Below are 49044 nucleotides of genomic sequence, written 5' to 3' on the forward strand. Positions count from 1 at the left end.
GCAGTAGAGGGATGGACTGTTCCAGAAATGGTTGAGTTTGCTACAGCTAGCAGTGTTCTTGCGCATACTACTCTAGGAGATAGTCCAATTGTGACCCGTCAACAGGTCGAGATATTTATCAATAATCAAACTATTGATATTGTGAGATGATAAAATATATTTGACTTTGTTTTAGATGAAAATAAAGACTTTCAAATTAAATTTAGTTTGAGTTAAGAGTATGAGATAATAACCTAATTTAGGGTTATTGTCTCATACTTTTGCTTGTTTTTAGTGAATCCACCACAAAAGATGATAAGATAAATTTTTTTGGAGATTAGCTCTTCTATTAAAACTCGGAATTAATCCCATGAGACCTTCATTAAAAAGCGTTAATTAGAGTTGACGGTTCTTTGTAAATGAGAGTATTCTTTGAAGGTATAATGATTAGCTTTTGAGAAAATTCGTTAATTTTTTTAGGAGTTTCTTGAAGCAAAAAGGAGAGAATTATGAACGAAAAACAACTGCGTTGGTACAATATTGCCTTGATGGCTTTTGTTTCTGTTTGGGGTCTAGGAAATGTTGTTAATAATTACGCGCAACAAGGATTAACAGTCGTTGTCTCATGGGTGTTAATTATGGTCTTATACTTTGTTCCTTATGCCTTAAGCGTCGGACAGCTTGGCTCAACCTTTAAGGAGTCGAATGGGGGCGTATCATCATGGATTAAAGAAACATCGACTAAAAAGCTGGCTTTCTTTGCAGCCTGGACTTATTGGGTTGTCCATGTGCCTTATTTAGCTCAAAAACCTCAAGGGATTTTGGTGGCTCTTAGCTGGTTATTTAAGGGGAATGGTTCATTTGTTACAACTGTAGGTGCTTTTAAAATTTCGATGATTTGTTTGGTTATTTTTCTTTTATTCTTATGGATTGCATCGAAGGGCCTAACAACATTAAAAATGATTGGTAATATGGCTGGAACAGCTATGTTTGTCATGTCTATTCTATTTATTATTTTAGCTGTATCGGCACCAGGTATGACTGGGGCTGAGGTGGCAACACCGAATATGACTTCTGTTGCAACGTATATTCCGAAGTTTAACTTTGGCTATTTGACGACTATTTCTATGTTAGTATTTGCTGTTGGTGGGTGTGAAAAGATTTCACCGTATGTTAACAATACAAAAAATCCGTCAAAAGAATTTCCTAAAGGAATGATTTTTCTTGCAGGAATGGTCGCGCTTTGTGCCTTGTTAGGATCAATTGCGATGGGGATGCTATTTGATGCTAATAATATTCCAGACGATTTGATGGTAAATGGCGCTTATGAAGCATTTCAACGTTTAGGCAATTTTTATGGTGTTGGCAATGTCTTTATGATTCTTTATGCGATTGCTAATGCGCTAGCTCAAATTTCAGCCTTAGCCTTTTCAATTGATGCACCGCTAAAAATTCTTTTAGCTGATGCTGATCCAGAGTTTGTACCAAATTCATTAGCTAAGTTAAATAAAAAAGGAACACCAATCAATGGGTATATCATGACAGGTATTTTAGTGAGCATTTTGATTATTGTCCCCTCTCTAGGAATTGGCAATATGAGTGAATTATACCGTTGGTTATTGAATTTAAACTCAGTTGTAATGCCATTACGTTATCTATGGGTATTTTTAGCCTACATGTTAATCAACAAATATTCTAAACGATTTGTATCTGATTATAAATTTATTAAAAATCCCAAGATAGGATTTGCAGTCGGAGCATGGTGTTTCTTCTTTACTGCTTTTGCTTGTATTTTAGGGATGGTACCAAAATTGGACTATGCGGCTGATCCAACTGCTTGGTTATTCCAGTTGGCTTTAAATGTTATTACACCGATTATTTTCGTTGCTCTTGGTTTGATTTTACCATTGATTGCAAGACGCGTTAATCCGCAATAAAATTAGTAAAAAACCTGACTTTCATGTGAAGGTCAGGTTTTTTGTGGTTTTGATTGATTTAAGCTAATGATCCAGCTAACTATGAGAGCAAGGATGGCCGGACTCACCCAGCCCATATTAACCTCCGAGAAAGGAAGTAAGTTGTTTGATAGACTTATTAGTTGGTGAATACCTGGCAAGCTTCTAAATATTTCTGAGCCTGCTTTTAAGCCTTCAACGATACTGATGATAAAAGTGACACCAATTGTTAGTTGATAAACAAGTGATCGATGCTTAAAAAGCGGTGATAGAAATGCAAGCACGACCAAAACAATTGCCAATGGATACAGGAACATCAAAACGGGTAATGACAGCTTAATGATAGACGTTAGTCCAAAATTAGCAATGACACATCCGGCGATACTAAAAATATGTACATAACGACGATATGAGAGAGCTGGAAAAAGTTCGACAAATGTTTCACTACATGCTGTGATTAATCCGATAGCTGTTTTTAAACAGGCTAGAGTAACGATTATCGCAAGTAAAATACTACCAAAAGAACCAAAATAATGATGAGAAATTTGATTAAGTGCAATTCCACCATTCTCGGATATAGGAAAGACATTGGTGCTTGTAGCGCCCATATAAGCAAGACTTGCGTAGATAATACTCATCAAAATCAAGGTAACGATGCCCGATTTGAGTGTATCTTTGGCGATTGCGCTAGGCTTTGTGACACCTAAGGATTTAATACTATTGACGACAATAATGCCAAATGCTAAGGACGCAAGTACATCCATTGTATTGTAGCCTTCAATAAACCCTACAAAGAATGGACTAGGTTGATAGAGAGTTTGTGGGACTTGTTGGGTCATGTCTCCTAAAGGCTGAGTGAAAGCTTTAAAAATTAGTAGAGCTAGGAAAATTAGAAATAGTGGATTTAAAATTTTTCCAACCCATGTCATTATTTTTGCTGGGCGTAATGAAAATAGCCAAGCTAAAGCAAAAAAGGATAGGGAAAATAACAATAGACTAATAAATTGAAGATTAGCTGGGATATAAGGTGCGATCCCGATTTCATAAGAAACAGTACCGGTTCTCGGTAAAGCAAAGAAAGGGCCGATAGTTAGATAGAGTGCGACTGTAAAGAATAGGCCAAAAGCTGGATGTACCCGACTGGCTAAATCATAGAGGCCACTACTCTGAGAAAAGCCAATTGCCAAGACACCTAAGAATGGCAATCCAACACCAGTAAGTAGAAAGCCAAGTGTAGCAATAGGACTATTACTTCCTGCTAATTGTCCCATATGAACAGGGAAAATTAAATTACCAGCCCCAAAGAAAAGGCCGAAAAGCATTGATCCGATCGTTAAATAAGCAGAAAAAGATAGTTTTTTTGACATGATTAAATCTCCTCAATAAAAAGAGAAAGGCCGAAAAGAGATTCACTTTGAGATACCTTAAAAAAATTTGAAGTGATACTTTTGCTCTCGCTCTTTAAGCAATAATTCCTCATTGAGCATACTATGTTTACTTTGGTTTTTCAAGATTTTTTTAGTGATAAATTAATTAAGCAATTTATGAACAGAAAGTCAAATTTATTGTTACCAATATCGTGACAAAATTTCACATTATGCAAAAGTTCATAATTAAATAACAAACTGATGGAGCTAATAGCAAAAAAGTATCCTTTTTCTAAAAATAATGGTAGGATAAATAGTGAGATGTGAACACGGAGTTCGAGTAAGGGAGAAGTGAAGGATGAGTTATCAACTTAATGAAAATACAAAATTAGCATTAGTAGCGCTGAAAGTTAAAGATATGGAGAAGGAAGTCTCTTTTTTTAAAACTGTCCTAGGGCTGGATGTTATGCGTGAGGAAAATGGCATGACCTTTTTAGGGATTAAGGAATTGAAAAGAAGCTTAATTTGTTTAATTGAACGGGATGAGTGGCAGCCAAGTGAAACAAGTCATAATGGCTTATTTCATATTGGTTTTTTATTACCTAAAAGAAGTGATCTAAGTGCTCTTTATAAGCATTTATTAGCGTTAGAGTACCCAATTTCAGGCTTAAATGATCTGGGACATAGCGAAGTGATTTATTTGAAGGACCCCGAGTTTAATGGTATTAAACTATCTTGGGACAAGCCCAAATCAGAATGGAATTACCACACTGAAGGTACGATGGATGGGTTATTAAATCGATTGGATAGCCAAAGCTTATTGGCTGAAACAACTGAGAATTTTAATAAATTACCAACAGAAACGCGTTTAGGACATATTCATTTGAATGTAGCTAATCTGGATGAGAGTCAACGTTTTTACACAGAGGTCTTAGGCTTTAGTTTAACAAGCGCTGAATTCCCAAGTCTGCGTTACTTAGCTGCCGGAGATTATCATCACCATGTTGCGATTAACATACTAAATCGGGTAGCTACTAAAGATCAACATGATGATAATTTGGGGTTAGATTATATGGCATTTAAAGTAGCATCTGAAGCCGAAATAATTGCCTTACAACAACACCTATTAGCCCTTAATTTGGATTTCTTTTACAATAAAGGAAAACAAATCCTTGAAATTGAAGATCCGAATGGGATTCATGTTTGGTTTCAAGTTAATGAAGTGAAAAAGTAGAAGCTGGGATAGAAAGTTGTTTTTCTCTAAGTGTTGGGTAAAGTTGCTTAGAAGTTTAGGACAACGAAACAAGTAGAGGATGAGACGTATTGTGTCTCCTCCTCTTTTTTGTATTGACTGTAGTGCTTTTTGATTAAAAAAAATGCTATAATAGAATTATGTATGTTTAACGTTCGTTTAAAACGCTGAGATAGCAATTAGATAAATGACAGAGGAGAGTTTGTCAAAATGCAAAAACAACGGAAAAAGAACTTATTCGTGGGAGGAGATTTGGCTCCTATGCTTGAATTGAAGTTAGCCAATAATGAAAATGAGTCAATTCAGCGAAAGCGACGTCGCAGAAGGAAAAAAGATATTGAGGTAGTGGTTAAAGAAAATTGTTCGACAGAAGAATTAAGACTTATTCTGCAAACAATCGATGGGAATCGAGAGATTTTACGCACAAGCGATGGTCGTCGAGTACGGACAAAAACGCTAACTGTTAAACGTTCTGCTAAAGAGCGAATGATGAGAGAAAATGAATTGGCTAAAAGAAGTCGAAAAATAAAAAAACTAATGATTGATACGTTTAGTAGTCAGCTGGATTATAGCTCGATTCATGGGAGTGAGTCGCAAAAAATAATTTTACCAATTGAGCAGGCTTTGAATATGGTTGAGGTTATGGGTATCATTCAGGGTGATAGTGAGTAAAACAGATCGTTACTTTATTTTGTTTGGTCCATATGGTAACCTGTAAAGAGGAAATTTTTAATGTGTTAGATTTAGGAGTGGAAAAAGTGAAAAAAAAATTACCTTATATGGGGCTATTACTAGTCTTTTTTATAGTATTGGTTGCTTGTGATACCAAAAAAGAGGACGCTAAACTATCTGCTGAGGCTTTTGTTAATACTGAATTTTACTTGAAAGATTTTGACCAGTATAAAAAAAGTTTTGGAAAAGAAGTGATTAAGAGTAATGAAGCGGCTCTGACAGAACAGTTAGCTCAAGAATTATCTGACATAGGGTTGGAAAAGAAAGAGTCAAAAAAAGCGATAGAATTGATTATTAAAACATTGCAAGAGAAATCGAGCTATCAAGCAAAGGTTATCAAGGAAGACTCGGAACAAGCAGTTATAGAATTACGGATTTATGGCGTTGACGGGGATCATTTTAAAGCTGATTTACAACGTTTGTCAATAGAGAAGGTGATAGAGCTAGTGACGGATGCGGGAATTGAACAAGTTGAATCAGAAGAGGATCTGAGTAAATTGACATCGAAAGCCGATTTAGAGAAAGCCGAAAAAATTGTGAATGAGTTTAACGAAGATTCGCAAACTATGAGTTTGATTGTTTGTGAAGCTATTGAAAAAATGACGACGGCTAGTAAACCTGAAACAGTTGAATTGACCTTAGAAACAACGGATCTAGGTAAAAATTATTGGCAAGTTAAAGATGAAGAAAAGGTAATTAGCGCTATCACAGACGCGTTAGTACCCGATAACTAAAAAATTAAAAAGAGTCGAGTGACGAAATGGTCACTCGGCTCTTTTGGTCTACGTCAACCTAGTTATCAGTTAAATTTTCACCGTTTGTAGCAATAATTTGTTTGTACCAGTCAAAGGATTTTTTCTTGTAGCGATTCATGGTGCCATTTCCTTTGTCATCTAAATCAACATAAATGAAACCATATCGTTTGGACATTTCTCCCGTTGAAGCACTGACTAGGTCAATACATCCCCATGGAGTATAGGCAAAGAGATCAACGCCATCAATTGTGATGGCTTTTTCCATTTCAATAATATGTTGACGTAAGTAATCGATCCGATAATCATCATTAATGCTAAAATCGGCATCAGGTGTGTCAATGGCTCCTAAGCCATTTTCTGAGATGTATAGAGGCACACCATAGCGAGAGTAAAGATTGCATAGAGCTATACGTAGCCCAACAGGGTCTATTTCCCAACCCCATTCACTTGCTTGCAAGAATGGATTTTTAACTCCACCAAAGAAGTTTCCTTGACTCTTGTCGCCCTGTTGTTCAGGTTTAATTGAGACTGTTACAGACATGTAATAACTAAAGGATAGATAGTCAACGGTATGAGCTTTGATTAGGTCAAGCTCACCGTCAGCAATGTCCAGTTTAATGTTGTGTTGTTTAAAGTATTGTAACGCATAACTTGGGTATGCACCACGAACTTGAACATCATTACAAAAATAGTTAAACATGCGACTTTTTTCTTCCATAGCCATAACGTTTTTAGGATCAGAGTCGTAAGCGTACATGGTTGCGTAAATACTCATACAGCCAATTTTTAATTCTGGATTCAAATCATGAGCAATTTTAGTAGCCAACGAGCTGGCGACAAACTGATTATGTAATCCTTGAAAATTGTCTTGTGGCGATCCATCTCGCATAGCGGTTGAAAAGAAGGAGCCAAAGACGCCTGTATTGATTTCGTTGAAGGTCATCCAATAGGTAACTTTTGTGTGGAAACGTTCTAGGATTGTGCGAGCATATTTTTCAAAAAAACCAATTAATTTGCGGTTTTTCCAACCGCCGTATTCTTTAACTAAATGAAGAGGTGTTTCATAGTGAGACATAGTAATAGTTGGCTCGATGTTATGTTTTAGTAATTCGTCAATCACAGCTTCGTAATAAGCTAGGCCAGCTTCATTTGGTTCAGCATCGTCACCATTAGGGAAAATACGAGCCCAAGAGATTGACATTCTAAAAGTTTTGAATCCCATTTCTGCAAACATTGCAATATCTTCTTTATAATGGTGATAAAAATCAATGCCATCGTGATTCGGATATGTGTACTTAGTCTCATCTATTTCCAATGGGAAATTTCCTGAAGCCAGAAGTTTCATCCGTTGTTTACCACCAGGTGAAATATCTGAAATAGTTAGACCTTTTCCATCTAAATTGTAAGCACCTTCCAACTGATTGGCGGCTGTTGCGCCACCCCATAAAAACCCTTTTTTAAATCCACTATTCATGATTAAGGTCACTCCTTAGTTTTAGATTTTTGAGTGTTGCCACTCAGATAAACGAAGTAAAGCGTTACGTCTCCTATATTATATCTAATCGGTGATTAATAAAATATAGCTGAGAATTTTTTTGAGAATAACCTGTTTTTTTATACTAGATCATTCAGTTGAGTTGAAGAAATAGTAATAAGTTCAAGGAGAGCTTTTTTATTCATGGAAACTGTGGTAAAATGATAAGGATTAATTTGAATCAAACATATAGACAGTAAATAGTACAAGCTGCTTTTAAGGCAGCTTTTTTAAGGAATGAGTGAAAGTAACAATGAAAAAATTTGTGATTAACGGTGGCCGTCCTTTAATGGGAGAGGTTACTATTAATGGTGCTAAAAACAGTGCAGTCGCTTTAATCCCCGCAGCAATTCTTGCCGATTCTCCAGTCACTTTGGAAGGTGTTCCCGATATCAATGATGTCCATTCGCTGAAGGAAATATTAGAAATCATGGGTGTAAAGGTAACATTTGCAGATAATCAGATGGTTATTGATCCAACTGAAATGGTTTCTGTGCCAATGCCAAGTGGAAAGATTAATAGTTTGCGCGCTTCTTATTATTTTATGGGAGCATTGTTGGGTAAATTTGGTGAAGGAGTCGTTGGATTGCCTGGTGGCTGTTTCTTAGGGCCACGCCCGATTGATTTACATGTGAAGGGATTTGAAGCTTTAGGTGCAGATGTTAAAACCGAACATGGCGCAACGTATCTTCATGCAGGAGAGGCTGGCTTAAAAGGCACACGTATCTTTATGGATATGGTGTCAATTGGAGCGACAATTAACGTTATGTTGGCAGCTGTAAAGGCTGAGGGCCGAACAGTGATTGAAAATGCTGCTAGAGAACCTGAAATTATTGATGTAGCGACACTTTTAAATAATATGGGAGCAAAGATTCGTGGTGCAGGTACAGATGAAATTAGAATTGATGGCGTCAAAGAATTACATGGCTGTCGTCACTCAATCATCCCAGATCGAATTGAAGCAGGAACCTATATTTCATTAGCTGCAGCAGTTGGTAAAGGGGTGTTAGTGAAGAACGTCATTCATGAGCACATTGAAAGTTTTATTTCTAAGTTAGAAGAGATGGGAGTCGGCTTAGAAATTGGTGAGGATTCTGTTTATGTTCATCCAGCCAAAGAGTTAAAAGCTGTTGACGTAAAAACTTATCCGTATCCCGGCTTTGCGACAGACTTACAACAACCTTTAACTCCGTTGTTGTTGATGGCAGATGGTGAAAGTATGGTAATTGATAGTATTTATCAAAAAAGGGTCAACCATATACCAGAATTAGCACGAATGGGCGCAGAGGCTAGGCTTGAAGGAAACATGATTATTTTAAATGGACCAAACAAGTTACAAGGAGCCGAAGTGGCTGCCAGTGATTTACGTGCAGGGGCTTGCTTAGTAACGGCAGGTTTAATGGCAGAAGGTCAGACTAAAATTACTAATGTTGATTATATTTTACGTGGCTATGATTCGATTATTGAAAAGTTAACAGCTTTGGGAGCTGATATTTACATGATTGAAGAAGATTAGTCAGTGGGTGGTACTTGCTTAGATGGTGGAAAATCTGATCAAATACAGAAGTGTCGGTGGTTCGATAAATACATGTAACTTTTTTTATTTAGGAAGTGAGGCAGTAATTTGATGAAAGATTATTTAACCATGGGTGAGCTGGAAAACAGCACTCTTAAAGAAATTTACAGCTATGCAAAAAACTTTAAAATTCCATATTACAGTCAGATGAACAAAAAAGAATTGTCGCTGGCCGTTATTAGAGCTCAAGCGGAGAAACAAGGCTTTTTTATGATGGAAGGTGTTTTAGACATCATTTCATCGGAAGGCTATGGTTTCTTACGCCCAATTAATTATTCTCCAAGCCAAGAAGATATTTACATTTCTTCATCACAGATTAGACGCTTTGGGCTTCGAAATGGTGATAAGGTTGGTGGTAAAGCTCGTCCGCCGAAGGAATCAGAACGCTATTACGGGCTGATGCATGTAGAGACTGTTAATGGGAAGAATCCAGAAGAAGCTAAGGAGCGACCTCATTTTCCTGCAATGACAGCTCTTTATCCTGATCGTCAATTAACTCTCGAAACAACTAAAGGCCGATTAAGTACTCGAATGATTGACATTTTTTCTCCAGTTGGTTTTGGGCAACGTGGCTTAATTGTTGCGCCTCCAAAAGCTGGTAAGACGACTGTTCTGAAAGAGATAGCAAATGGCATTACTGAAAATCATCCAGAGGTAGAATTGATTGTTCTGTTAATTGATGAACGGCCTGAGGAAGTGACCGATATTGAACGTAGTGTAAAAGCTGATGTTGTGTCGTCAACCTTTGATCTTCAACCTCAAAATCATACTCGTGTCTCTGAACTTGTTTTAGAACGAGCGATGCGTCTGGTTGAAGATAAGAGAGATGTCGTGATACTTATGGATAGCATTACACGTTTGGCTCGTGCTTATAACCTAGTTATTCCGCCAAGTGGTCGCACACTAAGTGGGGGGATTGATCCGGCGGCTTTCTATAAGCCAAAGCGATTTTTTGGTGCGGCTCGCAATATTGAAGAAGGTGGTAGCCTAACGATCTTGGCTACGGCGTTAGTTGATACTGGTAGTCGAATGGACGATGTGATTTACGAAGAATTTAAAGGAACAGGAAATATGGAGCTCCATCTTTCTCGTGACTTATCAGAACGTCGTATTTTCCCTGCAATCGATGTTAAGAAATCTGGTACACGTAAAGAAGATCTCTTAATGGAAGCGTCGCGTTTAGATGATATTTGGAAGTTGCGTCGTAATATGAAAGGTGATTCACTTGAGTATACGGAGCAGTTACTGAACTTTTTGAGACGAACAGATAATAATAAACAACTTTTTGAAGCATTTAAAGATGTTTTATTTGGTAAAAATAACCAACAAAGACCTAAAAGGTGATTGTCACAGAGCAAGAACTGTGATAATATGGAAATGTTGTAAAATTTAAAATCAACTCTGACTCAGCAAATGACTCAGGGCAAAGGAGAGACATACCCATGAAAGAAAATATCCATCCAGATTACCAGCCAGTTGTATTTATGGATTCAACTACAGGATTCAAGTTCTTGTCAGGTTCTACTAAGAAAACACAAGAAACTGTTGAATGGGAAGATGGTAATACATACCCATTAATCCGTGTTGAAATTAGTTCTGATTCACATCCATTCTATACTGGACGTCAAAAATTTACACAAGCAGACGGCCGTGTGGATCGTTTCAACAAAAAATATGGTTTGGCAGACGCAAACGCTGCAGAATAATCAAGTTAAAGCAGAGTCCTTGGGGCTCTGTTTTTTTGATTTGTAAACACAACAAATTATGCCAGAAAAGGGGCAACTTGTGCAGAGAGTATTTGCAAGTGAAGGATTTAATGGTATGCTTAAATAATTAGACAAAAGTTTTTTACAAGTAAATTGGTGTAAATTATCCTAAAATCATCTGCGGGATAATGAAAGAGGAGTAGAAAATGAAAGATTTATCAATTATAATACCTAGTTATAATTCAGAAGAGTATTTGTCACGTTGTTTAGATTCTTTGATTGTGGCAGACTCAAATATAGAAATAATTATTGTGAATGATGGTTCGACAGATCGGACTGCTGAAATAAGTGATGCATATTGTGCTAATTTTCCAGATCAGATTCAAGTAATTCACAAGGAAAATGGTGGCCATGGATCAGGAATTAATGCAGGGCTTGAACGTGCAACGGGTCGCTATTTAAAAGTGGTTGATAGTGACGATTGGGTTGGAGCTGAGGCGTATGCTACTATCTTAGCTTTTATCAAGGACCTGCCAGAGAACAGTGAAATCGATATGCTCATATCAAATTATATCTATGAAAAGGTTGGTGCAAAGAATAAAAAAGTCATTGATTATTCGCGATATCTAGCCAAAAATAGGGAATTAAGTTGGGATGATATAAAATTCCCAATCGGTAAATATTTATTGATGCATTCAATTATTTACCGAACAGCATTCTTAAAGGAAATTAAGTTACAATTACCTGAACACACTTTTTATGTGGATAATTTGTTTGTTTCGGAGCCATTGCCTTATGTTCGTAAGATGTATTACTTAGATGTGGCGCTTTACCATTATTATATCGGACGTGAGGACCAATCTGTTAATGAATCTGTGATGATTCAACGAATTGATCAACAGTTATTTGTTAATCGACGCCTGATCGAAAACTATCTAGCGGTGAATGTTGAAAATAAAAATTTAGATACGTATATGCGCCAATTTTTAGAGATTATTACGACGGTTTCTTCGATATTATTACTTAAATCGGGAACAGAGGAAGATTTGGCTAAGAAAGAAGCACTTTGGTTGTATATATCGGAGGTTGACCAGGAGTTGTATCGTAAATTACGTCATGGGATTTTCGGACGTGGCCTTCACTTACCAGGTAAGGCAGGTAAAAAGACTGCTTTAGGGATTTATAATCTAGCTCAAAAAGTATATGGCTTTAACTAATTTATCTTAGGAGGAATTTTTGGTGGTATCAGGATCAGGTCAGTATGATTATTTAGTTGTAGGAGCTGGTCTATACGGCGCAACTTTTGCATATGAGGCGGCTAAGCGACACCAACGTGTTAAGGTAATTGAAAAACGATCTCATTTAGCCGGTAATATTTTTACAAAAGAAATGGCTGGCATTCAGGTTCATGAGTATGGGGCTCATATTTTTCATACTAGTAATGAGAGGCTGTGGCAATACGTTAATCAATTTGCGACATTTATGCCTTTTATTAACGCTCCTATCGCTAATTTTAAGGGTGAGATTTATAATTTACCTTTTAATATGAATACGTTTAACCGACTATGGGGGATTAGTAAGCCAGCGGAAGCTCAAGCAATTATTGCGGCTCAACGGAAGGCAGCAGGAATCGATAAGCCACGTAATCTTGAAGAACAGGCAATTTCCTTAGTTGGGCTGGACATTTATCAGAAGTTGATTAAAGGCTATACGGAAAAGCAATGGGGAATGCCCGCTAAGGAATTACCAGCATTTATTATAAAACGTCTTCCAGTCAGATTTACGTATGATAATAATTACTTCAATGATATTTACCAAGGGATTCCAATTGGGGGCTATACTCAGATTGTTGAAAAAATGCTAGATTCTCCATTGATTGATGTCGAAACAGGAATAGATTTTTTTGCGAATAAAGCGGACTATTTGGATAAATTTCCTAAAATTATTTATACAGGCATGATTGATGAATTTTTTGATTATCAATTAGGCATCCTTGACTATCGCTCATTAACCTTTGAGACGACAGTGCTAAAAGGTGTGATAAACTATCAAGGAAACGCTGTGGTGAATTATACGGATGCGGAAACGCCTTATACTCGTGTTATTGAGCATAAGCATTTTGAATCTGGAAAGCAGCCAGATACTGTGATTACAAAAGAGTTTCCGTGTGAGTGGGACCCATCAAAGGATGCTTACTATCCGATTAATAATCAACGAAATAACCAGTTGTATCGGGAGTACGCTCAGCTAGCTAAATCAGTAACTCAGGTGCATTTTGGTGGACGCTTGGGGAATTATCGTTACTATGACATGCATCAGGTAATTCAGTTGGCCTTAAGTTATGTGACTGCCGAATTTGATTAATAAAAAACTAGAAAATGCCTTGAGTGGGAGGTTGTTTTCTAGTTTTTATTTTATTTTGGAAATAAGATATTCAACTTGAACCAGTTTTCTTCCAAGCCAAGTGTCATGCTTCCATTATATTTTTCTGTGATGTATGAGATACTTTTAATACCATAGCCGTGGTAGTGCTTGTCTGCTTTTGTTGTTAGAGGAAGCCCTTCTTCGAATTTTACCTCTTCTGTGCAATAGTTTTCTAATGAGACTAAGATAAAATTATCCCGTTTAAAGACTCTCAAATTAATCAAGCGCTGTTCGCTGTTTCTGATTTTTAAAACAGATTCTATCGCATTATCAAGGGCGTTGCCAAAAAGACTACAAATATCGAGTGTGTTAAGAAAATTAATTAATTCGCCGTGAACGATACAAGTAAATGTAATATCATGTTCAATACAGAATTGATTTTTTCTTGTCAAAATCGTATTTAAAATGCCATTACCTGTCTCAATGTTTGCACTGAAGGTTGTAATTGCTTCACTCATACTAGCGAGATATTCTTCTCGTTTTTCAGTATTTTGCTCTGCTCGAATAATTTCGATTTGATGTTTTAGGTCATGAAATTTCCGATTGATGATAGCGTTACTTTCCTTATAGGCAACATATTGCTCGTATTGACCTTGAAACATATTGTTGATTGCGGTAAGTTCTTGCTTTAAGTGATTTTCTGATCGTTGTTTTTCCTGCATATACAGAATACAAATTCCAGAGAGATTGATTAATGTTCGAGTGAGGAAAATGGTAATAGAATCTCCTAAAAGAAGTGAGGAGTTGCTTAACATAAAGCCGATATTACTGATTGAAAAAATAATTACGGCAGTTAGGCCACCAATGATAACATCTTTGTTTTGAATATCCTTTAAAAGTTGTTTATTCCCAACTCGATTTTCCAAAAAATAAAAGAATAGCAGTAATATAATATAGACAGTTAAAACAAATAAGGTCGTAAAGTGGTCGGTTTTTGTACGGTTCCAAATAATGTGACAATACAATTGCCAAGCGAACGAGGCAATGAATTCAGCTAGAATAAACGCTTTGGTAACTAGGTAACATGCCTGCTTAAAGTCAAGTTGAGAGGTTAAGAGGATTGAGAGAAACATCCATGCGACGTTTAGGATCATTCCTGGAATCCAAAAGGCTAGGGACCAGTAACCTGCAACTATTTGTAAGACATATTGTCCAATACTCATCAAAATGAAAATAAAAGGCCAGTTGGCTTTTTTTGTCAGTGGTAAAATAAAAATGAGACAAGCTAAAGATTCTGCAATAGCTGTATAGACTCTGGGGATATTTGGAAACAATTCTACCGTCATTTTAAATTGGCTCCAATATAATTAGTTAAGGCAGTCATGAAATCCTTTCGACGTGGACGGCTAATTTGTAGCTCATGATTGCCGACTGTTACAATGTTTTTATCAACATTCTTAACATGTTTCAGATTTACAATGTATCCATTGTTACAGCGAAAAAAATCATAGGGAATGAGTTTTTCTTCTATATTTTTCATCGATTCTAAGATCGAGAAGGTTGAGTCAGTGAGAACGAATTCTAAATAATGGCCGTCACTTTCAATATAAAGTAAATCATTCAAATCAATTTTGCGGAAGCCGCTACCACTTTTTACTGTTAACGATGCTTCTTCACGATTGATTAATTGTTTTTGTATTTTTTTGAAATGCTCACAAAAATTGAAATAAGTGAGGGGCTTTAATAAAAAGTCAGTAGCATTAACCGAGTACCCGTCGATTGCCCATTGAACAAAATTAGTGACAAAAACAATCAAGACTTCCTGGTCATACTCACGAATTCTTCCTGCTGTAGTCATTCCATCCAGAATTTCCATCTCTACATCCAGATAAATTAAATCATAATTACTTTTAAATTTGTCGATAATTTCAATGCCATCCTTGTAGCAATCAATTGAAACAACTAAGTTATTTTCTTTGGCATAGGTTAGAATATGCTGGCGTAATGTTTGTTGATTGTCTTGATTGTCTTCAACTATCGCAATTCGCATGTTGTTCTTCCTTTCTTTTTCACTCATCTTCTATATTTTACCTATAGTAGCCAGACAAATTCAAGTGAATCTGAGAATGTTTAATCAGATTTTCGTTAAAGTGACAGTCTGTGAATAAATCGTGTCAAGTTATGCATAACAGATATGCAACCGATTACCAAAATGTTAGTCTATTAATGAAAGCGAGTAACTTGTGAGAAATGTCTTCAAAGGTTCATCGTTAATTTAATTTCATACGAAAGGAAGTCTCATGAAAAATAAACAGTTAATCGAAAAATTAAGTTTAGCGCAAAAGGCTGAGCTAATGTCAGGAAAAAATATTTGGGAGACAGTTGATATTGAATCATTAGGAATTCCGTCACTTTTTCTAGCAGATGGCCCTCATGGATTAAGAAAACAGCTTGGAGCCTCAGATCATTTAGGACTAAACGAAAGCGTACCAGCAACCTGTTTTCCGACGGCGGCGACAATTGCTAATAGCTGGGATGAGTCTTTAGGCGAGCAAGTTGGGGCGGCAATTGGTGCAGAAGTTTCTTTTAATGATGTGCATGTCTTATTAGGACCGGGGTTAAATATTAAACGCAATCCATTATGTGGTCGAAATTTTGAATATTTTAGTGAAGATCCTTACCAATCTGGGAAAATGGCCGCTAGTTATATTCGTGGCATCCAAAGTCAAGGTGTTGCAGCTTGTCCTAAGCATTTGGCTGTTAATAGTCAAGAAACGAGACGAATGGCTTCTAATTCCGTGATTGATGAGCGAACTTATCGAGAAATTTATACCACCGGCTTTGAAATCGCTGTTAAGGAAAGTCAACCTAAATCAATTATGTCGGCCTATAACCAAATTAATGGTGTATATGCAAATGAGAGTAAAGAATTATTAAGGGATTTACTAGTAGATGAATGGGGCTTTGATGGTTTTGTTGTATCTGATTGGGGCGGTAGCAACGATCATGTCCTAGGAGTTAAAAATGGTAGTCATTTGGAAATGCCTTCAACAAAATTGAATGGACGAAAAGAAATCATTGACGCAGTTAATGAGGGGCGATTATTAGAAAGTGTTTTAGATGAACGTGTAGATGAACTGTTATCTGTCGTATTATCTGTAAGTCAGCATGGGAAAAAGAATGAGGATTATACGGATGAGAGTCATCACGAAGTAGCTAAAAAGGCTGCCCGAGAGAGTGTCGTATTACTTAAAAATCAGGACAATCTTTTACCACTTAATAAAACTAAAACGGTTGCTCTAATTGGTGATTTTGCGAGTTCGCCTCGTTATCAAGGCGCAGGCTCTTCAGTCGTTAATCCAACTAAATTGGATACGACTGTCGATTTAATCAAGGATGCCAATCTAAATTGTATCGGCTATGCTCAAGGTTATCATCGAGTGAATAAGCCCGATCAACAATTAATTGAGGAAGCGGTGGCATTGGCTAAGCAGGCTGATGTGGTACTAATTTATGTAGGGCTTGATGAAATCAGTGAAAGTGAGGGACTTGATAGACGGACGCTGTCAATGCCGGCTAACCAACTAGATTTAATTGAGGCAGTTTCAAAGGTTAATTCATCAATAGTAGCGGTTGTCTCAGCTGGTTCAGTTGTTGATATGTCTTGGGATACGCAGGTTTCAGCCGTTTTACATGGCTATTTAGGTGGCCAAGCTGGAGCGGGAGCGATGCTAGAGATTATTCAAGGGGATTATTCTCCAGGCGGTAAATTAAGTGAAACCTATCCAATTTCCTATGAGGATGTCCCTTCAGCAGGAAATTATCCTGCAATAGGAAAAAATGCGTTATATAAAGAGGGATTGTATGTAGGGTATCGGTATTATGAAACAGCCCATATTCCAGTAAAATATAACTTTGGACATGGTTTAAGCTACACAGAGTTTAGTTATAGTGAACTCCAACTAACAGATCAGAGTGTAAGCTTTGAGCTCAAAAATAGTGGACAGGTTGCTGGAGCCGAAATTAGTCAACTATACGTGACTAAATTAGGTGAGGGAATTTACCGACCAGCTAAAGAATTAAAAGGTTTTAAGAAATGTTATTTGAAACCTGGTGAAACGCAGCAAGTTGAGATATTGTTTGATGATAAAACATTCAGATATTATAATAGCAAGACTAAAAAGTGGGAAATTGAAGCTGGTGACTATCAGGTTTTGGTGGGGGCTAGTGTTGACGATATCCGTTTAGAGGGTGTTATTAGCCAAGAGGGTACGACAACAGTGTTGCCAGAGCAATCGGCAGAGCTTGAGAAGTACCGAGTAGCAGATGTTCATTCAATTTCTGATAGTGAATTTGCAGCATTACTTGGACATGAGGTTCCAGTGGAGAATTATGTTAAGGGGCAAGAATTAGGTGTAAACGATCCTTTGCTACAAATGCAGTATGCTAAAAGTTATTTAGCACGTGGTGTGTTTAAAGTATTAGATAAATTAATTAAGCGTAGCGAGCGCAAAGGCAAGCCTAATTTGAATCTGTTATTTAACTATAATATGCCATTTCGAGCGATTGCAAAGATGACAAATGGCTTAATTGATATGGCAATGGTTGATGGTATCGTAACAATGGTCAATGGTCACTTTTTTGCAGGTGTCTCACATGTACTAAAAGCAAATAAGAAGAGGCGTCAAATAAAAAAATAAGTCTTATTAGAAGAAAATAAGGGAGTAAGGTACGTGGCAGAAAAAGAGCAAACAGGCATTTTTAAAAAGATTACGGAGTTTAAGAAAAGGCACCCAGATATTTATGAGTTTATCATGTTTAATTTGATGAGTAACGTGGCAACGATCACTAATTTCGTATTTTTATGGATAGGGACTGGCTTTTTGTTTAAAGGGTTTGCTGGAGCTGATTTTCATTGGTTTATCTTTACCTATAAAGCAGCTGATGGTGGCTTAGGAGGATTTTTAAGTTTCTTATTAGCATATGTAATGGCACAAATTGTTAATTTCTATGTTCAAAGAAAATTTGTTTTTAGCGCGACAGTTGAAATTAGAAAAGTGTTACCACTGTATATTTTAACGGTAGCAGTCGCTGGTATTATTTCTGTTTGGTTGCCACCATATGTGATTAGTCTAATCTCACCTTATGTGAAAGGCTTTGCTCCGACGATTGCTAATATGGTGAACATCGTAATTCAGGTAGTAATAAACTACCCAATGATGAAATTTAAAATTATGAAGAAAGACTAACTAACGAGTGTGATCTATTTCTAGCTTAATGATTAATTCCATTAAGCTAGAAAGTTTAATTGATAAAAGAGCGGATACATTTCAAAAGGATACAACTTTTAGGTAACATCTAAACATGATTGAGTGTTTAGTTTATTAATAAATAGAGGAGAGAAGAAGTGAAATGAAGAAAAAGTACAGTAAGATTATTATTCCGGTATTAATCATTTTGGCTATCATTGGAGGAGGAGCAGGATTTCTTTATTATTTAAGTCAAGATGGTGTGTTAAACATGGACGATGTTTATGCGACGATTTTTAAAGTTCTTCCTTACTTTGTTCCTGTTATTATCTTGTTTGTTGTATTTATTGTCGCGTTAATTGTATTTAGAAAAAAATCAAGAACATTCAAGTTTTGGCTAAAATGGGAATCAGTACTAGCCTTGTTATTAGCCGTTGTTTTAACAGTAAATGTTGTTCTTTTTGGCCCTATGGCTAATCTTTTTAACTTACAATATGCTGATCTAGACACGATTTCGAGTGAAACATTGGCAGCAAATACAGATTTAACGAAAGAAATAGCAAAAGAAGGAACGGTTTTACTTAAGAATGAAAAGAGCTTTTTACCGATAAATCCAACAAAAACGAAGCTAAATGTTTTTGGCTGGGCTTCAACTAATCCAGTTTATGGTGGGACAGGATCTGGAAATGTTGATATCAGTAATAGTACAGATATTTTAGATAGCTTAGAAAATGCTGGCTTTGAGTTGAATAATGACTTATCTAAATTCTATAAAAAGTATCGCGATGATCGACCAGAAGTAGGGATGTGGGCACAGGACTGGACATTACCAGAGCCAGCTGTATCTGATTATAGTGATCAATTAGTAGCGGGTGCAAAGGATTTCTCTGAAACTGCTTTAGTTGTTATTGGTCGTGTTGGTGGAGAAGGTGCTGATTTACCGCTTGATCTAAGTGAAGTAACTTATGAAGGAAATAAAGGCGACTTTGAAAAAGGCGATCATTTTCTAGAATTATCAAAATCAGAAAAGGAAATGGTTGAATTAGTCACTAAGAATTTTGATGACGTTATCGTTGTGGTAAATGCAGCAAATCCAATGGAGCTTGGTTGGCTTGAAGAGTATGAATCAATTAAGAGTGCTATTTGGATGGCGGGCCCAGGTGCAGATGGATTTGAAGCTTTGGGACAAATTATTAGTGGTGAAGTTAATCCTTCAGGAAAAACAGTCGATACCTATGTATATGATTTGAAAGCGACTCCAACTTGGAATACTTTTGGAGATTTCACTTATGAGAATACGGATGGTATTCATTACGTTGATTATAATGAAGGAATCTATGTTGGGTACAAATATTATGAGACAGCCTATCTTGGCAAAGAGAAGGAATACCAAGAGGTTGTACAATATCCATTTGGTTATGGCATGAGTTACACGAGCTTTGAACAAAAAATGGGCAAGATATCAACTGATTCGGAAGGAAATGTTTCCTTTAAAGTAACGGTTACGAATACAGGAAAAGTAGCAGGAAAAGAAGTTGTGGAAGTTTATTACACTCCTCCGTATGAAAATGGCGGGATTGAAAAAGCTGCTGTAAATTTATTGAGCTTTGCTAAAACTAAAACGTTGAACCCATCTGAGAGTGAAGTCATTGATATTTCCTTTAATCAAGAAGAGATGGCAGCCTATGATTCTAAAACTAATCAAGCTTATGTCCTTGAAAAAGGTGAATATGCTATCCAGCTTATGGCAGATTCTCATACTGTATTGGCCTCTGAAAAAGTGTCAATTCCTCAAACAATTATTTATGGAGAGAACAATAAGCGTGCGTCTGATGAAGTAGTGGCAACAAATCAATTTACAGAATTAGCTGAAGGCGGGCTCGAGTATTTAAGTCGAGCGGATGATTTTGCTAACTATAAAAAAGTAACAGCAGGTCGTAAAGATGCGACATTAGCAGATGAGTATAAAGATAAAGTTGTTAATCTTGATACTTATGAGCCACCTGTCAATGAGGACGATAAAATGCCTACAACAGGTGCTAAGAACGGGTTGACGCTGAATGAGTTAAGAGGGGTCGACTATGATGACGAAAAATGGAACAAGTTATTAGATCAACTGACGGTTAAAGAAATGAGTAATTTAATTTCCTATGGCGGTTATCAGACTGTCGGCGTAAAATCTGTTGGTAAATTACAGACCTATGATTTTGATGGACCTGCTGGGTTGAGCAGCTTCTTCGTACCAACTAAAGCAACTGCTTTCCCGACGGCAACAATGATTGCTGCAACATGGAACAAAGAGCTAGCTAAAAAACGTGGTGAAGCAATTGGTCAAGAAGCTTCTGAAGTAGGCATTTCTGGTTGGTATGCTCCAGCGATGAATATTCATAGAAGTGCGTTTGCAGGACGTAATTTTGAGTACTATTCTGAGGATGGAACATTATCAGGGGCAATGGCTGAAAACGAAACACTTGGTGCTGGTACAAAAGGAGTTTACGTTTATCTGAAACATTTTGCTTTGAACGATCAGGAAACAAACCGTAATGATCGCTTGTTAACATGGTCAAATGAGCAAGCAATTCGTGAGATTTACTTAAAACCATTTGAAATGGCAGTGAAAAATGGGAAAGCAACAGCTGTTATGTCTGCTTTCAATCATATTGGAACAGAATGGGCTGGTGGGTCATCAAACTTGTTGAAAAATGTGTTACGCTCTGAATGGGGCTTTGATGGCATGGTATTGACTGATTACTTTGGTGGATACGGTTCAATGAATGCCGATCTTGCTATCCGCTCAGGGAATGATTTAATGTTATCAACAACAGGTGAAGCTGGCGCTGGTTTAGTCGATACAACAAGTGCAACGGCCGTTACTGCGATGCGTCAGGCTACTCACAATGCGTTATACACTGTTGTTAATAGTAATGCGTATGAAGATGAATCAACTAGTATGTCACTATTAACTTGGCAAAAAACGGTATTACAGTATACTGCAGTTGCCGTAGGTGTATTGTTATTACTACAATTACTAGTAGTTTATCTATATTTCAAGCGCGTTAAAGGAAAATAGAGACAAATAAAAAACAAGTAGCCCCTCTTTGAAATACACTTTCGAAGAGGGGCTACTTGTTTTTTTGTTCGAGTTCTATTTTTTTAAACCAAGCGAACTAATGTGTAGTTTTTCTTTCCTTTTCGGATGATGATAAACTTACCTTCAAAAGAAGTTTGACGAGTAATAGCTAAGTCTGTACCTGTTACTTTTTCACCATTCAAGGAAATAGCGCCATTTGTTAAATCTTCTCTAGCTTGGCGTTTTGAAGGCTCAATGCCAAGATCAACAAGGAAATCAACGATTGGTTGAGTTTCTTCAGTCCAATCAACAGTTGGCATATTTTGGAAACCAGCTTCGATTTCAGCAGCATTTAAACTAGCAATGTCACCTGAGAAAAGGGCAGCAGTGATTTTTAATGCTTCATCTAATGCAGTTTGTCCATGAACAAACTTAGTCATTTCGCTGGCCAATGTTTTTTGTGCTTCACGTTTGTGAGGCTCAGTAGCTACTTTTTCTGCTAAAGCCTCAATCTCTTCTTGTGTTAAGAAGGTAAAGAATTTTAAGTATTTAACGACATCTCGATCATCTTGGTTTAACCAGAATTGGTAGAACTCAAATGGAGAGGTCTTTTCTGGGTCTAACCAAACAGCACCACCAGCTGTTTTCCCAAATTTGGTTCCGTCTGCTTTCAGCATTAACGGAATTGTTAAACCAAAGGCCTTAGCTTCTGGGCCTTCCTTTTTTCTAATTAAATCTAGACCAGCCGTGATATTTCCCCATTGATCGGCACCACCGATTTGTAAGCGAACGTTATGTTGGCGGAAAAGGTGTAAGTAGTCCATTGACTGTAAAATTTGGTAAGTAAATTCAGTAAATGAAATGCCCGTTTCTAAGCGACTTGATACAATGTCTTTGGCTAACATAGTATTGATATTGAAATTTTTGCCGTAATCTCTCAAAAAATCTAATAAAGTTAGATCTTTTGTCCAACTGTAATTGTTAACCATCGTTAAGTCGTCGTTTGCTTCAAAATCAAATAATTTCTTCATTTGAGCCGTTAAGGCATCCACATTGGCTTGAACTTGCTCCATCGTTTGTAATTGGCGCTCAGATGTCCGACCACTTGGATCGCCGATTGTACCAGTTGCCCCTCCAATTAAAATATGGGGATGGTGTCCAAAGGCTTGGAATCGTTTCATCATCATAAAGGGAATCAAGTGACCGATATGCATACTATCGCCAGTTGGATCGACACCGCAGTATAACGAAATGCTATTATGCTCAACGTAGTCACGAAGCCCTTCTGCGTCTGTTTGTTGGTTAATTGCGTCACGCCATGTTAGTTCATCGATAATATTCATCTTCAACACTCCTTTTAGTTTATATAAAAAAGTCCCGACAATCTGACTGTAGTCAAATTGTCGGGACGAAATTATCCGTGTTACCACCCAAATTGCATATATACCATATGCCACTCTATCATCTGTAACGAAGATGGGACGCTTGCGGTTAAGCAAGTAACTCATGAGTGTAATTCACAGAAGTTGTTTGTACTAGTTTTCACCAACCACTAGTTCTCTAAAAAACAGGGACAATCTGTTACTTCGCTCAATCAACGTTTGTAATTTAAAGCTAGTATATGACAGTCTTTTTTGTTTGTCAACTCTTTTCAGCTACTTCTGTTTTTGAAGAATAGCTAAAATACCCTAGACGAGGGAAGGGCAACTGTGGCAAAAGGTGCCAATTAGCAGTTAGTTGACTCAAAAAATGAAAAGAAATTGTAAAAATTTCATGAGAAAAAAATAAAGCCATTATTAGTAAATTAATAAAGGGAAATTGATAGCACTAAAAAGCGATTGCTTTCACCCATAAGAAAGGCCGAAAATTTTTTCATGGATAATCAGATGTTTTTAATAAGAACGAGAAAAAAATCACAAGCTGGCTGGATTTCATCTTTTATTGCAAGGATAAAAATAACGAACAATAAAAAAATGAAACTATTTAATATACATGTAATAAGCATATTAATACTTTAACGCGTTAAAGCGTTGCAACGGAAAAGAGTTGCATCACGCCTTTTGAATGCTCATTATTTTCTAATAAAACAACAAGTAATCCTTTTGACAAAGCTTTGTTACGGGATTATACTACGGTTGTTCATTTGACTTCACCGATTTTCTATTAACAAAAAACTTCAGGCCTGAAGAGCTGAAAATCAAATGAAGGATATGTATTTTATTTTAGTGAAAATGGATATTTATTCATTTTATCGATGCCGTTAATTTTTAGAAATAGCGTTATTGATCAGAGGAGGAATTTAAAATGGAGAAAAGCAAAAAGCTTTCTTTGTTTGGTTTAATTGGAATCACGATGGCCTTTTTCGGCACCGTCAGAAGCGTCCCAACACTTGCATCAACAGGGTGGACACAAATTGTTTACATGTTAATAGCAGCGTGTATGTTTGCTTTGCCGATTGCCTTAATGTCAGCAGAATTATCAACAACATGGCCGCAAGAAGGGGGCCCTCAAGTTTGGGTTCGTAATGCCCTAGGAGAGAAATGGGGATTTGTTACCTCATGGTTACTCTGGGTACAAATGTTTTTCGGGATGGTCATGGTTGCGTCAACGGTTGGTGTCCTATTAGGATACGTGATTAATAAACCTGATTTAGGAAATAATAGTGTGTTTATCTTTGTATCAATTCTAGTTTCTTACTGGGTAATTACTTTACTAAATTTAAAGTTTGATATGGTAAAAATTGCCGGCGACTGGGGAGCCATCATTGGAGTTTACATTCCATTTTTAGCTCTTGTCATTTTAGGGGTTTGTTATTTTGCAAAAAATGGCATTACCACTACGGGTTATCTAGCCGATTTTTCAGCTAGTAAATTGTTACCTGATTTTAGTCATATAGGTAGTTTACCAACTTTAACAGGGATTATATTTATCTTTGCGGGTGTTGAAATTTCATCCGTTCATGCTAACAACATTGATAATCCAAAACGTAATTATCCAATAGCTGTTATTGTTTCAGTTTTAGTTCTAGTTGTTTTCAATTTAATTGCTGGTTTGAGTGTTGCTAATGCAGTGCCTATGGGACAAATGAACTTGGCGAATATAACTCAACCATTTGTCATTATGACAGAAGATTTAGGGATTCCCTCTATCTTTAACAACATCATTTCATTAATGATTTTAATCGGTGTTTTAGTTCAGCTAAGTGCTTGGGTATTAGGACCAAGTAAATCAATGATTAAAGTAGCAGATGAAGGGAACTTGCCTAAGTTCTTCCAAAAACGGAATAAACGAGACATTCCTATTAACATTGTCTTAGTTCAAGCCGTTGTTATTTCCCTAGTATCATTCTTGTACGTTGTAATTCCAGATGTTAGTGAAGCATTTCTAGTTATTACGATTACTACAACTATTTTGTATTGTATCGTTTACCTGCTCATTTCAATATCTGCGATTCGTTTGCGCTATACAATGCCAGAAGAAGTTCGCCCATTCCGTTTGGGAGCTAAAGGCAATGGCATGATGTGGTTTGTTTCAATCATTGCTATGGTCAGTGTGATTATAACAATTTTAGTCAGCTTGATTCCACCAACCTCAGTGAGTGAAAATCAACATGTAGGTTACGTTATTTATCAAGTAGCAGCTACCGTTATTATGGTGGGGATTGCACTATTAATCAATCGATTCAAGAAACCAAGTTGGAAAAAAATGGAAGATTAATTAACAAAGAAAGAAGAGATCATCATGAGTAATCAAATTATAGATCCAAAAGACACAAATTTAAAAGCTTTATTTTTAGGTGACAAAGGTGAAAACGTCGAAGTATTTAAAGACATTTTAAATAGAATGGTCGATGAGCACGTTGGCTGGCGTCAAAATTATATGCCACAAGATTTACCAGTCATTACACCACAAGATCGTCGTTCAGAAAGCTATCAAGCAACAGTTGATAATATGAATCAAGTATTTAACGTTTTAAGCTCAAAATTACGGACAGATTCATTACCTTGGCACTCAGCTGGTCGTTTCTGGGGTCATATGAACTCTGAAACATTAATGCCTGCAATTATTGCTTATACAACAGCTATGCTTTGGAATGGGAACAATGTGGCATACGAATCATCACCTGCTACATCTAAAATGGAAGAAGAAGTTGGGCTAGAATTAGCCACTTTAATGAGCTATAAAAATGGTTGGGGACATTTAGCGGCAGATGGGTCTATTGCTAATTTGGAAGGCCTTTGGTATGCACGTAATTTCAAATCATTGCCTCTAGCTCTTAGAGAAGTGGTTCCAGAAGCTGTTGAAGGAAAAAGCGAATGGGAATTACTTAATATGTCTACAGCCAACATTCTTGATTTATTAGATCAATACCAAGATCATATGGATGAAATTAAAGAACATTCAGCTCGTGGTGGTAAAGAACTTAAAAAATTAGGTAAATGGATTGTGCCACAAACAAAACATTATTCATGGTTGAAAGCTGCGGATATTATTGGGATTGGGCTTGATCAAGTTATTGCTTGTGATGTTAATCATGAATACCGGATGGATATCGATCATCTTGAACAGACTATCCGTGATTTAGCCAGCCAAGGAATTCCAACCTTGGGGGTAGTTGCTGTTGTCGGCTCAACTGAAGAAGGTCAGATTGACCGTGTGGATCAAATTGTTGCATTGAGAGAAAAATTAATGAAAGAAGGCATTTACTTCTATATTCATGTGGATGCTGCTTATGGCGGATACGCTCGTTCAATCTTTTTGGATGAACAAGATGAGTTTATTGAGTTTGACAAAATTAATGAAGTCTATGCAGCTAACCATATTTTCCAAGGCGAAAACAACTGGCTAACTCCTGAGATTCATGCGTCATTTAAAGCTATTTCTGAATGTGAATCTGTTACGATTGACCCACATAAAATGGGCTACATTCCTTATTCCGCTGGTGGGGTAGTTATTCAAGATGTACGGATGCGTGATGTGATTTCTTACTTTGCTACTTATGTCTTTAAAAAAGGTGCTGACATTCCAGCCTTGTTGGGCGCTTATATTTTAGAAGGATCAAAAGCAGGAGCAACTGCCGCTGCAGTTTGGACTGCTCATAAAGTTTTACCATTAAATGTGACTGGTTTTGGTAAATTAATGGGTGCAAGTATTGAGGGTGCCTTCCACTTTTACGATTTTATCGATGGCAAAGAATTTAAAGTCGGCGATAAAACAATTGTCGCACATGCATTAACTCGCCCTGACTTCAACATGGTTGACTATGTCTTTAATGAAAAAGGCAATACCGACTTAGCTAAGATGAATGAATTGAACGAAGAATTTTATCAATATGCGTCTTATGGTAAAGGCGGAACTTATCACAATGAGTTTATTACCTCTCATACGGACTTTGCAGTTCCAGATTATGGTCATAGCCCATATCCATTTGTTAAAGGGTTAGGATTCTCACGTGAAGAATGGGATAAAGAAGAGAAGGTAACGATCTTACGTGCCTCTGCGATGTCACCATATGCGTATGATAAAGACACATTCGCAGTTTACGCAGATAAAATGACTAGTGCTATTCAAGATAAATTAGAAGCTATTTACGCTGAGTAACAGATAGAAATATCCGTTGATTAACGTTAAGTGTATGGTATTTGCCATACACTTAATGTTTTTATTGTTTTCACCTATTCAACACATTGAGGAGGAATTGTCATGGAAAAAAAGGTTTCAGTTAAGCAAGCCTTATCCATTTTAATTGTATTGTTAACTATTATAGGAATTAGTATCATTGTATTTCATTTAGCGGCACACATCGCATTACTCTTCGCGTTAATTCTTTTGATAGCCTTTGCTGTTTTTAAAGGAGTATCATGGGATGACATTCATCAGGCCTTTATTTCAGGGATATCCCCTGGTCTTATCCCCATTCTTATTTTCATTTTTATTGGCGCACTTATTAGCACGTGGATAGCCTCTGGTACAATCCCAACGCTAATGGTTTACGGCTTTTCATTTCTTTCTCCCACCTACTTTTTACCGATGATTTTTTTGATCTGTGGTCTGGTTGGCGCAGCAGTAGGGAGTTCTTTTACCACGATTTCAACTGTTGGCATTGCTTTTTATGGAATGGGTCAATTACTTGGATTTGAGCCAGCTTGGATAGCGGGAGCCATTGTTTCAGGAGCATTTTTAGGAAATTCTCTATCTCCCTTATCAGATACGGCTAACCTTGCAGCAGCAATTGCGGAGGTTGAGTTATTTGCTCATTTAAAGCAGATGTTAAAAACCGTTCTTCCAGCAGCTTTCGTTTCCGTTATATTTTTCTTGTTATTAGGTAGAGGAGAATCCTCTGCAACAGCGACTCATGAAATGGTCGATATTATTTCATGTTTAAAAGGAAATTTTGCGATTACTCCAGTTGCGCTGTTACCAATCGTCTTGCTGTTTGTTTGCGCTTGGAAGAAGATCCCAGCGATTCCAACATTGTTAGCGAGTATTGTTCTTTCCTTAGGGATTCGTTTTATTTATTATCCAACTACTAGACTCGTGACAATTGGCAAATGGTTACAAGATGGGTACATCGCAACAACAGGTAATCAACAGGTAGATGAATTACTTTCCCGAGGTGGGATTCAAAGTATGATGTGGTCAGTTTCCCTAATTCTTTTGGCCCTTGCTCTTGGCGGACTCTTAGTTCGTTTAGAATTAATTGAGACCTTATTAGGAACGATTCAAGGGTGGATGAATCGACCAGGAAAGCTGGTGCTCCTGACAGCAATCAGTAGTCTAGCGGTCAATTTATTAATTGGCGAACAGTATCTATCCATTATTTTGCCAGGAAAAGCGTACGGAAAATCATTTGATCAGTTAGCTGTGCCGCGGACATATTTATCTCGTACGTTATCTGATGCAGGCTCAACAGTCAATCCACTTGTTCCTTGGAGTGTTAGTGGTGTTTTTATTACGGGAACATTAGGGATTCCAACTAGTCATTATTGGCCTTTCTCAATATTTTGTTATGTCGTTCCATTAATAACAATCCTACTTGGCGTGGCAGCTAACTACCGTTTACCTTATGTAAAACCCACTCAAAAAGCAGAGCTGAAAAAAGTTTAGAAAGTTACATGAAAATAATGGACTTTTCTTCAGTGTTATGTTATTATATGTTCGATTGTAGAGGTTGATTATCTATAACGGATGTTTGCTATCAGCAAATACTGACGGTTGTCCGAGACTGACAAACCTAACAAAGAAAACGAGGAGTGAAGAACGTGAGAATTGAACGTATTAGAGATGAACACACCGATGACTTTTTCCGTGCGATATTAGAATTAGAAAACCTTGATGAATGCTACGCGTATTTCGATGATTTGATGACACTGAAAGAATTGAAAACCTTGATACAACGCTTTAAAGTTGCTCAATATTTATTGGAAAATAAAACCTATCAAGAAATAGAGGCTGAGACACAAGCCAGTACAGCTATTATTTCACGGGTGAAACGCGCTCTTGAAGAAGGCAACCATACCCATGAAATAATAAAAAAACGATTAGTAGAAGAAAAAGAAATTAAAAATCCGATGATTGATAAAGAGGATTCAGTCGAATAGATTACATGAAAAAATGGTAACCGTAAGTGTTGAGCGGTTACCATTTTTTGTTATTTATTTAAAGAATGACGGTCAATTAAACCTGTACAACTAGATTCAGTTGTTCTAAGATTAATAGAAAGAGGGAGACAGGAGGAGAGTGGATGAGATTAAGAAAAATAGAGACAAAGGATAATCACTCAGTAAAAAAGTTGATTCAAGAGTCACTAGAAGGCTTTGATTTAGCGATCCCCGGAACGGCTTATTTTGATCCTCAGCTAGGACACTTGACTGAGTATTATGCGTCACTGCCGGCTAGTGAGTATTGGATAGTAGAAAATTTTGAGGGTGAGCTTGTTGCATGTGGGGGATATGGTCCATTTAGTGGTGATGCCGCAATCTGCGAATTACAAAAATTATATGTCGCTACTTCCGCTCAAGGACAGGGATTGTCAAAATTATTACTGGACACAATCCTAAGAGATGCAAAAAAATATTACCAACAAATCTATTTGGAAACAACAGGTAAGTTAGTTGTTGCCAATCAACTTTATGTGAAGTATGGCTTCAATTTGTTGGCAGAACCTTTACCAGGATCTGAACATGGTATGATGGATACCTTTTATTTGCGGGCGTTATAAGAAAATAGCTCAATCATGTGATGAAACACGTGATTGAGCTATTTTTAGTGACTCTCTTTTTTTATCAATTCTGAGGGAGATTTCCCGTAGTGCTTTTTAAAGAGCTTACTAAAATGATAGGCATCTTGATAACCGACTGTTTCAGCGGCTTCCTTGACGGTGATATTTTGTGTTTCAAGTAGCTGCTTAGCACGGTTTAAGCGCAATTTTATTAAGTAGTTAATGGGAGAATCCCCAGTTTCCTCTTTAAAAACTTTAGAAATATAGGTGGAGCTGATGTACATAGTGTCTGATAAGGTATCAAGACTAATTTCTTCGCTATGATGGTTTTCTAAATAGTAGATGATGTTATTAACTATGGCTTGCTTTTCTTTATCTGTCTCCTTGACGTTTAAAGAAGAGGCTTCAATGTGCTTACTGCTTTCACTTCGTAAAATTAGAACAATAATTTCCATAACAAGGGTTTTAATCATTAAATCATATCCAATACCACGCCTGCTTTTTTCCTCTATCAAACGCCAGCATCGGTTAATAAATTCAGGATGTCGATCTCCTAGATGGATGATAGATGAAGTAAAAGGAAAGTAATCACGTTTGTAGCCTTCAAGGACCACATTTTTGATCCCAATATGAAGCTGATGACTTTGACTGTTTTCAAGTTGAGTATCTTGATGGTAAATACCTGGATTAAATAACATGACTGTACCTGCGTGGGCGGTAAAGGTATGATCTTCTATTGTATATTGAGCTTCGCCTTCTAGAATGACGGAGATTTCAGCGAAAACATGGGCGTGCCTTTTACCAATTTCTGGTTCTTTTCCCCAACAATCAAAGACGTATAATATCTCTGGATTAAAGGTTTTACTATCTATTTGTAGCATTTATTTTTGCTCCTAACACACTTTATTCACTCTTAGTTATTGTACAACATTTTGACTAAAAAAGTATAGGTTGATTGCTTGGTTTTATGCAGTTGTTGGTATAAAAGTGGGCTAGATAATAAAAAAATCATTGGTAAATAATCAGACAAGCAGTGATTACAACTGAACTTTAAGTAGAAATGGTTTTGAGCTGTTAGGAGATTTGTTGAAGAATTGAGGAAGGAGAAACACAAGCTTAGATTTAAGTGAATTATATTTTAAATATCGTTATTTAATTTAAGTGCTTAATTGAGCTGATGTCTGGTTTCAGTTGACAAGAGCGATTAACTGATTATGAAATTAAAGGCTTATTTGACTTTGAATTCTGCTAGTTGTTACGGTTAGAAGCACTGTCAACTGAGTTCCGTTTTTTTGATTGGTTTTTGGATGAAATGTTATTTAATGAGTTGAAATAACTTGCTGCGATAGCTAAATATTACTTAGTTTTTTTATGAAAGGACATGGTGTTACTCAAGTTATTGTTAGTCTATTGGAGACTCCTATTTTCTCATAACTATCACTTTTTGTAAAAGTAGCTAACTCATGCTTTTTTGCTAGTTCATCCCTTTTTTCCAACTGTTAAAGTTGAGACAATCTCAGTTATGTCAGTGTTTGAAGCAAAACAGCTGATAACTGATTGAGCCAAAAGGCATGAGTTAGCCCCCATTTAGACTAATAAAGTAGGGTTAATCGGTCGGAAGTCTGATTGGAAAAAAGGGAAGTTAGGGTTAAACTTAATTTTGGAGGTGATAAAATGGAGAAAAAATTAGACGGTTTTCAGTTAAAATTAATTGCTATTGGTGCAATGCTACTGAATCATATTGGAAGTGTATTTAACCTAGGCGAGAGCTATCCATTAATTTTTTGGTTCACAGAAACGATAGGAAAGCTAACGTTTCCAATTATGGCCTATTTATTAGTTGAGGGGTTTCGTTATACGAGGGATAGAAAGAAATACGCCTCACGCTTGGCTTTGTTTTCGGTATTATCTGTCATTCCTTTTCATCTAGCATTTTATAATAATTGGAAGTTTAGCTTTATTGATCTCTTTAATAATGTCTTATTCACACTATTAATGGGTTTATTAATGATGATTTGCTATGAAAAAACGAAAAGTGTGGTAGCGCACATCTTAATTGTGATTGGCTTTATGTTGGCCACTGTGACCTCAGATTGGAATTTATTTGGGATTTTGATCATCTTTGGCTATTACCGATTGTCGGACCCTAGATGGAAGATCATTCTGCCGCCTTGCTACGTGGCATTTCCAATCTTTGGGATGATGGTAATCGCTAAGTTAGTTAATCCTGCAATGGCTGGCTCATTGGTCAACGGCTCGACTGTTTTAGGGCTGCTATTGACGATTCCTGTGTTACGTCAATATAATGGTCAACGTGGTTATTCCACTGCTTTGGTAAAGTGGGGCTATTATGCCTTTTACCCGGTTCATCTTTTAGTCCTTTATTTAATCAAATTAATGGTGGGTCTGTAATGTTATAAATCACTAAAAAGAGGAATGTGACGAAAAAAATCGGCTAGTTGCACAAGACGTATTGATAGTAAAAAGGTAAGGAGAAAAAGGCGTAATACCAGTCTTTCTCCTTACCTTTTTTGGTTGTAAGAAAAGGAGAAATCTTTAAGTGAATGTGGGGGAAGATAAAAGTAAATATTCTCCATCATTATAAACAAAATACTACATTCTATTCTAATTTGGAATGGCTTACGCTAGTACAAGTAAACAGAAAGATGTTCAGTTAGGAAAGTTAAGAGCAACACTTGTCGTGACCATCTTTACTGATATAAAAGGAGGTTCCTAAATGAATAATTTTCAATGGATTTGGATGTATATCAAGCAAGATTTTAACAAGGTTATTTGGGGTATTATTTTATTAATTGCCAGTTCATTATTAATTATCATTAACCCGTTATTAAGTGGTGTGATTGTTGACGATGTCCTAAATAAAGGAATGACAGATAAGCTTGTACCAATCCTATTGATCATGATTGGCGTGACAGTTGTCAGAACAATTTTACGTTATTTATACCAAATAACGTTCGAGCGAATTGGCCAAAATACTATTTTTGGCATACGAGAAAAGTTGTTTAACAAGTTAACAGAATTAGATTTTGATTTCTTTAACCATACACGAGTTGGCGATATTATGGCTAGAATGACAGGGGATACGGAGGCAATCCGTCACTTTGTTTGTTGGGTAATTTATAACATTATCGAGTGCATATTTTGGTTTGTTTCAGCGGTAATCGTGATGGGCATGATTAATTGGGAGTTAATGTTATGTTTGGTGGCAGTGACCCCACTGATTTTTATTTTGACTCAGAGAATGGCGAAGGAAGCTCACCCAGTTTTCTTTGAAATACGTGAAAGCTTCTCTCGTTTGAATTCGATGGTAGAGGAAAATATTAGTGGTAATCGAGTGGTTAAGGCTTTTTCTAGAGAACCATTTGAAATTGAAAAGTTTAACCAACGGAACGAAGATTATAAAAAGCAAAACATGGATTCAGCAAAAGTTTCGATGAAATACTTACCTTGGTTAGATGGTTTTGCAGGAAGCTTAGGACTGGTTGCATTAGTATTGGGTGGTCTTTTTGTGATTCAGGGACGGATGACAATTGGTGATTTGGTTGCCTTTAATGGCTTTTTGTGGATGTTAAATATGCCGATGCGGATGAGTGGTTGGTTAATTAATGACACACAACGATTTTCTGCGTCATGTATTAAAATCCGTGAAATGTTAAATACCCGCTCAAGTATTGCCGGAAAACGTGGCGAAGACGAGCAGGTGATGAAGGGGTATGTCGAATTTAAAGATGTTAGCTTTCATTTTTCAGATGATCCTGAGAGCTTGGTTTTGTCACAGGTGACATTTAAGGCGGAACCGGGGCAAACAGTCGGGATTCTTGGCGAAACCGGATCGGGTAAGACCACATTAGTGAATTTGATTTCTCGTTTTTATGATCCAACAAGTGGGCAGGTTTTAATCGATGGCATAGATGCACGACAGTGGCCAATACGCAATCTTCGTGAACACATCGCTATGGTGATGCAGGATGTTTTCTTATTTTCTAATACAATTGAAGATAATATTGCCTTTGGTAGTCCCTATGTGGATCAGGGATATATTCGACAGGTAGCTGAAATTGCGGATGCCAATGCTTTTATTGAAGGAATGCCACAAGGATACGATACGATCGTCGGAGAACGTGGTGTTGGTTTGTCAGGAGGCCAAAAGCAGCGGATTTCATTAGCGAGAGCATTAGCTAAAGACCCATCAATCTTGATTTTAGATGACACAACATCGGCTGTGGATATGGAGACGGAGTCAAAAATTCAAAATGAATTAGGCAAGATTACCCATGAGAAAACAACCTTTATTATAGCTCATCGTATTTCGTCTGTGAGAGAAGCTGATTTAATTCTTGTTTTGGAAAAGGGCGTTGTAGTTGAGCAGGGAACTCATCAGGAATTAGTGGCTAAGCATGGCGAGTATTATTCAATTTATCAAAAACAATTAGGTGAAGAGGGATAGACACATAGTTGGTCTATGTCTAAATGAGTTACCAAAGGAGGAAATCTAATGGCTAGAAATACCTTTGATCAGGATGAAGAACTGTCTCAGGAATTTAATTGGACCTATTATAAACGGATGGGCGCGTATATTTTGCCCTATAAAAAGCCGTTAGTTAAGACCCTAATCGTGATTATTATTGCCAATTTGGCGGGGATGCTAGGGCCATATTTTACTAAGGTCGCGATTGATGAGGTCATTCCTAACGGAGATTACAAATTATTAGCCGTTCTTGGCGTGATTTTCTTGCTGTCCCTTGTTGTGATTGGATACAGCATGCGTTATCGGATTCATTCGATTACAGAAGTAGGGCAAGATGTCTTAAAGGATATGCGTTCAGCTATCTTTGAGCATTTACAAAAGTTGCCCTTTTCATATTTTGATAATCGACCTCATGGCAAAATTTTAATCCGAGTGGTTAATTATATTAACACACTAAGCGATTTATTAAGTAACGGTTTGATTAACCTAATTTCAGATATTTTTAGTGTGGTTATTACACTTGTTGTGATGATGATGATTGATTTTAACTTAACCTTGTACAGTTTGTTGCTATTACCCATCTTGTTTATTCTGGTAATGCTTATCAAAAAGGCGCAGCGCAAGGCCTATCAAGAGTTGAGTAATAAACAGTCTAATATGAATGCTTATATTCACGAAAGTATATCTGGGATAAAGGTGACTCAGTCCTTTGCGCGAGAAGAAGAGAGCTATCAGACATTTATTGATATTAGCAACGATTATCGTACCTCATATATGAAGGCAGTGAAGGTTCAATTTTTATTGTGGCCAGGGGTGCAGAATATTTCTGTGATTACCACTTGTTTGATCTATTTTGTGGGCATTAGAGGGATAGGCGTGGATGTGACGACAGGGACGTTGATTGCTTTTATCGGCTACATTAATAATTTTTGGAATCCAGTGATTAATATTGGTAATTTTTATAACTCACTCATTACGGCAACGGCCTATCTGGAGCGAATCTTTGAAACAATGGATGTGGAACCAGATATTAAAGATAAGCCTGAGGCGATTTTGATGCCACCGATTAAAGGTCAAGTAGAGTTTGATAAGGTTGTTTTCCGTTATGAGGAAGGCCGAAATATTTTGGATGGTCTTAGCTTTAACGTTAAGCAAGGGGAGAGCATCGCTTTAGTGGGGCCTACTGGCGCAGGTAAAACGACGGTTATCAATTTGTTGAGTCGTTTTTATGATGTCAATGAAGGCAGTGTTAAAGTCGATGGGATCGATGTTCGTGATGTGACTCTTGAATCTTTACGGTCTCAGATGGGGGTAATGTTACAGGATACCTTTGTTTTTTCAGGAACAATCATTGAGAATATTCGGTATGGAAAGCTAGAGGCAACGGAAGAAGAAGTGATAGCCGCTTCTAAGATTGTTCGTGCCCATGATTTTATTAGCGAGTTGAAGGACGGATATCACACGGTGGTAGAAGAACGAGGCAGTACTCTTTCTGCTGGTCAGCGTCAGTTGATTTCATTTGCAAGAGCCTTGTTGGCAGATCCTAAAATTTTAATTTTAGATGAGGCCACATCAAGTATCGACACAAAAACGGAAGAACTGCTACAAGTTGGTTTACAGGAGCTATTAAAGGGACGAACTTCCTTTATTATTGCTCACCGTCTGTCAACGATTAAGAATAGTGACCGAATTTTCTATATTGATCGTGGGCAAGTGGTAGAGGCCGGAACTCACGATGAGTTAATGGCCGAACGCGGCCTATATCATCATCTATATCAGTCACAGTATGATTTATTGAAAGTAGATTAGAGGATTGAATTTGAACAGTTAAGCAGCGAGAAGCGTCTCTTTTCGTTGCTTTTTTGCGTGCAAAAGTTTTTGAATAAGTTATATTAGTTGTTATTTTATTTGAAGGATTAGTTAATTTGGCAATAATGTAATTATCAGCGAATGATATGAAATGAAGTCTTTCGTTTATGAGCGACCCTATTAAGTCATGGCAAAATAGCTGCCCATTTGTGAAATGATAAAGGGATAGTCTGATTTTTGTTAGTAAATTAGAAAAAAGTTACACAAAAACGATTATTTACAATCTAACAAGCTCACATATAATGGAGGTAGAAGGAGGAAATAACCTTGGATAAACGGAGTATCAGTATACTATACGAAATTGTTTTAAGTCCTAGAATCACAGAGAAAGTGTTATTAAAAAAGTTTGAAATTTCCAAAAGGCAACTCGATTATAGTATTACCAAAATAAATAATTGGCTAGCAGAAAATAACCAAGTACTCTTAAAAAAGAAAAATAAAGAGTATGAGGTTGACAAACGAGTCTTACAAGTTATGGATAATCAGCTAGATTTGAGTATAGAGTATGTTTTATCCACTAAAGAACGCATGGTCATTATTATCTTGTTGATATTATCTAGAAAGGAAATGGTGACGCTACCAGTTTTGACTGAAGGCTTACTTGTGTCAAAAAATACGATTTTAAAAGACTTGATTGAAACAAAGGAACTACTTAAGCGCTATAGTTTGTCACTGGAGTATATTCGGCATAAGGGGTATGTCATTCAAGGCGCGGAATGGGATAAACGGCTAGTGGTCATGGAATTGATTCAGCAATTAAGCTCAAATCTCAAAGGATTGGCCTTAATTAAGTCACATCTAGAAATAAGTCAAGCAGAGGTTGAAAAAATTAGGCACAATTTAATTGGCTCGGAAAAAGTAATAGGATTGAATTTTACAGATCAAACTCTAGCGACATTACCACTTATTGTGGCCTTTATTTTGAGACGAATTGAAAGTGGTAAACTCATTGATGTGGATTTTCATCTCCAATCAGATGAGTTGTCTGATACTAGAGAATATCAGGTTGCAAAGTTTTTACTTAAGCAAAAGTTTGATGAAATCGTGATTTCGGAAAAAATTTATTTAACGCTGCATCTATTATCCTCACAATCGCAAAATAGGGAACCGATTGGAAATTGTTTAGTTCCACAGTTAACAGATTCAATGAAAGCGTTTGTGAAGTTGTTTGAATGTCAGTCGGCCATCATTATTCATGAAAAAGAGCAGTTACTTCAAAAATTGTTGGAGCATTTTATTCCAGCCTATTATCGAATTAAGTATCAGTTGACAACTACTTATCAATTTAAGCAAACGATCATTAGCGATTTTCAGCATATCTTTTTGATGGTAAAAAAATCGACACAACCACTTGTCGATTTTTTAGGAAGGATGATTCCAGAGACGGAATTAATTTTCTTATCCTTGATATTAGGTGGGCATATCCTTGGTGAAACGGTCGAGTTTAAAGATGATGCAACAATTAAGGCAGTGGTAGTGTGTCCGAATGGCGTCACGATGTCTCAACTTATCGAATTTGAACTGACACGTTTATTTCCAGAATTTTCATTTTCTTCTGCAATATCGGTTAGAAATTTCTATGAAACACCACAGACTTTCGATGTCATTTTTAGTACGGTCCCTTTGGAAAGTGAGGAACCATTATATCTTGTTAACAGTCCGATGGAAGTAGAAGAAAAACAACAGTTGCGTGAGCAATTAGAGTATTTCATTCAACCTGCTGTTGATAGAAGTGATATTGAACAATTTTTAGCGGTGATTAAAAAGCACGCAGTTGTGCAAAATGAATCTAAACTACGAATAGATATTGGCAATATGTTGCTAGGACAAGAGAATCTAGAGGAAGAGCTCCCTCAAACACTTACCGAGCTTCTATCTGGAGGGCGGATTCAAGTAGTTGATAGTGTTGCGGACTGGGAAGAAGCGATAGAACTGGCGACAAGCCCACTTGTCAATCAGGGTGCTGTCACAATGGGATATTTGACTGAATTAAAGAAGCAAATTGAGACACTCTTAGAATATGCAGTTTTGTATAAGCGTCTCGCACTTCCTCACCTTGGCCCTCATGATGGAGTCAATCAGCTTGCGATGAGCTTACTTATTATCAAGCAAGGCATTGATTCACCTAGTGGACAACGGCTTAGAATGGTATTAGTCGTGGCACCTATTGATAAAGAGAGCCACTTAAAGGGGTTACTGGAGCTGTCAGATATTGTTCAGGATGATGGGGTGTATGAGCAGTTAGTGAACGCTAGATCGAGTGAAGATGCAACAGAGATTATGGGTCGGTATCAACAAAAACAACGAGATGAAGGGATTTTGAACGGTGAGCAAAACGGTTAATGTATTAGAGAAATTATTCAAAAAAGAGCTAATCTTTATTGAGGTACCTTATAAGGAATTAGGCGAGGCAGTGCACTCAGCTGGAAGCAAGATGCAGCAATTAAATATGGTGAAGGCGACATTTGCTGACGCGGTGATGACTCGCGAGGAAAGCTTACCAACAGGGTTAAAATTAGGCGATTATGTCGTGGCAATACCGCATACGGATGGGACTCATGTCAATCAATCGGCGGTGTCAATCTTGGTTTTTAAGGAGCCTATTAGTGTTCGTTCAATGATTGATCCTTTAGAAATTTTATCAACTAAATTAGTTTTTTTATTGGCAGTTAGAGAACCGAATGGCCAAGTAGAAGTGCTAAAAGAGCTGATGAACCTTTTTAGAAATGTTGAGATTTTACAGAAAATAGAACAAGCAAAAGAGCCAGCAGAGGTTCTCAACTTAATTAATCAAACAATGGAAAGTAGGAATTAACATGAAACAATTTAATGTATTATCAGTTTGTGGATCAGGTACAGTGACCTCATCTATGGTTGCAGGAAGCTTAAAGGAGACGATGGCAGAAAAAGGAATTGGCGTTACAACGACAGAGTCTAGACCAACTGAAGCTCTTCAGTTAGCACAAGGAGGTCGTTTTGATTTTATTATCCACACGAGCCCAATCCCTGAGGGAGACTATGGTGTACCAATCGTAAATGCAACTGGTTTACTGACGGGCTTTGGTGAAGAAGAGTTTTATGAAGAGGTATTGGCAGTTATTGCAAAGTTGGAGAAAGAGTAATTAATCAGTCACAATAAGGAGGTCAGCAAATGTTAGAGGTATTAAAAAGCATTTTTGATACGTTTGGTGCAGCAATATTTGTACCAATTATGTTGTTTTTCGTTGCTAAAGCGTTAAAGGTTAAAACAGGAAAAGCCTTTTCGGGTGCGCTATATGCGGGAGTTGGATTGACAGGGTTTACCTTAATATTAAATTCGTACACGCCGATAATTTCAAAGGTTGTCCAAAAAATGATCGATCAAACTGGGATTGACTTACCAGTATTTGATGTTGGATGGCAAGCGACGTCAATTGTTGCCTATGCCACAGATATCGGCATGATTTATATTGTCATTGCAATTGCGTTACAAACGGGTTTGTTTTTCTTGAAGATGACCGATGTTTTCCAACCCTCTGATTTATGGAATAACTATTCTTACATGGTTTGGGGATCAATGGTCTATTTAGGAACTGGCAGTTTGTGGCTAGGGTTAGGGATTATGATTTTACTAAATTTATACAGCTTGTTATTGTCAGATTTATTGGCACGGAGATGGTCAACTTATTATAATTATCCGCGAAGCACGATTATTGCGATGCATAATATTGAACCGACTATTTTTGGTATTTTAGTTGACCCAATATGGAATAAATTGGGGTTACATAAAATTAAAGTGAACCCACAGGTCCTACAAAAGAAATTAGGATTCTTGGGAGAACCGATTTCGTTAGGGCTGTTTTTGGGACTGTTTTTAGGTGTGTTAGGTAATTTTACTCAATTAACGAGTCTAGAAGCTTGGGGAGAAATTGCCAATGTTGCTATTTCCACATCAGCTGTTATGGCTATTTTTCCACGAATTGCGGGGATTTTTGCGCAAGCTTTCGCGCCAATTTCACAGGCTGCTAGTAAATCAGCACGTAGTAGTGGTCAGAATGACGAACGAGAATGGTATCTTGGTGTTAACGATGCCACAGGTTATGGTGAACCAGCAACTTTGATTTCAGGCATTATTTTAATTCCAATTATGGTTGGTTTGGCGATGGTTTTACCTGGCAATAAAACCCTACCAGTCGTTGATTTATTAGCTTTGCCTTATATGGTCCAGGGATTGATAGCGACTTCTAAGGGAAATATTGTCAAAACTATTATTAATGGGGCGATTTGGTTTAGCTTAGGTTTATACATGTGTACTATGACAGCGCCGATCTTTACGGAAACAGCGGCCTCTGTTGGGATTACTTTACCTGCAGGAGCCTTGATGATTACGAGTTTTAACATTTTAGGAAAACCGTTGTTTGGCCTGATTTTTCTAGCTTTCTTAAGCCAAAGTTCATTATGGATTAGCTTAACTATTTTAGTTTATGTTATTGCCTATCTCATTTGGCGTCGTAATAAAGAAGGAATTCGGACGTATTTGGATGTTCAAGCAGAAAAAAATTCAACAACTGTTGAGTGAGAAAACAACGGAAGGAATTGTTAGTTAATGAGTAAAATGTTTGCAAGTGTGTTGTATGGTGCAAGGGATGTTCGTTTTGAAAAGGTTGATAAACCTAAAGTCAAGCCATACGAGGTACTAATTAAAGTGGCTTATACTGGGATTTGTGGATCGGATCTACCAAGAACTCAGGTTGAGGACGGGGCACGCCATTATCCCCTGATTATCGGCCATGAATTTAGTGGAACAGTTGTTGAAATTGGTGAAGAGGTGACACTCTCAAGTATAGGCGATCGAGTCTGTGTGGCGCCATTAATTCCTGATGAACAGTCTTTGTATACCAAAGAAGGATTTTATGGCTTAAGTGATAATTATACGATTATTGGGACAGGTTGTGATGGCGGGATGGCAGAGTATGTCGCGGTTCCAGAGAGACATGTGATTAAAATCCCCGCAGAAATGAGTCTTCTGGACGCTGCGGGTGTAGAGCCAGCAGCAATTGCGTTTCATGCTCTTCGTCTATCTAAAATTGAAGTGGGAGATACTGTAGCGGTATTAGGTTGCGGAGCAATTGGTCAGTTTGCTATCCAGTGTGCCAAAATCTTTGGTGCGAGTAAGATTATTGCCGTTGACATTTTTGATGATAAATTGGCATTAGCTAAAGAACTAGGCGCAACCGCGTCAATAAATAGTAAAAATGATGACTTGATGAAACGGATGACAGAAGAAGTGTCTTTGGGAGTCAATGTAGTAATTGAAACGGCTGGCAGTCGTATTACTCAAGAACAAGCGATTAATCTCGTTCGAAAAAAAGGTCACATTATTTTTGTTGGACTGTCACACGATCATTTACCACTATCAGCTGAATCAACTGAGAAAATTTTAAGAGGGGAACTGAGTATTACAGGCTCGTGGAATTCTTACACGGCTCCTTATCCGGGAAGAGATTGGGAGGGAACACTACATTTTATGGAGCAAAATGAGATCGTCTTTGAACCGATGATTTCTCACTATATTGGGTTATCTGAGGTTGGGACCTATCTGAAAGAGATGTACGATAAGAGTTTACCTTTTAACAAGGTGGTCGTTGACATTCAGTCAGAAAAAATAGGAGGTTGATAGAAGTGTTAAAAGACTTGCGAGAAGAAGTTTATGTAGCCAATATGGAATTACCGAAACAAGGTCTAGTAAAGTATACATGGGGAAATGCAAGTGGTTTTGATCCAGAGTTACAATTATTTGTGATAAAACCGAGTGGCGTTTCATATGAGAAGTTGACGCCAAACGATCTAATTGTTGTTGATCTTAATGGGAAAACAATTGAAGGGTCACTACGTCCGTCATCAGATACAATGACTCACGCCGTTATCTATCGTCATTTTCAAGGTATTAATGGCGTGGTTCATACTCACTCGCCATGGGCAACTATCTGGGCGCAAGCGGGACAAGAGGTTTCAGCTATGGGCACCACTCATGCCGATCACTTTTATGGCACGATTCCTTGTACGCGCTTTTTGACAAAAGAGGAGATTGATCGAGGATATGAGGAAGAAACAGGCAATCTGATTGTAGAGACGTTTAAAGAAAAGCAACTTCAACCAAATGAAATTCCCGGTATCTTACTTCATGGTCATGCCTCATTTACATGGGGAAAGACAGTTGGTGAAGCAGTTGCTAATAATGTTGTTTTGGATGAAATTTGTAAAATGAATCTATTGGCTCGCGTGATCAATCCAAATGCCCCGTTCCTACCACAAGAAATTCTTGATAAGCATTATTTACGAAAACATGGAAAAAATGCTTATTACGGACAATCTTAAGATTGTGATTTAATAAATAAAAGTTTGAGTCAGTGATGGAAGCTGAGACATAAAGTCGTTTTGCTCCGAGCACTACGTAAACTTCGATACCTTAACACTTGTAACTTTAGTTGCTTAGAAGGTTAGGACAACGAAGCGTAGCGTAGTAAAACGTAGTGACCAGACTTTTGGAACGCGTTTGTCCCACCTTCTCACTGATTATTTAGTGGGTGAGTGATAGCTTAGAGGGAGGAAATAAAATGGTTCAAGAGATGCTTGTTTTAGTTGCTGCTGGTTTATTTATGAAAGTATTTTTTGAGAGTGCGAAAAGAATTAAAGTATCGGCAACAGATAATAATCAACGTAAAAAATGGCTGAGCGCAGCTGTTCATGTTGGGTTGGGCATTTTGTTTATTCTTGTTGCGCGGTTTTATGTCATGTAAGGGAGGCATTAACGAGTATGGCTAATATTACAATAATTGGTGATGGCTTGATTAAGGGTGAACTTATGAAGCAAGCGGTTATAGAAAATGGGCTGGCGAGGGCAGCGGATATTAAGTTATTTAGCTGGTTTGAAACGCTTTCTAAACATGACTTTCAAGCGAAAATGTTAGAAATTGAAAGAGAAGGTCCTGAGGCTTTTTTAGTAGATGAGTCGCTAAAAGAAGTTCTTAAGGAGACGGATTATCTGATTTGCCACATAGCGCCAATAAGTCGCCAGCTCTTAGAAGAGTGTCAACAGTTAAAATTGATTGGATTATGTCGAGGTGGCACTGAGAATATCGATTTAGAGGCCTGCCGAGAAAAGGGAATACCCGTTATCCGGATAGTTAAAAATGCGGAAGCAACAGCTGAATTTACGTTAGGTTTAATTTTAGCGTTAACACGGCAGATAGCAGAAGGAAGCCATCAATTAAAAAAAGGCTATTGGGTTAAAGATTATTTTAATGACGGCTTTCGTCAGACAGTCAGTGAGTTGAAAATCGGGATTATTGGATTAGGGGCAATTGGATGTCGAGTAGCAAAGATACTTCTAAGCTTAGGTGCTGAGGTTTATGCCTACCATCCAAGTATAACGGAAGAGAAGAAACAAAGCGTTAATTTACCGTTAACTTATCTTTCTTTAGAAGAGGTAATGGCTGAATGCGATGTTATCAGCTTACATTTGCGATTAACTAATCAAACAAATAAACTAATCGATGCGCGTTTGTTGGGGATGATGTCAGCAACCTCCTATTTAATTAATACAGCTAGAGCCTCTTTAATCGATGAAGCGGCTCTAATCGAAAGTGTTAGACTCAAACGAATTGCGGGAGTTGCCTTAGATGTTGCTTGGCATGAACCAATGCCAGCAGATCATCCTTTATTGGCATTTGATAATGTTCTGATTACCCCTCATATTGCTGGAGATACCGATGTGATTGAAAAAGCACCAGGACTTTTGGTAAAAGAAATAGTAAATTATCAAGCAGGTCATAGCACAGAGATGCTAATTCAAGAAAAATATATGACCAATCAATGGCGACATCAATCAAATTAGAATGGGAGAAGGGAATAATGAGGATGAATCAAACGGTTATTATAGCAGCCGATCACGGTGGCTTTGCGCTGAAAGCTACTATCGTTAAAGACTTAACTACAAAAGGGTATCGGGTAATTGATTGTGGCACTGATTCAAGTCAGTCAGTCGATTTTCCAGAGTATGCTCAGCTTGTTGTTAAAGGGATGTCAACAACTCCCGATAGCTTGGGGATCTTAGTTTGTGGAACTGGGATAGGGATGTCGATTGCTGCTAATAAGCATAATGGAATAAGAGCTGCAGTAGTTAGCGATGTATTTTCTGCAAAGGCGACTAGAGAGCATAATGATAGCAATATTCTCTGTATAGGCGCGCGCGTAGTTGGTGAAGGTCTTGCTTTAATGATTGTCGATCAGTGGTTAACCTCCAGTTACTTAGGGGGCAAGTATCAAGTCAGAATTGATCAAATTACAGAAATAGAAGAGAGGTAAGAATATGTTGATTGCAACATCGTTGCTAGATGCTGATTTTGCTTGTTTAGGTGATGTAGTGAGACAACTCGATCAAGCGGGGATTGATTGGATTCATTTAGATGTGATGGATGGTCAATTTGTGCCACGGATTACGTTTGGTGATTCTTTGATTAGATGCTTACGTCCTCATAGTCAGTGTTTTTTCGATTGTCATTTGATGGTTGCAGAGCCAGAAGCACATGCAACCTATTTGATAGAGGCAGGAGCGGACCAATTGACGGTTCATGTAGAAGCCTGTCAGGATATTTACCGAGTAGTTAAAGCCATTAAGGATCGAGGAGTAAAAGTTGGGGTTGCCTTGAATCCTGAGACCTCCCTTGATTTAATTAAAGAGGTTTTACCATTAGTTGATCTAGTTTTACAAATGACGGTTACCCCAGGAAAAGGTGGTCAAAAATTTATTCCTGAAACAATGAAAAAAGTAGATCAGTTAGTCACTTATCGGCAAGAGCATGAACTAACCTACCTAATTCAAGTGGATGGGGGGATCAATGACGAGACGGCCAAGATATGCCAAAAGCATCAGGTAGATGTTCTAGCAGTTGGTAGCTACATGTTTAAAGGTCAATCAATCTCTCAACAATTAGAGACTTTGCGTGAAATATAGTAGTTACTGAATGTTAAACGGTTACATGTCTAATCTACAATTAGTGTTAATTATGGTATGATAAGAGAAATGAGGACCCACTTAACAGGTCTGGTTAATAAGAGAGGTGAAGCTGAATGAAAAAAATTGTCGCATCAATTATGTGTGCTGATCCCTTAAATTTAGGGCAAGAATTAATTGATTTACGTGATGCTGGAGTTGATTGGTTACACTGTGATGTGATGGATGGCGACTTTGTTGAAAATATGGCGATGGCGCCCTATAATCTTGCACCAATTATTCAAACGGGTTATTTTACGACAGACATCCACTTAGCTGTGGCTCAGCCAGAAAAAGTTATCCCACTTTTTTTGTCGATTCAACCAGATTATCTGACATTTCATATTGAAGTAGTTAAAAATCCCCGATCTTGCATTAAGTTGATTCGGGAATCTGGGGTAGGGGTTGGTTTAGCCTTAAGCCCTGAAACACCCGTTGAAATGATTAGTCCGTATCTGGAAGAAGTAGAGTTGATAGTCGTTATGACGGTTAATCCAGGATTTGCAGGGCAGGTATTTAATCAAAGGGTTTTAGCTAAATTAAGGGAATTGAATCAATTAGTGGCTAAGTGTAAAAAATCGCCACTAATCCAAGTAGATGGGAATATTTATGAGCCAACAATTGCTGCAATTCAAGAGAATGGCGGAGCGGATCTTTTTGTGGTGGGAACTGCGGCGCTGTTTAATGACAAGATCGGGACTTATAAAGAAAAAGTTAGTCGGCTAAAAGAGCAGATAGTTTAATAGAAAAGGAGGCTGTGACCTAAGTCACAGCCTCCTTTTTAGGCATCAATTAAGAAAAAAGTGGTTTCGGCAATAGGTTGTCCATTTAGAAATAGAGTGAGTATATGTTTGCCAGGATAATGAATACGCGTGGTTAGATTTTTGAAATTAAGTGTTTTCTCACCCTGAAACTCTCTTTTGGTTGTTAACAAATCAGCTATATGAAACTTTTTTAAGGCAGTGCGCCCATTCGCTTTAACATAATTGATTCCATATTCTAATCGAATGGCTGTTTCTGTTGTAATGGTCGTCGCAACCGCATAGGACATTGTCAAAGTTTCACCAATAGCGGCGGAATCTGTGCTGACAGCAAGCTGGACAGCTTCAAGGTCAAATTCGGTACCTGGCGCTTGATAACCGAAAAGCGCTAAGGCTTCGGGAACCGCTTGTTTGACAAGAGTGCGACAGCCCTTTTTTATAATCCAGTCAGTAAGTGGATGTTGGCCAATCCATTGTCGACAGGTGGAAATCACAAGCTGAGGATGATTTTTGGAAAGATCATTGAGGTGATTAGCGACACTTTTCCGAACGTACAGCGAAGGATCGGCACGTAAATTTGTCAAAATCTTCAATCCTAGCTCTGGTCGAGCAATCAAATAATCCAAGTGGGCGCCCCAAGGCAACAAAGGTCGACACCCTTCAGAGGCTAGACGTCGAATATGTTCATTGTCATCATTACTCCATTCCAGTAGTAGTTGTAGCATCTTTTCAGGGTCTAACATAATAAAGTCTCTGATGGCAAATTCTGATGACGAATAAGCGGTCATTTCTTTTAAATAACTGAGAGAAAGCTCCCAGTCTTCTGATGCTAGGCCATATATACTAATAAAATCAGGAAAAAATAGATAAGAGAAGCCACGATTTTGTTGATGGAGTGTTAATAAAAGAGGTAGCTGATCTGAATAGCTGCCAGGTAAATAGTTTCCTAGGACTGTCGCTATTTTTTTCATTCTTCCACGAACACTCAAGGAAAGCCAGTCGTCAGCTATAACTGTTTCGACGAATCTGTCTCCAGCAAAACTAGGGACTAATTTATGGATGTCTTGTGTTAAATGATCGAAGAACTCTGTCGTGTATATATCTTTTAAGGCGTCTGCCATAGTATCCCTACTTTCTGATATGACTGTTTGCTTAACAAAGTGCATTTTATAGAGTTATTCGAAAGTAATACAACCTAATCATACACACGAAAGTTAAGAAAATCAATAGTAGGCAATGGGGAGAGGTTAACGAAAATTGCCTCAGATTAAATTGAGCTAAATAGACGAACCAGTGCTCTAAATATAATATCTCGTGAGAATTATATCACGATTAAAACTCAATGAAAGTAATTTTTGCTATTAATAAAGATAGCTTGTTTCATTTTATTATGAGCAATAAAATGATAAAATCATGATTGACTTCTTTATTTTTATCTGATATATTCTATTTAAGTTAAATATACAAAAAAATGTATATTTGATTAGTTAGGAGGTTTTTATGTTTTTAAAAAAAACAATAGAGCATAATCCATCTTTAATAGATGCTTCTACCAAATTGATACTGTCTAAAAGGATTAGACCAGATACGTATGTGGTTGATATTGATTCATTATTGATTAATGCTAAAAAAATGTTACAAGAAGCGAAAAAATATGACGTAAAGCTATATTTTATGCTTAAACAACTAGGAAGGAATCCCTATATCGCGAAAGAATTAGTAGCATTAGGTTACGAAGGGGCAGTTGTTGTGGACTATAAAGAGGCCGAAATCATGATGGAACATCATATTCCGATATCTCATGCAGGCCACTTAGTACAAGTACCGCGCTATCTTGTAGATAGTCTAGTAGCTTATGGGGTAACTAATATTACTGTCTTTTCTATTGAAAATGCTAAGATGATTAATGATTCTGCCAAAAAAAGTAATCGTATTCAACATGTATTTATTAAAGTGGTGGATCAGGGAGACAGTATTTATAGTGGTCAAATGTCAGGAATCCCTTTAGATGATTTGCTAGCATTTTCTCAAGAAGTATCAAAGCTTTCACATCTTAAACTTACAGGCTTAACCGTGTTTCCAGCTGTATTATTTGATGAAAATTCACATGAATTTGAGAAAACACATAATTTACAGACATTGAAGAAAGCTCAAAAACTGCTAAATGATAATGGGATAATGATTGATGAGCTAAATATGCCATCAGCTACATGTATTGAAAGTATCAAAAAAATAGCAGCTTATGGAGGGACAAGCGGAGAACCAGGCCATGGTTTTAGTGGGACAACGCCTGGACATGCCATGCTAGACTTTATAGAAAAACCATGTGTCACTTATGTAAGCGAAGTATCCCATCACTTTAAAGGTCAAAGTTTTTTCTATGGAGGAGGGTATTATCGCAGAGGTCATTTCGAAAATGCCTTGGTGTTGACGAAACAAAATCAATTTGAAGCCGTTTCTGTATTACCACCAGATCTAGATAGCATTGATTATTATTTTGCTACGAATCAACTAGTTCCAATTGGCTCACCGGTCATTGGCGCATTTAGGTTCCAAATATTTGTTACGCGCAGTGATGTTGCTATCGTTAAAGGGATTCAAAGTGAGGAAGTAACGGTTGTTGGCATTTATGACTCATTAGGAAGGGAGATAAAAAAATATGACTGATATTATGGATAGAGTTAATTTACTTCAAGAATTAGAAATGATAACGCTTGAAGATAAGGCTGATTTATTAGTTCTAATTAGTGTTATTCAATCGGAACTGGAAATAAAAGTGACAGAAGAAAATGGCGGAATTTTAATTACCCATGTAGCCGCTATGTTTAATAGAAATAAAACTGGAGAAGATGTTGGTGCTCTAGATGAAGGGATTATTAAAGAGCTACTTCAAAATAATTATTATCAAGAAGCAAAAGAATTAGTTCAGCTTATTTCAAAAAAAATTACAAATGATGTCTCCGATTTAGAAGCGTATTATCTGTTGTTGCATCTGTGTACACTAATGTCTACAAAATAAAGCCAGCTATAAAAAGGTCAAGTAAAAACTGAACTATTTTAAAATTGTTTGTTGTGATTTTTAATGCAACATAAATAAACCTAGAGAAGAATACAAATTTTTTCTAGGTATC

Annotated in this window: 41 protein-coding genes and 1 other annotated feature (1 of these 42 cut by a window edge); of the genes, 34 read left to right on the forward strand and 7 right to left on the reverse strand. The window is 37.2% G+C overall.

Annotation, left to right across the window (positions count from 1 at the left end):
* A protein-coding gene (locus AC5KOD_RS16990) for a sugar kinase (RefSeq protein WP_496915770.1) crosses the window boundary here: on the forward strand, positions 1-150 show its final stretch. The gene continues 861 nt to the left of window position 1, outside the view; 150 of the gene's 1011 nt are visible here — the last part of the coding sequence; its start codon lies off the left edge, out of view; the stop codon is at positions 148-150.
* Between the two features lie 338 nt (positions 151-488).
* A complete protein-coding gene (locus tag AC5KOD_RS16995) occupies positions 489-1916 on the forward strand; it encodes an APC family permease (RefSeq protein WP_496915771.1) in 1428 nt (475 codons plus the stop codon).
* 32 nt (positions 1917-1948) lie between these two features.
* Here AC5KOD_RS16995 and brnQ read toward each other — a convergent pair whose 3' ends face one another.
* On the reverse strand, positions 1949-3301 hold the full coding sequence (gene brnQ / locus AC5KOD_RS17000) for a branched-chain amino acid transport system II carrier protein (RefSeq protein WP_496915772.1): 1353 nt from the start codon (positions 3299-3301) through the stop codon (positions 1949-1951).
* Between the two features lie 358 nt (positions 3302-3659).
* Between brnQ and AC5KOD_RS17005 the strand changes: the two genes are divergently transcribed.
* From AC5KOD_RS17005 to AC5KOD_RS17015, 3 genes are all read left to right on the forward strand, one after another.
* Entirely contained in the window at positions 3660-4535 is an 876-nt protein-coding gene (locus AC5KOD_RS17005; RefSeq protein WP_496915773.1) for a VOC family protein, read from the forward strand.
* Between the two features lie 228 nt (positions 4536-4763).
* The gene (locus AC5KOD_RS17010; protein WP_496915774.1) at positions 4764-5225 is read left to right on the forward strand and encodes a hypothetical protein; all 462 of its coding nucleotides are present in this window, start codon (positions 4764-4766) and stop codon (positions 5223-5225) included.
* An 86-nt stretch (positions 5226-5311) separates the two neighbouring features.
* Positions 5312-6019, forward strand: a complete 708-nt coding sequence (locus AC5KOD_RS17015; protein WP_496915775.1) for a DUF5105 domain-containing protein — start codon at positions 5312-5314, stop codon at positions 6017-6019.
* A 58-nt stretch (positions 6020-6077) separates the two neighbouring features.
* Here AC5KOD_RS17015 and AC5KOD_RS17020 read toward each other — a convergent pair whose 3' ends face one another.
* Positions 6078-7514, reverse strand: coding sequence for a glycoside hydrolase family 1 protein (locus AC5KOD_RS17020; protein ID WP_496915776.1), 1437 nt, complete (start codon positions 7512-7514; stop codon positions 6078-6080).
* A gap of 313 nt (positions 7515-7827) precedes the next feature.
* Here AC5KOD_RS17020 and murA point away from each other — a divergent pair, with 313 nt between their 5' ends.
* The 5 genes from murA (at position 7828) to glf (ending at position 13220) form a co-directional block, all read left to right on the forward strand.
* The gene (murA, locus tag AC5KOD_RS17025) at positions 7828-9090 is read left to right on the forward strand and encodes a UDP-N-acetylglucosamine 1-carboxyvinyltransferase (RefSeq protein WP_496915777.1); all 1263 of its coding nucleotides are present in this window, start codon (positions 7828-7830) and stop codon (positions 9088-9090) included.
* A gap of 111 nt (positions 9091-9201) precedes the next feature.
* On the forward strand, positions 9202-10494 hold the full coding sequence (gene rho / locus AC5KOD_RS17030) for a transcription termination factor Rho (protein WP_496915778.1): 1293 nt from the start codon (positions 9202-9204) through the stop codon (positions 10492-10494).
* Between the two features lie 98 nt (positions 10495-10592).
* On the forward strand, positions 10593-10856 hold the full coding sequence (locus AC5KOD_RS17035; RefSeq protein ID WP_496915779.1) for a type B 50S ribosomal protein L31: 264 nt from the start codon (positions 10593-10595) through the stop codon (positions 10854-10856).
* A gap of 206 nt (positions 10857-11062) precedes the next feature.
* On the forward strand, positions 11063-12073 hold the full coding sequence (locus AC5KOD_RS17040; RefSeq protein WP_496915780.1) for a glycosyltransferase family 2 protein: 1011 nt from the start codon (positions 11063-11065) through the stop codon (positions 12071-12073).
* A gap of 22 nt (positions 12074-12095) precedes the next feature.
* A complete protein-coding gene (gene glf, locus AC5KOD_RS17045) occupies positions 12096-13220 on the forward strand; it encodes a UDP-galactopyranose mutase (RefSeq protein WP_496915781.1) in 1125 nt (374 codons plus the stop codon).
* 50 nt (positions 13221-13270) lie between these two features.
* Here the strand turns inward: glf and AC5KOD_RS17050 are convergent, their stop codons facing one another.
* The gene (locus AC5KOD_RS17050; protein WP_496915782.1) at positions 13271-14566 is read right to left on the reverse strand and encodes an ATP-binding protein; all 1296 of its coding nucleotides are present in this window, start codon (positions 14564-14566) and stop codon (positions 13271-13273) included.
* The gene (locus AC5KOD_RS17055; RefSeq protein ID WP_496915783.1) at positions 14563-15270 is read right to left on the reverse strand and encodes a LytR/AlgR family response regulator transcription factor; all 708 of its coding nucleotides are present in this window, start codon (positions 15268-15270) and stop codon (positions 14563-14565) included. The genes AC5KOD_RS17050 and AC5KOD_RS17055 overlap by 4 nt, the downstream gene beginning before the upstream one ends.
* A 250-nt stretch (positions 15271-15520) precedes the next feature.
* Here AC5KOD_RS17055 and AC5KOD_RS17060 point away from each other — a divergent pair, with 250 nt between their 5' ends.
* From AC5KOD_RS17060 to AC5KOD_RS17070, 3 genes are all read left to right on the forward strand, one after another.
* Positions 15521-17920 (forward strand): glycoside hydrolase family 3 C-terminal domain-containing protein, encoded by a 2400-nt coding sequence (locus AC5KOD_RS17060; protein WP_496915784.1) that lies wholly within the window; start codon positions 15521-15523, stop codon positions 17918-17920.
* A gap of 69 nt (positions 17921-17989) precedes the next feature.
* A complete protein-coding gene (locus tag AC5KOD_RS17065; protein ID WP_496915813.1) occupies positions 17990-18469 on the forward strand; it encodes a GtrA family protein in 480 nt (159 codons plus the stop codon).
* Between the two features lie 163 nt (positions 18470-18632).
* Complete coding sequence (locus AC5KOD_RS17070) at positions 18633-21539, forward strand: glycoside hydrolase family 3 N-terminal domain-containing protein (protein WP_496915785.1); 2907 nt, start codon at positions 18633-18635, stop codon at positions 21537-21539.
* A gap of 83 nt (positions 21540-21622) precedes the next feature.
* On the opposite strand, the gene tyrS is transcribed toward AC5KOD_RS17070, so the two are convergent.
* Complete coding sequence (tyrS, locus tag AC5KOD_RS17075; RefSeq protein WP_496915786.1) at positions 21623-22882, reverse strand: tyrosine--tRNA ligase; 1260 nt, start codon at positions 22880-22882, stop codon at positions 21623-21625.
* Between the two features lie 58 nt (positions 22883-22940).
* Positions 22941-23146 (reverse strand) — a binding site (T-box leader).
* A gap of 697 nt (positions 23147-23843) precedes the next feature.
* On the opposite strand from tyrS, the gene tyrP reads away from it, so the two are divergent.
* From tyrP to AC5KOD_RS17100, 5 genes are all read left to right on the forward strand, one after another.
* A complete protein-coding gene (gene tyrP / locus AC5KOD_RS17080) occupies positions 23844-25256 on the forward strand; it encodes a tyrosine-tyramine antiporter (protein WP_496915787.1) in 1413 nt (470 codons plus the stop codon).
* A gap of 24 nt (positions 25257-25280) precedes the next feature.
* On the forward strand, positions 25281-27140 hold the full coding sequence (tdc, locus tag AC5KOD_RS17085; RefSeq protein WP_496915788.1) for a tyrosine decarboxylase: 1860 nt from the start codon (positions 25281-25283) through the stop codon (positions 27138-27140).
* 102 nt (positions 27141-27242) lie between these two features.
* Entirely contained in the window at positions 27243-28646 is a 1404-nt protein-coding gene (nhaC, locus tag AC5KOD_RS17090; protein ID WP_496915789.1) for a Na+/H+ antiporter NhaC, read from the forward strand.
* Between the two features lie 155 nt (positions 28647-28801).
* The gene (locus AC5KOD_RS17095) at positions 28802-29140 is read left to right on the forward strand and encodes a YerC/YecD family TrpR-related protein (RefSeq protein WP_496915790.1); all 339 of its coding nucleotides are present in this window, start codon (positions 28802-28804) and stop codon (positions 29138-29140) included.
* A gap of 143 nt (positions 29141-29283) precedes the next feature.
* Positions 29284-29760: a GNAT family N-acetyltransferase gene (locus tag AC5KOD_RS17100; RefSeq protein ID WP_496915791.1), complete on the forward strand. Its 477-nt coding sequence runs from the start codon at positions 29284-29286 to the stop codon at positions 29758-29760.
* A 44-nt stretch (positions 29761-29804) separates the two neighbouring features.
* Here the strand turns inward: AC5KOD_RS17100 and AC5KOD_RS17105 are convergent, their stop codons facing one another.
* The gene (locus AC5KOD_RS17105; protein WP_496915792.1) at positions 29805-30641 is read right to left on the reverse strand and encodes a helix-turn-helix domain-containing protein; all 837 of its coding nucleotides are present in this window, start codon (positions 30639-30641) and stop codon (positions 29805-29807) included.
* Between the two features lie 793 nt (positions 30642-31434).
* Between AC5KOD_RS17105 and AC5KOD_RS17110 the strand changes: the two genes are divergently transcribed.
* The 14 genes from AC5KOD_RS17110 (at position 31435) to AC5KOD_RS17175 (ending at position 45895) form a co-directional block, all read left to right on the forward strand.
* Complete coding sequence (locus tag AC5KOD_RS17110; RefSeq protein WP_496915793.1) at positions 31435-32172, forward strand: TraX family protein; 738 nt, start codon at positions 31435-31437, stop codon at positions 32170-32172.
* 325 nt (positions 32173-32497) lie between these two features.
* Positions 32498-34228 carry an ABC transporter ATP-binding protein gene (locus AC5KOD_RS17115; RefSeq protein ID WP_496915794.1) on the forward strand — a complete coding sequence of 577 codons (1731 nt, stop codon included), beginning with the start codon at positions 32498-32500 and terminating at the stop codon, positions 34226-34228.
* A gap of 48 nt (positions 34229-34276) precedes the next feature.
* Entirely contained in the window at positions 34277-36058 is a 1782-nt protein-coding gene (locus AC5KOD_RS17120; RefSeq protein ID WP_496915795.1) for an ABC transporter ATP-binding protein, read from the forward strand.
* A 327-nt stretch (positions 36059-36385) separates the two neighbouring features.
* Positions 36386-38461, forward strand: a complete 2076-nt coding sequence (locus AC5KOD_RS17125; protein ID WP_496915796.1) for a BglG family transcription antiterminator — start codon at positions 36386-36388, stop codon at positions 38459-38461.
* Positions 38445-38933, forward strand: coding sequence for a PTS sugar transporter subunit IIA (locus tag AC5KOD_RS17130; RefSeq protein ID WP_496915797.1), 489 nt, complete (start codon positions 38445-38447; stop codon positions 38931-38933). Before AC5KOD_RS17125 ends, AC5KOD_RS17130 begins: the two co-directional genes overlap by 17 nt.
* Before the next feature lies 1 nt (position 38934).
* Entirely contained in the window at positions 38935-39240 is a 306-nt protein-coding gene (locus AC5KOD_RS17135) for a PTS sugar transporter subunit IIB (protein ID WP_496915798.1), read from the forward strand.
* A 29-nt stretch (positions 39241-39269) separates the two neighbouring features.
* Positions 39270-40676 (forward strand): PTS galactitol transporter subunit IIC, encoded by a 1407-nt coding sequence (locus AC5KOD_RS17140; RefSeq protein ID WP_496915799.1) that lies wholly within the window; start codon positions 39270-39272, stop codon positions 40674-40676.
* Between the two features lie 27 nt (positions 40677-40703).
* Entirely contained in the window at positions 40704-41774 is a 1071-nt protein-coding gene (locus AC5KOD_RS17145) for a galactitol-1-phosphate 5-dehydrogenase (protein WP_496915800.1), read from the forward strand.
* Positions 41775-41779: 5 nt separating this feature from the next.
* Positions 41780-42475: an L-ribulose-5-phosphate 4-epimerase gene (locus AC5KOD_RS17150; RefSeq protein ID WP_496915801.1), complete on the forward strand. Its 696-nt coding sequence runs from the start codon at positions 41780-41782 to the stop codon at positions 42473-42475.
* Positions 42476-42714: 239 nt separating this feature from the next.
* A complete protein-coding gene (locus tag AC5KOD_RS17155; protein ID WP_496915802.1) occupies positions 42715-42897 on the forward strand; it encodes a hypothetical protein in 183 nt (60 codons plus the stop codon).
* A gap of 17 nt (positions 42898-42914) precedes the next feature.
* The gene (locus AC5KOD_RS17160; RefSeq protein ID WP_496915803.1) at positions 42915-43994 is read left to right on the forward strand and encodes an NAD(P)-dependent oxidoreductase; all 1080 of its coding nucleotides are present in this window, start codon (positions 42915-42917) and stop codon (positions 43992-43994) included.
* 17 nt (positions 43995-44011) lie between these two features.
* Entirely contained in the window at positions 44012-44464 is a 453-nt protein-coding gene (gene rpiB / locus AC5KOD_RS17165) for a ribose 5-phosphate isomerase B (protein WP_496915804.1), read from the forward strand.
* Positions 44465-44468: 4 nt separating this feature from the next.
* Complete coding sequence (gene rpe / locus AC5KOD_RS17170; protein ID WP_496915805.1) at positions 44469-45113, forward strand: ribulose-phosphate 3-epimerase; 645 nt, start codon at positions 44469-44471, stop codon at positions 45111-45113.
* Positions 45114-45229: 116 nt separating this feature from the next.
* Entirely contained in the window at positions 45230-45895 is a 666-nt protein-coding gene (locus tag AC5KOD_RS17175; protein WP_496915806.1) for a ribulose-phosphate 3-epimerase, read from the forward strand.
* Positions 45896-45933: 38 nt separating this feature from the next.
* Here the strand turns inward: AC5KOD_RS17175 and AC5KOD_RS17180 are convergent, their stop codons facing one another.
* A complete protein-coding gene (locus AC5KOD_RS17180; RefSeq protein WP_496915807.1) occupies positions 45934-47034 on the reverse strand; it encodes a DNA alkylation repair protein in 1101 nt (366 codons plus the stop codon).
* A 379-nt stretch (positions 47035-47413) separates the two neighbouring features.
* Between AC5KOD_RS17180 and AC5KOD_RS17185 the strand changes: the two genes are divergently transcribed.
* Entirely contained in the window at positions 47414-48580 is a 1167-nt protein-coding gene (locus AC5KOD_RS17185) for an alanine racemase (protein WP_496915808.1), read from the forward strand.
* On the forward strand, positions 48573-48932 hold the full coding sequence (locus tag AC5KOD_RS17190; RefSeq protein WP_496915809.1) for a PRD domain-containing protein: 360 nt from the start codon (positions 48573-48575) through the stop codon (positions 48930-48932). The genes AC5KOD_RS17185 and AC5KOD_RS17190 overlap by 8 nt, the downstream gene beginning before the upstream one ends.
* The last annotated feature ends 112 nt before the right edge of the window (positions 48933-49044 follow it).

It is taken from the genome of Vagococcus sp. WN80Y, assembly GCF_059621045.1.

Excerpts from the sequence above, each read along its gene's own strand:
- AC5KOD_RS17040 (WP_496915780.1), top strand. The coding sequence starts at position 11,063 with ATGAAAGATTTATCAATTATAATACCTAGTTATAATTCAGAAGAGTAT.
- AC5KOD_RS17140 (WP_496915799.1), top strand. The coding sequence starts at position 39,270 with ATGTTAGAGGTATTAAAAAGCATTTTTGATACGTTTGGTGCAGCAATA.
- tyrS (WP_496915786.1), bottom strand. The coding sequence starts at position 22,882 with ATGAATATTATCGATGAACTAACATGGCGTGACGCAATTAACCAACAA.
- murA (WP_496915777.1), top strand. The coding sequence starts at position 7,828 with ATGAAAAAATTTGTGATTAACGGTGGCCGTCCTTTAATGGGAGAGGTT.
- AC5KOD_RS17145 (WP_496915800.1), top strand. The coding sequence starts at position 40,704 with ATGAGTAAAATGTTTGCAAGTGTGTTGTATGGTGCAAGGGATGTTCGT.
- AC5KOD_RS17185 (WP_496915808.1), top strand. The coding sequence starts at position 47,414 with ATGTTTTTAAAAAAAACAATAGAGCATAATCCATCTTTAATAGATGCT.
- AC5KOD_RS17175 (WP_496915806.1), top strand. The coding sequence starts at position 45,230 with ATGAAAAAAATTGTCGCATCAATTATGTGTGCTGATCCCTTAAATTTA.
- AC5KOD_RS17060 (WP_496915784.1), top strand. The coding sequence starts at position 15,521 with ATGAAAAATAAACAGTTAATCGAAAAATTAAGTTTAGCGCAAAAGGCT.
- AC5KOD_RS17005 (WP_496915773.1), top strand. The coding sequence starts at position 3,660 with ATGAGTTATCAACTTAATGAAAATACAAAATTAGCATTAGTAGCGCTG.
- AC5KOD_RS17190 (WP_496915809.1), top strand. The coding sequence starts at position 48,573 with ATGACTGATATTATGGATAGAGTTAATTTACTTCAAGAATTAGAAATG.
- AC5KOD_RS16995 (WP_496915771.1), top strand. The coding sequence starts at position 489 with ATGAACGAAAAACAACTGCGTTGGTACAATATTGCCTTGATGGCTTTT.
- nhaC (WP_496915789.1), top strand. The coding sequence starts at position 27,243 with ATGGAAAAAAAGGTTTCAGTTAAGCAAGCCTTATCCATTTTAATTGTA.
- rpe (WP_496915805.1), top strand. The coding sequence starts at position 44,469 with ATGTTGATTGCAACATCGTTGCTAGATGCTGATTTTGCTTGTTTAGGT.
- AC5KOD_RS17115 (WP_496915794.1), top strand. The coding sequence starts at position 32,498 with ATGAATAATTTTCAATGGATTTGGATGTATATCAAGCAAGATTTTAAC.
- AC5KOD_RS17100 (WP_496915791.1), top strand. The coding sequence starts at position 29,284 with ATGAGATTAAGAAAAATAGAGACAAAGGATAATCACTCAGTAAAAAAG.
- AC5KOD_RS17035 (WP_496915779.1), top strand. The coding sequence starts at position 10,593 with ATGAAAGAAAATATCCATCCAGATTACCAGCCAGTTGTATTTATGGAT.
- rpiB (WP_496915804.1), top strand. The coding sequence starts at position 44,012 with ATGAGGATGAATCAAACGGTTATTATAGCAGCCGATCACGGTGGCTTT.
- tyrP (WP_496915787.1), top strand. The coding sequence starts at position 23,844 with ATGGAGAAAAGCAAAAAGCTTTCTTTGTTTGGTTTAATTGGAATCACG.
- AC5KOD_RS17010 (WP_496915774.1), top strand. The coding sequence starts at position 4,764 with ATGCAAAAACAACGGAAAAAGAACTTATTCGTGGGAGGAGATTTGGCT.
- AC5KOD_RS17120 (WP_496915795.1), top strand. The coding sequence starts at position 34,277 with ATGGCTAGAAATACCTTTGATCAGGATGAAGAACTGTCTCAGGAATTT.
- AC5KOD_RS17020 (WP_496915776.1), bottom strand. The coding sequence starts at position 7,514 with ATGAATAGTGGATTTAAAAAAGGGTTTTTATGGGGTGGCGCAACAGCC.
- AC5KOD_RS17055 (WP_496915783.1), bottom strand. The coding sequence starts at position 15,270 with ATGCGAATTGCGATAGTTGAAGACAATCAAGACAATCAACAAACATTA.
- AC5KOD_RS17135 (WP_496915798.1), top strand. The coding sequence starts at position 38,935 with ATGAAACAATTTAATGTATTATCAGTTTGTGGATCAGGTACAGTGACC.
- AC5KOD_RS17155 (WP_496915802.1), top strand. The coding sequence starts at position 42,715 with ATGGTTCAAGAGATGCTTGTTTTAGTTGCTGCTGGTTTATTTATGAAA.
- AC5KOD_RS17180 (WP_496915807.1), bottom strand. The coding sequence starts at position 47,034 with ATGGCAGACGCCTTAAAAGATATATACACGACAGAGTTCTTCGATCAT.
- rho (WP_496915778.1), top strand. The coding sequence starts at position 9,202 with ATGAAAGATTATTTAACCATGGGTGAGCTGGAAAACAGCACTCTTAAA.
- tdc (WP_496915788.1), top strand. The coding sequence starts at position 25,281 with ATGAGTAATCAAATTATAGATCCAAAAGACACAAATTTAAAAGCTTTA.
- AC5KOD_RS17110 (WP_496915793.1), top strand. The coding sequence starts at position 31,435 with ATGGAGAAAAAATTAGACGGTTTTCAGTTAAAATTAATTGCTATTGGT.
- AC5KOD_RS17070 (WP_496915785.1), top strand. The coding sequence starts at position 18,633 with ATGAAGAAAAAGTACAGTAAGATTATTATTCCGGTATTAATCATTTTG.
- brnQ (WP_496915772.1), bottom strand. The coding sequence starts at position 3,301 with ATGTCAAAAAAACTATCTTTTTCTGCTTATTTAACGATCGGATCAATG.
- AC5KOD_RS17160 (WP_496915803.1), top strand. The coding sequence starts at position 42,915 with ATGGCTAATATTACAATAATTGGTGATGGCTTGATTAAGGGTGAACTT.
- AC5KOD_RS17050 (WP_496915782.1), bottom strand. The coding sequence starts at position 14,566 with ATGACGGTAGAATTGTTTCCAAATATCCCCAGAGTCTATACAGCTATT.
- AC5KOD_RS17105 (WP_496915792.1), bottom strand. The coding sequence starts at position 30,641 with ATGCTACAAATAGATAGTAAAACCTTTAATCCAGAGATATTATACGTC.